Source organism: Hydrogenophaga sp. (assembly GCF_018780385.1).
Classification (GTDB): Bacteria; Pseudomonadota; Gammaproteobacteria; order Burkholderiales; family Burkholderiaceae_C; genus Hydrogenophaga.
In genome coordinates, this window is sequence record NZ_JADMJO010000103.1 from 1 (window position 1) to 57671 (window position 57671).

The 57671-nt window shown below is 65.1% G+C and carries 49 protein-coding genes and 1 tRNA gene (1 of these 50 running past the window's edge); 27 read left to right on the top strand and 23 right to left on the bottom strand.

The window, feature by feature from the left end:
* Positions 1-374 precede the first annotated feature (374 nt).
* Together IV113_RS22315 and IV113_RS22320 are read left to right on the top strand one after the other, a co-directional pair.
* Complete coding sequence (locus IV113_RS22315) at positions 375-2279, top strand: ATP-binding cassette domain-containing protein (protein ID WP_291089758.1); 1905 nt, start codon at positions 375-377, stop codon at positions 2277-2279.
* Between the two features lie 47 nt (positions 2280-2326).
* Positions 2327-4537, top strand: a complete 2211-nt coding sequence (locus tag IV113_RS22320; protein WP_291089762.1) for an ATP-binding protein — start codon at positions 2327-2329, stop codon at positions 4535-4537.
* A 4-nt stretch (positions 4538-4541) separates the two neighbouring features.
* On the opposite strand, the gene IV113_RS22325 is transcribed toward IV113_RS22320, so the two are convergent.
* The gene (locus IV113_RS22325) at positions 4542-6038 is read right to left on the bottom strand and encodes a PLP-dependent aminotransferase family protein (protein WP_291089765.1); all 1497 of its coding nucleotides are present in this window, start codon (positions 6036-6038) and stop codon (positions 4542-4544) included.
* A 145-nt stretch (positions 6039-6183) separates the two neighbouring features.
* On the opposite strand from IV113_RS22325, the gene IV113_RS22330 reads away from it, so the two are divergent.
* The 7 genes from IV113_RS22330 to IV113_RS22360 all read left to right on the top strand — a co-directional run bounded on the left by IV113_RS22330 (position 6184) and on the right by IV113_RS22360 (position 12266).
* Positions 6184-6798 (top strand): LysE family translocator, encoded by a 615-nt coding sequence (locus tag IV113_RS22330; protein WP_291089767.1) that lies wholly within the window; start codon positions 6184-6186, stop codon positions 6796-6798.
* Between the two features lie 61 nt (positions 6799-6859).
* Positions 6860-7804 carry a DMT family transporter gene (locus IV113_RS22335; protein ID WP_291089770.1) on the top strand — a complete coding sequence of 315 codons (945 nt, stop codon included), beginning with the start codon at positions 6860-6862 and terminating at the stop codon, positions 7802-7804.
* A gap of 33 nt (positions 7805-7837) precedes the next feature.
* Complete coding sequence (locus IV113_RS22340) at positions 7838-9127, top strand: PLP-dependent aminotransferase family protein (RefSeq protein WP_291089773.1); 1290 nt, start codon at positions 7838-7840, stop codon at positions 9125-9127.
* Positions 9128-9129: 2 nt separating this feature from the next.
* Positions 9130-9744, top strand: coding sequence for a glutathione S-transferase (locus tag IV113_RS22345; RefSeq protein ID WP_291089776.1), 615 nt, complete (start codon positions 9130-9132; stop codon positions 9742-9744).
* A 13-nt stretch (positions 9745-9757) separates the two neighbouring features.
* Complete coding sequence (locus IV113_RS22350; RefSeq protein WP_291089779.1) at positions 9758-10609, top strand: PhzF family phenazine biosynthesis protein; 852 nt, start codon at positions 9758-9760, stop codon at positions 10607-10609.
* Positions 10606-11292 carry a VOC family protein gene (locus tag IV113_RS22355; protein WP_291089782.1) on the top strand — a complete coding sequence of 229 codons (687 nt, stop codon included), beginning with the start codon at positions 10606-10608 and terminating at the stop codon, positions 11290-11292. The genes IV113_RS22350 and IV113_RS22355 overlap by 4 nt, the downstream gene beginning before the upstream one ends.
* Positions 11289-12266 (top strand): threonine dehydratase, encoded by a 978-nt coding sequence (locus IV113_RS22360; protein WP_291089785.1) that lies wholly within the window; start codon positions 11289-11291, stop codon positions 12264-12266. Before IV113_RS22355 ends, IV113_RS22360 begins: the two co-directional genes overlap by 4 nt.
* Here the strand turns inward: IV113_RS22360 and IV113_RS22365 are convergent.
* Positions 12252-14585: an ATP-binding protein gene (locus IV113_RS22365; RefSeq protein WP_291089788.1), complete on the bottom strand. Its 2334-nt coding sequence runs from the start codon at positions 14583-14585 to the stop codon at positions 12252-12254. The two genes, IV113_RS22360 and IV113_RS22365, sit on opposite strands and share 15 nt — an antisense overlap.
* A gap of 199 nt (positions 14586-14784) precedes the next feature.
* Here IV113_RS22365 and IV113_RS22370 point away from each other — a divergent pair, with 199 nt between their 5' ends.
* A complete protein-coding gene (locus IV113_RS22370) occupies positions 14785-15468 on the top strand; it encodes a histidine phosphatase family protein (RefSeq protein ID WP_291089893.1) in 684 nt (227 codons plus the stop codon).
* A gap of 9 nt (positions 15469-15477) precedes the next feature.
* On the opposite strand, the gene IV113_RS22375 is transcribed toward IV113_RS22370, so the two are convergent.
* Positions 15478-16320 carry a creatininase family protein gene (locus IV113_RS22375; RefSeq protein WP_291089791.1) on the bottom strand — a complete coding sequence of 281 codons (843 nt, stop codon included), beginning with the start codon at positions 16318-16320 and terminating at the stop codon, positions 15478-15480.
* A complete protein-coding gene (locus IV113_RS22380) occupies positions 16317-17555 on the bottom strand; it encodes a cyclopropane-fatty-acyl-phospholipid synthase family protein (protein ID WP_291089799.1) in 1239 nt (412 codons plus the stop codon). Before IV113_RS22380 ends, IV113_RS22375 begins: the two co-directional genes overlap by 4 nt.
* A 203-nt stretch (positions 17556-17758) precedes the next feature.
* Here IV113_RS22380 and IV113_RS22385 point away from each other — a divergent pair, with 203 nt between their 5' ends.
* The 4 genes from IV113_RS22385 (at position 17759) to priA (ending at position 24521) form a co-directional block, all read left to right on the top strand.
* Entirely contained in the window at positions 17759-19972 is a 2214-nt protein-coding gene (locus tag IV113_RS22385; protein WP_291089802.1) for a thioredoxin family protein, read from the top strand.
* Between the two features lie 58 nt (positions 19973-20030).
* Positions 20031-20651 carry a thioredoxin family protein gene (locus IV113_RS22390; RefSeq protein ID WP_291089805.1) on the top strand — a complete coding sequence of 207 codons (621 nt, stop codon included), beginning with the start codon at positions 20031-20033 and terminating at the stop codon, positions 20649-20651.
* A 191-nt stretch (positions 20652-20842) separates the two neighbouring features.
* The gene (hemE, locus tag IV113_RS22395; RefSeq protein WP_291089807.1) at positions 20843-21946 is read left to right on the top strand and encodes a uroporphyrinogen decarboxylase; all 1104 of its coding nucleotides are present in this window, start codon (positions 20843-20845) and stop codon (positions 21944-21946) included.
* 466 nt (positions 21947-22412) lie between these two features.
* Entirely contained in the window at positions 22413-24521 is a 2109-nt protein-coding gene (priA, locus tag IV113_RS22400) for a primosomal protein N' (protein ID WP_291089810.1), read from the top strand.
* Positions 24522-24530: 9 nt separating this feature from the next.
* Here the strand turns inward: priA and IV113_RS22405 are convergent, their stop codons facing one another.
* The 3 genes from IV113_RS22405 to IV113_RS22415 all read right to left on the bottom strand — a co-directional run bounded on the left by IV113_RS22405 (position 24531) and on the right by IV113_RS22415 (position 26507).
* The gene (locus IV113_RS22405) at positions 24531-24944 is read right to left on the bottom strand and encodes a hypothetical protein (RefSeq protein WP_291089813.1); all 414 of its coding nucleotides are present in this window, start codon (positions 24942-24944) and stop codon (positions 24531-24533) included.
* Complete coding sequence (locus tag IV113_RS22410; RefSeq protein WP_291089815.1) at positions 24941-25441, bottom strand: GAF domain-containing protein; 501 nt, start codon at positions 25439-25441, stop codon at positions 24941-24943. Before IV113_RS22410 ends, IV113_RS22405 begins: the two co-directional genes overlap by 4 nt.
* A gap of 103 nt (positions 25442-25544) precedes the next feature.
* Positions 25545-26507, bottom strand: coding sequence for an AEC family transporter (locus tag IV113_RS22415; RefSeq protein ID WP_291089818.1), 963 nt, complete (start codon positions 26505-26507; stop codon positions 25545-25547).
* Between the two features lie 97 nt (positions 26508-26604).
* On the opposite strand from IV113_RS22415, the gene IV113_RS22420 reads away from it, so the two are divergent.
* From IV113_RS22420 to IV113_RS22435, 4 genes are all read left to right on the top strand, one after another.
* Positions 26605-28683: a UvrD-helicase domain-containing protein gene (locus IV113_RS22420; RefSeq protein ID WP_291089821.1), complete on the top strand. Its 2079-nt coding sequence runs from the start codon at positions 26605-26607 to the stop codon at positions 28681-28683.
* The gene (locus IV113_RS22425) at positions 28680-29165 is read left to right on the top strand and encodes a hypothetical protein (protein WP_291089823.1); all 486 of its coding nucleotides are present in this window, start codon (positions 28680-28682) and stop codon (positions 29163-29165) included. The genes IV113_RS22420 and IV113_RS22425 overlap by 4 nt, the downstream gene beginning before the upstream one ends.
* 200 nt (positions 29166-29365) lie before the next feature.
* Complete coding sequence (locus tag IV113_RS22430) at positions 29366-30391, top strand: PEP-CTERM sorting domain-containing protein (RefSeq protein WP_291089825.1); 1026 nt, start codon at positions 29366-29368, stop codon at positions 30389-30391.
* A gap of 96 nt (positions 30392-30487) precedes the next feature.
* The gene (locus IV113_RS22435; protein WP_291089828.1) at positions 30488-31804 is read left to right on the top strand and encodes a tetratricopeptide repeat protein; all 1317 of its coding nucleotides are present in this window, start codon (positions 30488-30490) and stop codon (positions 31802-31804) included.
* A gap of 38 nt (positions 31805-31842) precedes the next feature.
* Here the strand turns inward: IV113_RS22435 and IV113_RS22440 are convergent, their stop codons facing one another.
* On the bottom strand, positions 31843-32415 hold the full coding sequence (locus tag IV113_RS22440) for a hypothetical protein (protein WP_291089830.1): 573 nt from the start codon (positions 32413-32415) through the stop codon (positions 31843-31845).
* A gap of 93 nt (positions 32416-32508) precedes the next feature.
* Between IV113_RS22440 and IV113_RS22445 the strand changes: the two genes are divergently transcribed.
* From IV113_RS22445 to IV113_RS22485, 9 genes are all read left to right on the top strand, one after another.
* Complete coding sequence (locus IV113_RS22445) at positions 32509-33123, top strand: helix-turn-helix transcriptional regulator (RefSeq protein ID WP_291089833.1); 615 nt, start codon at positions 32509-32511, stop codon at positions 33121-33123.
* Positions 33124-33230: 107 nt separating this feature from the next.
* Complete coding sequence (locus tag IV113_RS22450; protein ID WP_291089836.1) at positions 33231-33980, top strand: helix-turn-helix transcriptional regulator; 750 nt, start codon at positions 33231-33233, stop codon at positions 33978-33980.
* Between the two features lie 12 nt (positions 33981-33992).
* Positions 33993-34331 (top strand): hypothetical protein, encoded by a 339-nt coding sequence (locus IV113_RS22455; RefSeq protein WP_291089839.1) that lies wholly within the window; start codon positions 33993-33995, stop codon positions 34329-34331.
* A 14-nt stretch (positions 34332-34345) separates the two neighbouring features.
* Positions 34346-34555 (top strand): hypothetical protein, encoded by a 210-nt coding sequence (locus IV113_RS22460; protein ID WP_291089842.1) that lies wholly within the window; start codon positions 34346-34348, stop codon positions 34553-34555.
* A 243-nt stretch (positions 34556-34798) separates the two neighbouring features.
* Entirely contained in the window at positions 34799-35959 is a 1161-nt protein-coding gene (locus IV113_RS22465; protein ID WP_291089845.1) for a phage/plasmid replication protein, II/X family, read from the top strand.
* 22 nt (positions 35960-35981) lie between these two features.
* Positions 35982-36290: a hypothetical protein gene (locus IV113_RS22470; protein ID WP_291089848.1), complete on the top strand. Its 309-nt coding sequence runs from the start codon at positions 35982-35984 to the stop codon at positions 36288-36290.
* A 31-nt stretch (positions 36291-36321) separates the two neighbouring features.
* Positions 36322-36717 (top strand): hypothetical protein, encoded by a 396-nt coding sequence (locus IV113_RS22475; protein ID WP_291089851.1) that lies wholly within the window; start codon positions 36322-36324, stop codon positions 36715-36717.
* A 14-nt stretch (positions 36718-36731) separates the two neighbouring features.
* A complete protein-coding gene (locus IV113_RS22480) occupies positions 36732-36956 on the top strand; it encodes a DUF4224 domain-containing protein (RefSeq protein ID WP_291089854.1) in 225 nt (74 codons plus the stop codon).
* A gap of 83 nt (positions 36957-37039) precedes the next feature.
* Entirely contained in the window at positions 37040-37933 is an 894-nt protein-coding gene (locus tag IV113_RS22485; RefSeq protein WP_291089856.1) for a tyrosine-type recombinase/integrase, read from the top strand.
* Here the strand turns inward: IV113_RS22485 and IV113_RS22490 are convergent.
* The 15 genes from IV113_RS22490 to IV113_RS22560 form a co-directional block, all read right to left on the bottom strand.
* The gene (locus IV113_RS22490; RefSeq protein WP_291089859.1) at positions 37917-38984 is read right to left on the bottom strand and encodes a hypothetical protein; all 1068 of its coding nucleotides are present in this window, start codon (positions 38982-38984) and stop codon (positions 37917-37919) included. The two genes, IV113_RS22485 and IV113_RS22490, sit on opposite strands and share 17 nt — an antisense overlap.
* 88 nt (positions 38985-39072) lie before the next feature.
* Positions 39073-39148: transfer RNA gene (locus tag IV113_RS22495), tRNA-Phe, on the bottom strand.
* A 58-nt stretch (positions 39149-39206) separates the two neighbouring features.
* On the bottom strand, positions 39207-39899 hold the full coding sequence (locus tag IV113_RS22500; RefSeq protein ID WP_291089862.1) for a response regulator: 693 nt from the start codon (positions 39897-39899) through the stop codon (positions 39207-39209).
* Between the two features lie 30 nt (positions 39900-39929).
* Positions 39930-42182: an ATP-binding protein gene (locus IV113_RS22505; protein ID WP_291089865.1), complete on the bottom strand. Its 2253-nt coding sequence runs from the start codon at positions 42180-42182 to the stop codon at positions 39930-39932.
* A 37-nt stretch (positions 42183-42219) separates the two neighbouring features.
* Positions 42220-42933: a DUF4390 domain-containing protein gene (locus IV113_RS22510; protein ID WP_291089868.1), complete on the bottom strand. Its 714-nt coding sequence runs from the start codon at positions 42931-42933 to the stop codon at positions 42220-42222.
* 34 nt (positions 42934-42967) lie between these two features.
* Entirely contained in the window at positions 42968-44350 is a 1383-nt protein-coding gene (gene rsmB / locus IV113_RS22515; RefSeq protein ID WP_291089871.1) for a 16S rRNA (cytosine(967)-C(5))-methyltransferase RsmB, read from the bottom strand.
* Between the two features lie 67 nt (positions 44351-44417).
* A complete protein-coding gene (locus IV113_RS22520; protein ID WP_291089874.1) occupies positions 44418-45476 on the bottom strand; it encodes a M48 family metalloprotease in 1059 nt (352 codons plus the stop codon).
* A 27-nt stretch (positions 45477-45503) separates the two neighbouring features.
* Positions 45504-46097 (bottom strand): LemA family protein, encoded by a 594-nt coding sequence (locus IV113_RS22525; RefSeq protein WP_291089877.1) that lies wholly within the window; start codon positions 46095-46097, stop codon positions 45504-45506.
* Between the two features lie 231 nt (positions 46098-46328).
* Complete coding sequence (rpoC, locus tag IV113_RS22530; protein WP_291089880.1) at positions 46329-50552, bottom strand: DNA-directed RNA polymerase subunit beta'; 4224 nt, start codon at positions 50550-50552, stop codon at positions 46329-46331.
* Positions 50553-50575: 23 nt separating this feature from the next.
* Positions 50576-54700 (bottom strand): DNA-directed RNA polymerase subunit beta, encoded by a 4125-nt coding sequence (rpoB, locus tag IV113_RS22535; RefSeq protein WP_291089883.1) that lies wholly within the window; start codon positions 54698-54700, stop codon positions 50576-50578.
* Between the two features lie 306 nt (positions 54701-55006).
* Positions 55007-55381 (bottom strand): 50S ribosomal protein L7/L12, encoded by a 375-nt coding sequence (gene rplL / locus IV113_RS22540; protein ID WP_291089885.1) that lies wholly within the window; start codon positions 55379-55381, stop codon positions 55007-55009.
* Positions 55382-55423: 42 nt separating this feature from the next.
* Positions 55424-55948 carry a 50S ribosomal protein L10 gene (gene rplJ, locus IV113_RS22545; protein WP_056267432.1) on the bottom strand — a complete coding sequence of 175 codons (525 nt, stop codon included), beginning with the start codon at positions 55946-55948 and terminating at the stop codon, positions 55424-55426.
* Between the two features lie 258 nt (positions 55949-56206).
* Positions 56207-56902, bottom strand: coding sequence for a 50S ribosomal protein L1 (gene rplA, locus IV113_RS22550; RefSeq protein WP_291089888.1), 696 nt, complete (start codon positions 56900-56902; stop codon positions 56207-56209).
* The gene (gene rplK, locus IV113_RS22555) at positions 56903-57334 is read right to left on the bottom strand and encodes a 50S ribosomal protein L11 (protein WP_291086793.1); all 432 of its coding nucleotides are present in this window, start codon (positions 57332-57334) and stop codon (positions 56903-56905) included.
* Between the two features lie 115 nt (positions 57335-57449).
* Positions 57450-57671 carry part of the coding region annotated (locus tag IV113_RS22560) for a KOW motif-containing protein (RefSeq protein WP_291089890.1) on the bottom strand (this coding region is incomplete at its 5' end). Its footprint extends 14 nt past the window's final position, so 222 of the 236 annotated nt are shown.

A 57671-nucleotide genomic window follows, 5' to 3' on the forward strand; every position in this document is an offset into this window, starting at 1 on the left:
TGCCTGCTTAGCTGCGATCAGCTGAGCCTCGTATTATGACACAGTTTTTGGAGCCTTGTCAAAAAGATCAGATTTTTTGTTTGATCTTTTTGCGCTGCTTTTCCTGCGTCTCCACTGTCTTCTTTTGCCTCCCGGTGGGTGGCTGCTGTGTTCAGCGTAGCCTTGCAGTATATGCCAGATTTTGAGCTCTCGTCAAACCGGTCGGAAAAAGTTTTTGATGGCATCCGGCGGGTGCCTGGGCTTGGCACCCGGCAGCACGCAAGATGCCAGCTCTATATTGGAAAGCTCCGCAGCGCATCGACTCGCTATAGGCAAGCGCAAGCGCGCACAGGGGGCGGCAGGGATAATCGCTGCTCTTTTGTCTCGGGCTTTGCATGGCACTCATCACCCTTCAGAACGCACAGCTGGCCTATGGCCATGTGGCGCTCCTCGATCACACCGACTTTGCGCTGGAGACCCAGGAGCGGGTTGGCCTGATCGGGCGCAACGGGACTGGCAAATCCTCCCTGCTCAAGATTCTGGCCTCCCTGGAGAAACCGGATGACGGAACACTGCAAGTGCAGACCGGCTTGCGCATTGCCTATGTGCCGCAGGAACCGATTCTTGATCTGCAATCCACCGTGTTCGAAGCGGCCAGCGTGGGCTTGGCCGATGCGCGGGCGGCGCGGGATCTCTATTTGAGTGGCGCGGATGGCCTGGATCTCGATGCGCTGCAGAACCGCATCGAGGCGCTGGACGCCTGGAACTGGGAACAGCGGGTGGAGGAAACGCTGCACCGCCTGCACCTGGACGGCGCGGTGAAGGTGGGGGAACTGTCGGGCGGGAACAAGAAGCGCGTGGCGCTGGCGCAGGCGCTGGTGAGCCGCCCCGACGTGTTGTTGCTCGACGAGCCGACCAACCATCTGGATCTGGACAGCATCACGTGGCTGGAAGACCTGATGCTGGAATACAAGGGCAGTCTTGTGACGATTAGCCACGACCGGGCCTTTCTGGACCGCGTGGCCACGCGCATGGTGGAACTGGATCGTGGACGGCTGTTGAGTTACCCGGGCAACTTTGCGCAGTACCAAATCCTGAAGGAAGAGCAGATGGCGCAGGAGGCGGTGATCAGCGCGCGCGCCGACAAGCTGCTGGCCCAGGAAGAGGTGTGGATTCGCAAGGGCGTGGAGGCACGCCGCACGCGCGCTCAGGGGCGCATTACGCGGTTGGAGCGTTTGCGCGAGATGCGGGCGCAGCGCCGCGACGCGCTGGGCAGCGTGAAACTGGAAGTGGCCAGCGGCACCTCCAGTGGCAAGATCGTGGCCGAACTGGAGAAGGTGACGCAATCGTTTCCAACCGCTGACGGCGGATTGCGCACGGTCATTCGGGACTTCTCGGCGACCATCCTGCGTGGCGACAAGATCGGATTGATCGGACCCAACGGCGCCGGCAAGACCACGTTGCTCAAGATCATCCTGGGTGACCTGATTCCCACCAGTGGCTCGGTGCGCCAGGGCAGCAAGGTCAGCGTGGCGTATTTCGACCAGATGCGCGACCAGCTGGACCTGGACGCCACGCTGGAGGATTTCATCAGCCCGGGCAGCGAGTGGATCGAGATCGGCAACAAGCGCACGCACGTCAAGAGCTACCTGAGCGATTTCCTGTTTTCCCCGGCACGCGCCAATGCGCCGGTGCGCACGCTCTCGGGCGGCGAGCGCAACCGCCTGTTGCTGGCAAGGCTGTTTGCGCGCCCGGCCAACGTGCTGGTGCTCGACGAGCCGACGAACGATCTGGACATCGACACGCTGGAGCTGCTCGAAGACCTGCTCCAACAATATGAAGGCACGGTGTTCCTGGTGAGCCACGACCGGCGGTTCCTGGACAACGTGGTCACGAGCACGCTGGTGTTCGAGGGCGAGGGCCGATGGCGCGAGTACGTGGGCGACGTGCAGGACTGGCTCACGCAGTCGGCCCGCTCGGAAGCGCTGCAGCGCGAGCGCGACGCTCAGACGGCTGCGCCCACGGTCAAGGCAACGCCTGCCGTGGCGCCACCGAGCGCTCCTGCCGCCACCGCCAACAAGAAGAAGCTCAGCTACAAGGAACAGCGCGAGTTCGACACCCTGCCGGAGCGCATCGCGGCGCTCGAGGCAGAACAAGCGAGCGTCGACAGCGAATTGGGCAGCGGTCAACTATTCAACACCGATCCCGCACGGGCGGCTCAACTTGGCGCCCGCCATGCCGATATCGAGTCTGAATGGCTTCGGGCAATGGAGCGCTGGGAGGTGCTTGGCGGAAGCTGATGCACTGGTCGGTGCGCGCTGAAGCTGCGCACAACCCACAATGGCTCATGACACCTGACCGCATGGCTCTGGACCTGCAGCGCACGCTCAACGAGCTTGCGCAGGAGAAGGCGCGCACGCAGCAGTTGTTGAGCGAAGTCGAGCACCAGAACCGCGAGCTCGAACGACTGCGCAGTTCGGTGCATCGCGAATCCAACAGCCGTCTGCTGGCCGAAGAAGCGCTGGACGAAACCCGCGACCGGCTGCAGATGGCGGTGGAGGCCGCGGGCCTGGCCTTGTGGGACTGGCAATTGCCGTCGCGGCAGATATTCCTCACGGCGCGCTGGGGGGAGCTGGTCGGCGATATCGGCAGAGACGCTTACTGGGAGGTGGCCGATCTGAAGGCGCGCTTGCATCCTGAAGACGCACACCTGCTTCAGACAGCGATGACTGCCTTGCTGGAAGGCCGCGAGCCAAGTGCTGTGGTGCAGCACCGGGTGCGCACCGCCACCGGATGGCTCTGGGTGGAGACCCACGGCATGGTGGCCGAGCACGACGCCCGAGGCACACCGATCCGGCTCATGGGCACTCTGGCCGACATCGGTGAACGAAAACGCATCGAGCAGGACGGCGCGCAGGCCCGTGAGATGGCCGAGCAGGCCAGTCGGGCCAAGAGCGAGTTCCTGGCCAACATCAGCCACGAGGTGCGCACGCCGCTCAATGCGCTGATGGGCCTCACGCGCATGCTCATGGAATCACCGCTGAATGCGGAACAGGCGCGCTGGCTCGCGCTCATGAACAGTTCGTCGCATGCCCTGCTGGCACTGCTCAACGACATCCTGGACCTCTCCCGCATCGAAGCGGGCAAGCTGGACATCGAACACACGCGCTTCGACCTTCACCGCGCGCTGCGGGAAGCGTCGGGGCCCCACGCCGAGCAGGCTCGGGCCAAACCCCTGACTTTCGAGCTCGTGCTGCACCCGGACCTGCCGCAATGGGTGTTGGGAGACCCGGGGCGACTGGGACAGGTGGTCGGCAACCTGCTGTCCAACGCGATCAAGTTCACGCCGCGCAATGGCCGCATTGACGTGACGGTGTCCAGTCCCGTGGTGGCTGACTCCAGTCTTTGCGAACTGCAGTTGAAGGTGCAGGACAGTGGGGTGGGCATCGGGCGCAAGCAACAGGCCACGATTTTTGAAGCGTTCACGCAGGCCGACGCGTCTGCCGCCCGCCAATACGGCGGCAGCGGACTGGGTCTGGCCATTTGCGCTCGCCTGGCTGGTTTGATGGGTGGCAGGATCGACCTGCAGAGTGAACTCGGTCAAGGCAGCACCTTCACACTCACGCTGCCCCTGCAGGAAGCCCCCGCGGTGAATGAAGGGCCTTTGAGCGCCCCCACGGAGCTGTTGGAAATCGCCGGGGCCGGCCCGCGCTATGCCGGCATGGTGGTGCTGCTGGCCGAAGACCACCCGGTCAACGCAATGATGCTGCGACAGCTGCTGCTGCGCCTGGGTTGCATCGTGCGCGTGGCGCGTGGCGGGGCGCAGGCCGTGGCGCAATGGGAGCAAGGCGGCATCGACATGGTGTTGATGGACGTGCAGATGCCGGGCATGAGCGGACTGCAGGCCACGCAGATGATCCGCGAGGCAGAAGGCAAGCGGCGCCTCAGGCGCACCCCGATCGTGGCGGTGACGGCCAACGCCATGCCGGGCGATCGCCAGGACTGCCTGGCCGCGGGCATGGACGGCTACACGCCCAAGCCGGTCAGCCCCCAGGCTTTGATTCAGGAAATGGATCGGGTGCTGGCGTTGCCGGCATCCGGACCCGTGCCCGCCGTTGCGCCCAGTGCGCCGCCCCCGCCCCCTGTCGCCGTCAAGCGCCCCGCCGCTTCCCCCGAAGCGCTGGATGTGGACAAGCTGCGCAGGCGCCTGGACGGCGATGAAGAAACCCTGCGACAGCTGGCGCTGGCCATGCGCAGCGATCTGGTCTCCAAGCTGACCGACATGCAACGCGCTTTTGAGGTGAAGGACGCCGCTGCCGCCGTGGCGCATGCCCATGGGCTCAAGGGCTCGCTGGGCAGCATGACGGCCGAGCGCGGTGCGCGACTGGCCAAGGGGCTGGAGCTGGCGGCACGGGGGGGCGACTGGGGCTTGTTTGGTCGAGCCTTGCCACTGATGCGAACCGAAGCGCGCCAGATCGACCGCATCCTCGCCCGCATCCTCGACGCCAGCGGCAGCGACCTGTTCGGCAGCACCGAACCGCCGCTCACGGTGTACTGAGGTCCTAGGACCCCCACGCTCCCCCGCTGCGCGTGGTCCGCTGCCCCCCGAGGGGGCTGAGCCTGCCTTGGGGCGGCCCTGCGGCTGGCTCGTTGGCGTCCCGGGTCAGACGGGTGAACACGCGCCAGAACGCGGCGTCCTGCGTGGTCGCGAAGTTGATGCGCATCAATGTGCTCGGCGTGCGGGCAGCGTGGAACAAGGCCCCGGGGGCGATCAGGTAACCCTCATCCAGCATGCGCTGCGCCAGCGCGTCGGTGTCCACGCCGGTGTCGACCCAGCCAAACAGGCCCACCGGCTCGGCCGCGAACGTGCAACCCGCTGCCAGCGCCAGCTTCACGCTGCGTGCGCGCGCCGCGTCGAGCCGGGTGCGAATGCGCTCGGCGTGTCGGCGCAGCTGGCCTTGCTCGATGCACAGCGCCAGCGCCTTTTCCAGCAGCGCGGGCGTGGTCAGGGTGGACAGCAGCTTGGTGTCGAGCAAGGGCTCCACCAGGGCGGGCGGGGCGGCCAGGTAACCGATGCGCCAGTTGGGCGCCAGGATCTTGGCGAAGCCACTCACGTAAATCGTGCGCTGCAGGCCGTCGAGCGCACTCAGGCGGGTGGCGTGCTCGGGCGCGATGTGGCTGTAGGTGTCGTCTTCGACGATGTGGAAGTTGTGCTGGTTGGCCAGTTGCAGCAGGCGGTGCGCGCTGCCCGGCGAGAGGCAGTAGCCCGTGGGGTTGTGGAACACACTCACGCTCACGTACAGCTTGGGCTTGTGCACCTCGCAGTACTTCGCCATGACCTCCAGGTCGGGCCCGTCGGCACGCCGGGGCACCGGCAGGATGCGCATGCCCAGCGCGGCCAGGCGCGCGAATTCCACCGCCCAGCCGGGCTCCTCCACCATCACCGGATCGCCCGCGCGCAGCAGCGTGCGGCTCACGATGTCCAGCGCGTGCGTGGCACCCACGGTGGTGATGATGTGGTCGGGCTCGGTGTGGATGCTCAGCGTGCCCAGTTTTTGCGCCAGCACCCGGCGCAGGCCGCCGTCGCCCAGCGGCTCGCCGTACTGGAGCGAAAAGTCCTGCAGCGCGCGCGTGCTCGTGACCTTGCGCACCGCGGCCGGCATGAAGGTGGATTCCAGCCAGTCCGGCGGGAACACCCCCATGCCGGGGTGTGGCTTGTTGCTGACCTTGTGGAACATGCCGCGGATCAACGCCGTGGCGTTGATGGGCGATGCGCCGGTGCGCGCCGCCGCCTTGGCCTCGGGCGCCGCCACATCGCCGCGCGGTGTGGGCATCTCGCGCACGAAAAAGCCCCGGTTCTTGCGCGCCTGCACCAGGCCCTGGGCGAGCAACTGGTCGTAGGCGGCGACCACGGTGGCCGTGCTCACGCCGTGCTGCTCCGCGCACTGTCGAACCGAGGGCAGGCGCGCTCCGGGCGCCAGCAGGCGGCTGCGAATGCGGTCGGCAAAGCGCACGGCCAGTTGCTCGGTCAGGGACTGTGCAGAGGTCTTCATCAGCATGGGGAACGCATCCTTCTTGGCAGGTCTGTACTGTCGAGACAACCAATACAGATATCCAACTGCGTTGGCCAACTGTATTGGTTGTGTATTGGCGCAAAGATTACATTGATCTTCCCGAACTGACAATCTCCACGCCCCATTCCTCATGAGCGCCACCGAGTTGACCGCCCTGCTTCTGTTCTGCACAGCGATGAGTTTTTCGCCGGGCCCGAACACCACGCTGTCCACGGCGCTTGCGGCCAACCTGGGCCTGCGACGCGCACTGCGCTTCTGCTTTGCCGTGCCCACCGGCTGGACACTGCTCATGCTGGCCTGCGGCCTCGGCCTGGGCGCGCTGGTGCTGAGCGTGCCGGCGCTGCGCTGGGGTGTGAAGCTGCTGGGTGTGGTCTACATGCTGTGGCTGGCCTGGAAACTGGCCGGCGCTGCGAAGCTTTCCGATGTGGATGCCTCGCGGCTCAACGTCACCTTCCTGCAAGGCGTGGGCCTGCAGTTCCTGAACATCAAGGCCTGGATGCTGGCGCTCACGCTAACCGCGGGCTGGGTGGTCAACGCGGGCGGACAACCCGCCACCAATCCGGGTGAACGGCTGGCCATCATCTGCGTGGTGATGGTGTTCTTTGCGTTCATCAGCAACTTCCTGTATGCCATGGCTGGCTCCTTGTTGCGCGAGTGGCTCACGCAAGGGCGACGCCTGGTGTGGTTCAACCGTGCGCTGGCCGCCGTGCTGGTGGCCACCGCACTGTGGATGCTGACCGTATGAGCGCCGCGCAGGGCCGCCCCAAGCAAGCTCGCACCGCAGTGCGCAGCACGAAGGTACTCGCATGACCTCACACACCCTGCTCGCGCCGCGCTGGCGCGACCTCCCCGCCAACCAGGGCCTGCTGCTCGGCCTGCTGGGCGTGACCATCTTCGCGCTCACGCTGCCCATGACGCGGCTGGCCGTGGGCACAGTGGACGCGCCGCAGATGTCGGGTTTGTTCGTCGCGCTCGGCCGGGCGGTGGTTGCAGCGCTGCTGTCCGTTGCGTTCCTGATCGCCACACGCGCACCCATGCCTCGGCGCGCTGACCTGCTGCCCTTGGCCATCACCGCAGCCGGCGTGGTGTTCGGCTTTCCTCTGTTCACCTCGGTGGCCATGCGCTACGTGGAAGCGGTGCACGCCAGCGTGATCGTCGGCGTGCTGCCGCTGGCCACGGCGGCGGTGGGCGCGCTGTTGCACCGCCAGCGCCCATCCACCGGCTTCTGGATTTGCGCGGCGCTGGGCAGCGCGCTGGTGGTGGGCTTTGCGGTGCTGCGCTCGGGCAGCGCGGGCCTGTCCATCCACCCGGCCGATGCGCTGCTGCTCGCCGCCATGCTGTGCGCTGCGGTGGGTTACGGCTATGGCGCGCGGCTGTCGCAGCGCATGCGAGCGGAGCATGTGATCTGCTGGGCGCTGGTGATCGTGCTGCCCATCACCCTGCCCCTGGCCGCGTTCACCCGCCCGCAGGCCGCGCTGCAAGCCTCGGCCTGGTGGGGCTTCGCCTACACCGCGGTGTTTTCGATGTGGCTTGGTTTTTTTGCCTGGTACCGCGGTCTGGCGCTGGGCGGCACGGTGCGCGTGAGCCAGGTGCAGCTGGTGCAGCCCTTCCTGGGCATGTTGTTCGCGGTGCCGCTGCTCGGTGAGCGGCTGGACGCGGTCACGCTGGGCTTTGCAGCGGCCGTGATTGCCACCGTCTTCATTGGCAAGAAAATGCCGGTACACGCCAAAGCGCCCAACAAACGGATTTGAACGGAACTGAACGGAATAGAACGGAGAAAAGCCATGAAGCCCAACGACCTGCCCACCACCCCGTCCACCGCCACGCCCTGGACACTGGCGCGCCGCGCCGAGCGCATGAACCCGTCGGTGATCCGCGAGCTGCTCAAGCTCACCGAGCGCCCGGGCATCATCAGCTTCGCCGGCGGCCTGCCCTCGCCCGACACCTTCCCCATCGAGGCCATGCGTGAAGCCTGCGACCGCGTGCTGCGCGAGGACGGCCGCAGCGCGCTGCAGTACGCCGCCAGCGAAGGTTACGGCCCGCTGCGCGAGTGGGTCGCGGCGAGCCTGCCCTGGGCGGTGGACCCGGCCCAGGTGCTCATCACCACCGGCAGCCAGCAGGGCCTGGATCTCGTGGCCAAGGTGCTGATCGACAGCGGCAGCCGCGTGCTGGTGGAAACACCGACCTACCTCGGCGCCCTGCAGGCGTTCGCGCCCATGGAACCCAAGATCGAGGGCGTGGCCAGCGACGCGGAGGGCGTGGATGTGGACGCCCTGCTGCACCAGCTGGGCGCTGGCGACGACCAGCCCGAGAGCATGGAGCGCCGCCGCCTTCTCACACTCGACCTCGACCCGGCCAGCAGCCCGCAGGCCGCGCCGCGTTTCCTCTATGTGCTGCCCAACTTCCAGAACCCGACCGGTCGCAGCATGGGCCTGGCCCGGCGCCAGGCACTGGTGGCCGCTGCCGCGCGCGCGGGCCTGCCGCTGGTGGAAGACAACCCCTACGGAGAACTGTGGTTCGACCAGGCACCGCCCACGCCGCTGACCGCGCTCAACCCCGAGGGCTGCATCTACCTCGGCTCGTTCTCCAAGATCCTCGCGCCCGGTCTGCGGCTGGGCTTCATGGTGGCGCCCGCGAGCATCTATCCCAAGCTGCTGCAGGCCAAGCAAGCGGCCGACCTGCACAGCCCCAGCTTCAACCAGCGTGTGGTGGCCGAGGTGCTCAAGGACGGTTTCCTGGATCGTCATGTGCCGACCATCCGCGCGCTCTACAAGCGCCAGTGCCAGGCCATGCTCGCCGCGCTGGACAACGAGATGACGGGCCTGGACGTGCAGTGGAACGAGCCCGACGGCGGCATGTTCCTCTGGGTGCGTTTGCCCGAGGGCATGAACGCTGTGGAGCTGCTGCCCCACGCGGTGGAGCACGGTGTGGCCTTTGTGCCCGGCAGCGCCTTCTATGCCGATCACGCCGACCCACGCACCCTGCGCCTGAGCTTCGTCACGGCCAGCGTCGAACAGATCGCGGTCGGCATCGGAGCGTTGGCCAAAGCCATCCGCGAGCGGCAAGGGGCCTGAGCATGCTGCACCTGTGGGGCCGTCTGAGTTCAATCAACGTGCGCAAGGTCGTGTTGTGTGCGCAGGTGCTCGGCATCGACCTGCCGCGAACCGACGCAGGTCTGTCCTACGGCGTCGTGGACACACCCGACTACCGCGCGAACAACCCCAACGGCCTGGTGCCGCTGCTGCAGGACGGTGATTACACGCTGTGGGAATCCAACGCCATCGTGCGCTACCTGTGTGCACGCGAGGGCAATCTCTACCCATCCGACCTGCAACAACGCTTCAACGCCGAACGCTGGATGGATTGGCAGCAGACCACGCTCAACCCCGCGGGCAGCCCCGGTTTCAAACAATGGATACGCACCGCGCCCGCTCAGCGCAACGCCGAGGTGATCGCGCAGTCGGTGGCCGCCACCGAGCCGCTGTTTTCGCTGCTCGACGAACACCTGTCGCGCCAGGCATTCATGGCGGGCGATGCGCTCACCATGGCCGACTTGCCCGTCGCCTGCGAGGTACACCGCTGGTGGGGCCTGCCGCAACCGCGCCCGGCCTGGCCGAACCTCGAACGCTGGTACGCCGGCTGGCTGGCGATGCCCGCCAGCCGTGGTGTGCTCGACCTGCCCTTGTCCTGAACCGGAACCACCCATGATGCAACGCGCATTTCAACAAGTCGACGTGTTCACCGAGACGCCCTACCTCGGCAACCCGCTGGCCGTGGTGCTGGATGGCAGCGGCCTGTCCACCGAGGCCATGCAGCAGTTCACCGACTGGACCAACCTCTCGGAATGCACCTTCGTGCTGCCGCCCACTGCCGAGGCTCAGGCCGCGGGCGCCGATTACCGCGTGCGCATCTTCTGCCCCGGGCGCGAGCTGCCGTTTGCCGGCCACCCCACGCTGGGCACCTGCCACGCGTGGTTGAAAGCGGGCGGACAAGCGCGCGGCGAACACGTGGTGCAGGAATGCGGCGTGGGTCTGGTGCGCATCCGGCGCGACGGGGCCCGGCTGGCTTTTGCGGCACCGCCCTTGCGCCGCAGTGGCCCCCTGGATGATGCCGACGTGGCAGTGATCGCGCGCGGCCTGGGCCTCTCACGCGAGGACATCGTGGCGCACTCGTGGTGCGAAAACGGCCCACCCTGGCGCGGCGTGATGCTGCGCACGGCGGCGCAGGTGCTGGCCGTGCGGCCCAACGCAGCCGTGCTCGCCGGGCTGGACGTCGGGGTGGTCGGCCCGCAGCCCACGGGATCGGACACGGCGTTTGAAGTGCGCGCCTTCTTCCACACCCACGAGACATTGAGTGAAGACCCGGTGACCGGCAGCCTGAACGCTGCCGTGGCGCAGTGGCTCATCGGCGCGGGTCTGGCGCCCGATCGCTACGTGGCCGCGCAAGGCACGGCGATGGGGCGCGCCGGGCGTGTGCACATCGAGCGCGATGCCGGCGGCACCATCTGGGTCGGCGGCGCATCGGTCACCTGCATCAGCGGTCAGGTCACGGTGTGACGCCCCGCATCGACCACCTGGTGGTGGCCGCTCGCACGCTCGACGAAGGCGTGAGCTGGTGCGAAGCCACGCTGGGTGTGACGCCCGGCCCGGGTGGTGAGCACCCGCTGTACGGCACACACAACCGGCTGCTCAGGCTGGAGAGCGGCACCACGCCGCCCGCCTACCTTGAAATCATCGCCATCAACCCGCGCGCCACCCCCACCCAGGGCGCTGGCCGGCACCGCTGGTACGACCTGGACGATCCGGCCATGCAGGCGCGGCTGGCGCAGCACGGGCCTCAGCTGGTGCACTGGGTCGCGAGCGTGCCCGACATCAGCGCCGCGGTGCAGGCCCTGCAAGCCATCGGCATCCAGCGCGGGCCGGTCATCACCGCTTCGCGCCAGACGCCGCAGGGCTTGCTGCAGTGGCGCATCAGCGTGCGCGACGACGGCCAGCGGCTGTACAACGGCGCGATGCCCACGCTGATCCAGTGGGGCGAGGTGCACCCAGCGCAGCAGATGCCGGTGAGCGGCCTGGCCTTGCGACAGCTGCGGCTGCGCCACGCCGGCGCCGCCGGTCTGCGCGCCGCGCTGCAAGCCCTGGGTCTGGAGGGCGTGCACGTGAACGATGGACCCGCCGGACTCGCGGCCGAACTCGACACCCCGGCCCGTGGCCGCATCACCTTGCTCTCACCTCCATGAACGCCACCCTGCCCACCCTCGCCGACATCGAAGCCGCTGCCGAGGTGGTCTACCGCTCGTTCCAGGCCACGCCGCAATACCGTTGGGCCACGCTGAGCGCGCGCCTGGGGACCGACTGCTGGGTCAAGCACGAGAACCACACGCCGGTGGGCGCATTCAAGATCCGCGGCGGCCTCACCTACTTCGACCAGCTCAAGCAGCGCGGCACACTGCCCCGCGAGGTGATGAGCGCCACGCGCGGCAACCACGGCCAGAGCATCGGCTGGGCAGCGCGCATGCACGGCGTGGCCTGCAGCATCGTCGTGCCGCGCGGCAACTCGGTGGAGAAAAACGCCGCCATGCGAGCGCTGGGCGCCACACTGATCGAACACGGCGACGACTTCCAGGAAAGCCGCGAACACGCGATCGCACTCGCCGACGAGCGCAGCGCGCACATGGTGCCGAGTTTTCACGCCGACCTGCTGCGCGGTGTGAGCACCGCCTGGTGGGAGTTCTTTCGCGCCGTGCCGCAGATGGACGTGGTCTATGTGCCGGTGGGCCAGGGTTCGGGCGCGTGTTCGGCCATCGCCGCCAAGCTCGCGCTGGACCACCCGGTGCGCATCGTGGGCGTGGTCAGCTCCCACGCCACGACCTACGCCGACTCGCTGGCCGCGGGCCGCGTGGTGGCCTCACCCGTGACCACCGTGCTGGCCGACGGCATGGCCTGCCGCGTGGCCGACCAGGCCGCGCTCGACGTGCTCGCACCGCACCTCGATCACGTCGTGCAGGTGAGCGACACCGAGGTGGCCGAGGCCATGCGCATGCTGTTTGCCGACACGCACAACGTGGCCGAAGGCGCTGGCGCGGCCAGCTTTGCGGCGGCGTGGCAGGAGCGCGATGCGCTCAAGGGTCAGGTGGTGGGCACCACGCTGTGCGGTGGCAATGTGGACAGCGCGACGCTGGCCCGCGTGCTCAACAGTTCAAACGGGTTCTGAGCGAACCAGGCGCGCCACCACTTCACAGAAGGCCTCGACCGCATCGGTCTTGAACACCACCTCGCGCACCCCGGCGGCCTTGGATTCGACCTGCAGCTCGTCGGTGATGTAGCCCGAGGCCACGGCCACGGGCAGTTGCGGGTTGATCTCCAGCACCGCCTTGGCCACTTCCAGACCCGACATGCCGGGCATGTTGAAGTCGGTCAGCAGCAACTGGAAACCCGTGGGCGACGCCCGCACCGCGTCGATGGCCTGCGTCTGCGAGGTGAACGCCGTGACGCGGTAGCCCCTGCGCTCAAGCAAGCGGCGCACGAGAAACACCAACGTATCGTCGTCGTCAAGGTAGAGGATGTGGGGAGGAACCGCAGAAGGGTCGTCGGCCATGGCTGGGTCGGGTGTGGTGCTTGGAACGGGCTGGGGGGATGGTGGGGTGAAAGCCATTGTGACGGGTTCGGGCGAGGTCAGGGCATGGGTGGTTTCACCATGGCACTCGGGCTCGTCGCGGGCAGCGGGGAAAAACAGGGTGAACGTGGTGCCCCCACCGGATTCGGTGTCGACCTCGATCGCGCCTCCGTGCACCTGCACGATACCCAGCACCACCGGCAGGCCCAGACCCGTACCCCTGCCCACCGCCTTGGTGGTGAAAAAGGGCTCGAAGATCCGGTTGCGCACAGCCTCGGTCATGCCGCTGCCGTTGTCCGTCACGCGCAATCGCACGGCACCCACTTCGAGCTGGGCGCAGGTCCGGGCGAGCTCGGCGGGCAACAACGCGGAGGTGTGGGGCAGCTCGTCGATGCGGCATTCGATGCGTCCGGCCCGACCGTCCAGCGCATGAATGGCGTTGGTGCACAGGTTGACGACCACCTGCCCGATCTGGGTCGCGTCGGCTTCGATGGACAAGGTCTCGGGTATGCACGACTGCACCAGCTCCACGTGGGGCGGCAAGGCCCCACGCAACAGGGTGCACGAGTCGGCCAGCACGGTGCACACGTTGACCCGTGTGCGCTCCACCGGCTGCTGGCGGCTGAACGCGAGGATCTGGCGCACCAGTTCTCGCCCGCGGCGCGCGGCGGTGCTGATCTCGTGCAGGCTCTCGCGCGAGGCGGCCTCGGGTGGCAGGTCCTGCCGCGCCAGATCGGCGTTGCCCAGGATGGCGGCCAGGATGTTGTTGAAGTCGTGCGCCACGCCCCCGGCCAGCGTACCGAGGGCTTCCATCTTCTGGGACTGCGCCAGCTGCGCCTGCAGGTGCTTTTGCTGGGCCTGAGCGTTCTTCAGTGAGGTGATGTCGATGAAGGTCAGAACCACGTGGCGCAAACCGCCCTGCGCGTTGTTCTCGGGATAGGCATTGCACAGCGCCCAGTGCACGCCCTCGCCCGCCGCCTGCGGCATGCCGATCACCACGCTGCGCACCGGCTGGCCCGTGGCCAGCACGCGCTCGAACGGCATTTCGTGCCGGCGCATCGGCTGGCCGTCTTCCCTCAGCATCTGCCAGCCTTCCGCCGAAGGTTCGGCCAGGGCTGGGTTCGCACCCCCGTCGCTCCAGCCCAGAAAGCGCCGGGCGGCGGTGTTGATGCTGGACAAGGTGTGGTCGGGCCGAAACACCATCACGCCCGCGCTGAGGTTGTCGATCAAGGCGCGCGAGTCGGCCTCCCGCTGCTGAAGCCCCTGGCGCGCCTTGTCGCCATCCAGGCGCAGGCGGTAGGACACCAGCGCGCCGTACAACACCACCCGCAGCAGCTTTGTGAGCAGGAAGAAGAAGAGGAACGGCGGCGTCATGGCGTCCTGGGGCACGCCAAGCACCTGCAAGGTGACGGCAAAGGCCACCATGCCGCAGAGCTCGATGGCCGTGAGCGCATTGAGCGCCTGCATCTCGGGCACGCGGCGCTGCGGGTCGGCGCGCCGGATTTCGAAGTACGAGCACGCCGCGATCAGGATGATCGACGTGGTGAACACCGCCTGCCGAACGACCTGACGCTCCAACTCGATCAGGAAAAAGAGCGTTACACAGAAAAACACCAGGGTGCCGGTGAGGATGGGCAGCAGCGGTCGAGACTTGCCGACGTAGCTCCGGAACCCGAGCCAGCTGCACAACGCGCTGACCATCAGCGCGGTGTTGCCCACGGGAAAGGTCACCGCATCGGGCAAGGCGCCGCGCGACCACAGCATCACCGAGCCCAGGATGCCCAACACGGCGGACAGCGACCACCACCCCGGGCCACCGATGGCGGGATAACGACGCATCTGGGCCCAGAAGGCCAGTGCAATCAGGAAGTCGACGCCCACCCGCAAGGCCAGCAGGGTCGGCAGGTCAAGAGTCATGGGAGGGGAACAAGGCCAACATTGCATTTATTGAAGCACAGCGGGTCCGGGTCATCGGCTGGATAAACACCCCAAAGGCCCCGGTGTTCGGCGCAACGGTCGGCAACAGCGCCAGGCAGACGCCTCTGCGACTCTGCTAGGCACCCGCAGTCGCTGCCGGGACAAAGCACCGCTGGGGCGCGGACCCAGAATGCCCTTTATGGGAACGCTCTACCTTGTGCGCCACGGCCAGGCCTCGTTTGGTGCAGACGACTACGACCAGCTCAGCGAGATGGGCCACCGACAGAGCCACCGGCTGGGTGAGTACTGGGCAGAACGCGGCGTGGTCTTCGATGCCGTCATCACGGGCACGCTCAAGCGCCACGCCCAGACCTGGGCCGGCATCGCCGAGGGAGCGAAGCTGAGCCACGAGGCCCTGGCATGGCCGGGTCTCAACGAGTACGACAGCGAGGCCGTGATCCGAGCGATCCACCCGCATCCGCTGGAGAAGCCACGGTCGGCCGAAGAAGCGCCCGAGCTCTACCGCCACCATTTCCGCCTGCTGCGCGACGGCCTGACCCAATGGATGGCCGGCACCGTGAGCCCGCAGGGCATGCCGACCTACATCGATTTCGTGCACGGCGTCAGCAGCGCGCTGGACCACGTGCGGGCGAAGCACCATGGGCAGAACGTGTTGTTGGTGTCCAGCGGCGGGCCGATCTCCACCGCCGTGGGCCAGGTGCTGGGCCTGAGCCCGGAGGCCACGATCGAGCTGAACCTGCGCATCCGCAACAGCGCGGTGACCGAATTCCAGTTCAACCCCAAGCGGCATACGCTGCTGACCTACAACACGCTGCCGCACCTGGATCACCAGGAATTCAAAGGTTGGGTGACTTACGCCTGAGCCGGTGTTTCAGGTCTTCGGATGGAACGCCGTCAACTCCGTCAGCGTGTCGCTCGGCAATCGGTCAATCTCGCTCAGCAGACGCGCCAAGGCACGCCCAGCCGCTTCCAGCACCGCACGGCCCTTGTCCGCCGTCGCCGCCGTCGCATTGCCCACCGCGCCGTGCGCGTTGTAGTCCTGCATCTGCCAGCCCAGCTTGGCGCTCTTGCCGTTGCCCAGGATGCTGAACTGCCCGGCGCGCTCCTGTGACTTGGAGGCAAAGTTGGCGGCGTGTTGCATGCGGACCGTCTTGGGTGAAAGCGCCAGCATGAGCGAGGTTTCAATCTCCCCACCGTGGATGCCGAAACGGTGTTCCTCGCTGCTGAACATCGCGTTCAGGTCGTGGCCGTCCGCATCCAGCAGCGGCAGGTTGAACCAGTTCACGCTGTAGATCAGCATGCCCAGCCGGGCGCGCAGGTCACGCGCCACCACGTCCATCAGGCCCACCTGTCCACCGTGCGCGTTGAAGAGCACCAGCTTCTTCACACCACTGGCTGCCACGCATTCGCCGATTTCGGTCCACAGGCGCAGCACCGTCTCGGCTTTCAGCGTGAGCGTGCCGGCAAAGCGTGTGTGTTCGGGCGAGTAGCCCACGGCCTGCGTGGGCAGAAACAGCGCGGGCAGGTCGGGCGGGATGTGCGGAATGCTCGCTGCGATCACGCCGTTGGCGATGTCGGTGTCCACCGACAGCGGCAGGTGCGGGCCGTGCTGCTCGATCGCGGCCACGGGCAGCACGGCGATGGTGCGGGCCAGGTCCAGCGAGGCGAAGTCGGCGGTGGTGAGGTCGGACCAGTGGCGCGGGGGGCTTGTCATGCGCCGATCTTACGGTCGGCATACATCCAGTGGCGCGACCAGGGCAACTCGGTGGCCGGCTGCCCGGCCGCACGACACAGCACCTGGTAGATCGCCACCTCGTCGTGCTCGAACGCCCAAGCGCAGCCGGCCAGGTAGATGCGCCAGATGCGCCAGCGCTTCTCGTCCACCAGCGGCTTGATTTGCGCCGTGTTCGCCTCGAAGGCCTCGCTCCAGAGCTGCGTGGTGCGCATGTAATGGCGGCGCAGGTTTTCCACATCGAAGGCTTCCAGCCCACCCTCCTGCAGGGTGCGCAAGACGGTGCTGATGTGCGGCACCTCGCCGCGCGGGAACACGTAGCGGTCAATGAAATGGCCACCGCCGTGACGCGTCTCACCGTCATAGGCATCGGTGCTGGTGATGCCGTGGTTCATGGCCCAGCCGTCGGGCTTGAGCAGCGAGCGGATGCGGGTGAAGTAGGGCACGAGATGGTCAAGGCCCACATGCTCGAACATGCCCACGCTGGTGATGCGATCGAACGGTCCATCCTGCACGTCGCGGTAGTCCTGCAGGCGGATGTCGATGCGGTCCTGCAGCCCGGCCGCGCGCACACGCTCGCGCGCCAGATCGCACTGGTTCTGCGACAGCGTGACGCCCACGCACTGCGCGCCGAATTTCTCGGCCGCGCGCAGCACCAGCGCACCCCATCCACAGCCGATGTCGAGCAGGCGCTGTCCCGGCTGCAGGCGGATCTTGTTCAGGATGTGATCGATCTTCTGGACCTGCGCCTGATCCAGCGTTTCGTCGCCTTGCTCGAAATAGCCGCACGAATACACCATGCCTTCGCCCAGCCACTGGGCGTAGAAGTCGTTGGACACGTCGTAGTGGTACTGGATGGCCTCGCTGTCGCTCTCGCGCGTGTGGCCGAAACGCCGGCGCAGGCGGCCCAGCAGCCCACCCTCGGGTTGCGCGTGTTCGGCCAGTCCGTGCGCCACGGCCAGGATGTCCGGCACCGAGCCTTCCACGTCGATCAGCCCTTCCACATAGGCCTGGCCGAGTGTGTCCAGCCCCGGGTCGATCAGCAGCGGCAGGGCGGAGGCGTCGCGCACGCGTATCTCCACCTGCGGTTGCTCAAAATCGCCCAGCGCCAATGACGAGGCACCCCGCTCGCCCCAACTCAGGCGAACCGGCAGGTTCACCCGTGTTTTCATGCGCTGCGCCCAAGGCACCAATGCGCGCTCCACAATCGATCCCATGTGCACCCCCATGTGAGGCAGACCTGCTCCCCGAACCCGGTTGTAACCAATCGGGGAGAAGCTGTGAAGGGCCCTCGCGATCTGAAGGACAGAAAACAGCGTTGACTTATATTCAAAAATCCGTCTCGCACGGGCTGCCCGAGGAACTTGGGCGGGCCTCGCCGCTCACACCCTTCGCCCCTCCTTGTCCACGCCCGATCCCGATGCAGTTCCCCACCCAGTTCAGAATCTCTGCCGTCCTGCGCCTGCTGGGTGCCTGGCTGCTCGCCGCCGCCTTGCCACTGGGCGTGGCGGCGCAGGGTTTGCTCGGCGGCCCGGCGGCCAGCGCGACCGTGGTGAAAAGCGATCAGGCGCGTGCCGAACTGGTGGCGCATGCGCCGGACGGCGCCGGACCGGGCCAACAGGTCTGGGTCGGCCTGCAGCTCACCCACGCCCCCGAATGGCACACCTACTGGAAGAACTCGGGTGACTCCGGCCTGCCCACCGAACTGCGCTGGACGCTGCCGCCCGGCGTCACCGCCGGCGAGATCGCCTGGCCCACGCCGCGCAAGTTTCCGATCGGCAATCTGGCCAACTACGGATATGACGGCACCGTGGTGCTGCCGGTGCCGCTGACCGTCGGCCCCGACTTCAAAGGCGACACGATCGACGTGCAGCTCTACGCCGCCTGGCTGGTCTGCCGCAAGGAGTGCATTCCGGAAGAGGGCAACTTCGCGCTGAGCATCCCCGTGCAGGGCTCGACCGGGAGCAACGGTGCCGCCTTCGATGCCAGCTTCCGGGCCGCGCCCAAAGACCAGCCCGCGGCCGGCAGCCAGCTGCAGCCCGAAGCCGGCTTCGTCAACGTGTCGCTGGCGAACCTCCCCACCGCCTGGCGCGGCAAGACGCTGGAGTTTTATCCCGAAACCACCGGCCTGATCGAACCCGGCGCGCCCTGGACCCAGGCCTGGGACGGTGCACGCTGGACCGCCCGCGTGCCGCTGTCGCCGCACCGCAGCGACAGCCCGGCCCAACTCCCGCTGGTGGTGGCCGAGGCCAACCCACCCGGCCAGGGACCCGGGGCCACCGGCGCCCGCCTGGTGGTGCCGGTGCAGGGCGCCTGGCCCGCTGCGGCCCCCCTGCCGACCGCCGTGCCCGACGCACTGCAGGCCGCGCTGGACGCCAACGCCGCGCGCGCCGGTGCGCCGGTGAACAGCGCCACCTCGCTCACCCTGGGCGCGGCCTTGCTGGGCGCGCTGCTCGGCGGCCTGATCCTCAACCTCATGCCCTGCGTGTTCCCGGTGCTCGCGATCAAGGTCATGGCTTTCGCGAAACACGCCAACGACCGCCATGCCCACCGCGCTCACGGACTGGCTTACACCGCGGGCGTGGTCCTCTCGTTCACCGCGCTCGGCGCCTTGCTGCTGGGCCTGCGCGCCGCGGGCGAACAGCTGGGCTGGGGGTTTCAGCTGCAAAGCCCGGCCGTGGTGGCGGGTCTGGCCGTGCTGTTCACCCTGATCGGCCTGAACCTGGCCGGTCTGTTCGAGGTCGGCCACGTGCTACCCAGCCGCCTGGCCAGCCTGCAGGCCAAAAACCCGACGGTGGACGCCTTCCTCACCGGCGTGCTGGCCACGGCCATCGCCTCGCCGTGCACCGCGCCGTTCATGGGCGCCTCGCTGGGCCTGGCCATCGGCCTGCCCGCCGCGCAGGCGCTGGCCGTGTTTGCGGTGCTGGGCTTGGGCATGGCGCTGCCGTACCTCGCCGCCAGCTGGATTCCGGCTGTGGCGCGCGCCCTGCCACGCCCCGGCGTCTGGATGGACACCTTCCGCCGCGGCATGGCGTTCCCGATGTTCGCCACCGTGGTCTGGCTGCTGTGGGTGCTGGGCCAGCAAAGCGGTATCGACGGTGCGGCCGGACTGCTCATGCTGCTGGTCGTGCTGGCCCTGCTGGTCTGGTCGCTCGGCCTGCGCGGCAAGAGCCGCACGGCACTCGCCGGTCTGTCGCTCGCCGGCCTGGCCTGGTTGGGCTGGGCGATCGGGCCCAACGTGACGCGCCTGCAGGAATCCACGCCCGGCCAGGCCGTGGCCACCTCGCAGAACGGCGTGAGCTGGCAAGCCTGGAGCCCCGAGGCGCAAGCCACGCTGGTGGCGTCGGGCCGCCCGGTGTTCGTCGATTTCACCGCCGCCTGGTGCGTGACCTGCCAATACAACAAGCGCACCACGCTGGCCGATGCCGCCGTGCTGGGCGACATCGCCGGCAAAAACGTGGCCCTGCTGCGCGCCGACTGGACGCGCCGCGACCCGGCCGTGACCGCCGCGCTGGCCGCGCTGGGCCGCAACGGCGTGCCGGTGTATGCGATCTACAAGAACGGACAGGCAACCCAGATGCTGTCCGAAGTGTTGAGTGTGGAGGAGGTCCGCGCGGCGCTGTCCAGGCTCTGAGTCTGTGCGCTCGACGCTGCGTCTGTCTGTCTTTGATACATCATCAGGAGTCATCACCATGCAACGACGCCCCATCATCGCCCTGGCCGCGCTCTCCCCTTTTGCCAGCTTGTTGCTTCCCGCCACCGCACAGGCCGCCAGCGTAGGCCAGCCGGCACCCGATTTCACCCTGATGGACACCACCGGCAAGCCGGTGAAGCTGTCGCAGTTCAAGGGCAAAGCGGTGGTGCTGGAGTGGAACAACCCGGGCTGCCCGTTCGTGAAGAAGCACTACCAAGGCAACATGCAGGCCCTGCAAAAAGAAGTGACGGGTCAGGGCGCCATCTGGCTGGCCATCAACTCCACGCGCGACGACAGCGGTGACTACATGGCACCCGCCCAGCTTGGCCGCTGGATGACCGAGCAAAAAGCCAGCCCCACCGCCGCGCTGATGGACGAGGACGGCAAGGTCGGCCAAGCCTACGCCGCGCGCGTCACGCCACACATGTACATCGTCAACGCGCAGGGCGTGCTGGTGTACGCCGGCGGCATCGACAGCATCGCCTCGGCCCGGGTGGACGACATCCCCAAGGCCACCAACTACGTGCGCCAGGCCATGGCGGAAATCCAGGCCGGCAAACCGGTGAGCGTGGCGAACAGCCGGGCTTACGGCTGCAGCGTGAAGTACCAGACGGCGTAAACGCCGTACCCCCCGTGTCGCCTTCGGCGCCTCCCCCCTGGGAGGGGGGCGACACCTGGGGCCGGCGGAGCCGGACCCGCGGTGTCTCTGGGTGGGTGTCGCGTCTTGCGGGGCAGGTCGCTCCGTCGCGGCTCCCTGAACCCACGCGGGATAATCCCAGTACTCCAGCCCCTATCCCACCCCGAGACTCCATGCCCTTTGCCCCCTTGCAGAACGACAGCTTCCTGCGCGCTTGCCTGCGCCAGTCCACCGACCACACGCCCGTGTGGCTCATGCGTCAGGCCGGCCGCTATTTGCCCGAATACCGCGCCACACGCGCCCAGGCCGGCAGCTTCATGGGGCTGGCCACCAATGTGGACTACGCCACCGAGGTGACCCTGCAACCGCTGGAGCGTTATGCCCTGGACGCGGCCATCCTGTTCAGCGACATCCTCACGGTGCCCGATGCCATGGGCCTGGGGCTGACGTTCGCTCTGGGCGAAGGCCCGAAATTCGCAAAAACGGTGCGCACCGAAGCCGATGTGGATGCGCTGGCCGTGCCCGACATGGACAAACTGCGCTACGTGTTCGACGCCGTCACGTCCATCCGCAAGGCATTGAACGGCCGCGTGCCACTGATCGGTTTCTCGGGCAGCCCCTGGACGCTGGCCTGCTACATGGTCGAGGGGGGTGGGTCGGACGACTACCGCGCCGTCAAGACGCTGATGTACAGCCGCCCGGACCTGATGCACCGCATCCTGGCCATCAACGCCGATGCGGTGGCGGCCTACCTGAACGCCCAGATCGACGCCGGCGCGCAGGCCGTGATGGTGTTCGACAGCTGGGGCGGCGTGCTGGCCGATGGCAACTTCCAGGACTTCAGCCTGACCTACACCAAACGCGTGCTGGCCCAGCTCAAGCGCGAGCACGACGGCGTGGTGATCCCGCGCATCGTCTTCACCAAGGGCGGTGGCCTCTGGCTCGACGACATGAAGGTCCTGGACTGCCACGCCCTGGGCCTGGACTGGACCGTGAACCTGGGCCACGCCCGCGCGCAAGTGGGCGAAGGCCCGAACGGCAAGGCCCTGCAGGGCAACATCGATCCCAACGTGCTGTTTGCGCAGCCCGGGCAGATCGACGCCGAGGTGGCGCGCGTGCTGGAGAGTTTCGGCGCGCCGCACCAGGGCTCGGGCACGGGCGCCACCCACATCTTCAACCTGGGCCACGGCATCAGTCAGTACACGCCGCCCGAGCACGTGTCGATCCTGGTGGACGCGGTGCACGCCCATTCAAAGCGCCTGCGCGTGGCCAGCTGAGCCGGCCCGGGGGGTCGTGGAGCGCTCCGGTTTTTAGAGCTTCAGCCGCAGTTGGCGTGCGGGATACGGCGAACGCCCCAAGGATTTCAGGTAGGCCGAAAGGCGTCATGAAACCGTCATGACCCCAGGGTAGTGCCGGCCATTAACACAAAACATGCCGAAAAACGCGCTTGACAAGCTTTACTTATGCACAAAAATTTTGCTGCGGTGCGCCATGAATGCCGACCACCCACCCAAGCCTTGGGCCACGGGGTATTCTCTCGCAAGTTATTGATTCATATAGATTTTGTAATCTGCTTTTTTTGAAGGCAGTTTAACCAAAGCCTTGATTCTCAAGGGCTGCGGCACCGGAAAATGAATCTATCAACAAAGTTATCCACAGAAAATCTGGATATGTCCCGATGCTGAGCCAAATCAACGACTTACGCCGCATTCCGACAGTTCAACTGAGGAAGAACCGCTAACCATGGCTTTCTGGCCCAGTGTCGTGGTGGCCACCCCCGCCCACAGCGGGGTGGGCGCCAGCCTGACCTACCGAAGTGAGCTGCCGCTCGCACCCGGTACGCTGGTGCGCGTGCCGCTGGGTGCCCGCGAGGTGCTCGGCGTGGTGTGGGAATGCCCGACCACGCCCCCCGAGGGTCTGACCGAAGCGCAGACCAAAACGGTGACCGGCATGCTCCAGGGCCTGCCGCCCCTCAACGAGCGCTGGCGCCAACTGGTGAAGTTTGCTGCCCAGTACTACCAGCGCAGCCTGGGCGAGGTGGCGCTCGCCGCGCTGCCGCCGCAGCTGCGCGATCTGAGCAACGTGCAACTGGCGCGCCGGCTCACGCGCCGGTCGAAGATCGGCGTGGACGAGCACATCCCGGCGGGCGATGTGGCGGATGGCCACGACCTCAGCGACGAACAGCAGCAGGCCCTGGACGCCCTGGCTCCGGCGGCGGCGCCCGTGCTGCTGTTTGGCGCCACCGGCAGCGGCAAGACCGAGGTCTACCTGCAGGCCACGCAACGTGCGCTGGCCGAACATGCCGACGCGCAGGTGCTGGTGATGGTGCCGGAGATCAACCTCACACCGCAGTTGGAGGCACGTTTTCGCGAACGCTTCGAGCCCCTGCGTGGCGCAGGCGCCGTGGTCTGCCTGCACAGCGGCATGACGCCGGCGCAGCGCCTGTCGAGCTGGCTCGCGGCCCACACGGGGCAGGCGCGCATCGTGCTGGGCACGCGCATGGCCGTGCTGGCCAGCTTGCCCGGGCTGCGCCTGATCGTGGTCGACGAAGAGCACGACCCCAGCTACAAGAGCCAGGAAGGCGCGCGGTACTCGGCGCGCGATCTGGCGGTGTACCGGGGCAAGGTGGAGACGGAGGCATTGGCGGCGGGTGAGCGCTGCCAGGTGGTTCTGGGCTCCGCCACGCCCTCACTGGAGAGCTGGCATGCGGCCGATCAGGGACGCTACCTGCGGCTGGCGATGCCGGCGCGCATCGGCGGCGGAGCGCTGCCGCGGCTGCGGCTGGTCGACATGAACCACCAGCCCAAGGGCGCCGTGCTCGCCCCCCCCCTGATTGCTGCGATGGCCGAGCGCATCGGGCGCGGCGAACAGTGCCTGGTGCTGCTGAACCGGCGCGGCTATGCCCCGGTGCTGGCCTGCCACGACTGCGGCTGGAAAAGCCAATGCGCGCACTGCAGCGCGTTTCGCGTGTTCCACAAGCTCGACCGCACACTGCGCTGCCACCACTGCGGCTTCACCGAACGCGTGCCGCGCGCCTGCCCCGACTGCGGCAACCTCGACATCGCACCCGTTGGCCGCGGCACCGAGCAGGTGGAAGAACAGCTCGCCGGCCTGCTGGCGGATGTGAAACGCCCTGACGGCGGGCCGGCGCGCGTGGCGCGCATGGACGCCGACTCGACCCGCCTCAAGGGCAGCCTGGAGGTCCAACTGGCCACCATGCACAGCGGCGAGGTCGATGTGCTGGTGGGCACGCAGATGATCGCCAAGGGCCACGACTTCCGGCGCATCACCCTGGTGGCCAGCATCAACGCCGACTCGGGCCTGTTCGCCAGCGACTACCGCGCGCCCGAGCGCCTGTTTGCGCTGCTCATGCAGGCGGCCGGGCGCGCCGGGCGCGACGCGGCCCAGAGTGCGGCGAGCGAAATGTGGGTGCAGACCTGGTACCCGCAGCACCCGCTGTTCGCCTCGCTCAAGCAGCACGATTTCCCCGCGTTTGCCACCACGCAGCTGGCCGAGCGGCTGAGCGCCGGCATGCCGCCCTACGGCCACCAGGCGCTGCTGCGCGCCGACGCCCGAACCCAGCAGGCGGCCCAGGCCTACCTCAACGCGGCGGCGCACGCGGCGGTGGGCTTGCCGCACTTCGAAGACGTGACCCTGTACCCGGCGGTGCCGCTGACCATCCAGCGCGTGGCCAATGTAGAGCGCGCCCAGCTGCTGGTGGAAGCCACTTCGCGCGGCGCGCTGCAGCGCTTTCTGGCCGCCTGGCAGCCCGTGCTGCTGGAGAGCCGCAGCCTGCCCGAGGCGCGAGGATTGATCCGCTTTGCGGTGGATGTGGATCCGCTGGTGATCTGATACGCCCTTTCAGGCGTCGATCTTTTCTTCGGCGGGCCACAGCTGCTCGACCGTCTGGATCACGTCGCGCAACCTGAACGGCTGCAACAAGAAGCGGCGCACCTCCAGTTCCTTCAGCCGCTTCAGCATGGCCGCGTCGCACGCCGGCGCCATCACCGCCACCGGGATGCCGGCGTCGCAACGGAAGTCTCCGGCGCGCAGACGGCCCAGGAGTTCCAGGGCAGCATCCGGATCGGCCACGGACAACATCAAACCGTCGGCTGGCCAGGCCCGCAGCCACTGTTCGCCCATCGCCAGGCTGGTCGCCTGGTGCATGCGCACAATTTCCAGCTCGCGACACACGGAAGCCACGGTGCTGCGCACGAGTCCATCGGGCTCGATCAGCAACACATGGATGGCAGGGGCACCGATCGCCGCGCTCACGTCAAAGCCTCCTCGCGGCGGAACATCTCCTCCACCACCAGGTCGCGCAGGCCGCCCAGGATCGCCACATCCAGCTTGTCGAACACCCGCGGACGCCGGTCCATGATGCAGAAGGTACCGACGATCTGGCCATAGGGCAGGCGCAACAAGGCCCCGGCGTAGAACCGCAGGTAAGGCTCCCCGATCACCATCGGGTTGTCTTCAAAGCGCGGATCCTTCAACGCGTCGTGTACCACCAGCGTCTCGGACATGTTGACCGCGTGTCCACAGAACGAGATGTCGCGCGAGGTCTCGCACAAGTCCATGCCGAAGCTCGATTTGAACCACTGCCGGTCGCGATCCACCAACGAGATCAAGGCGATCGGCACGTCGAACTCCTTCGCGGCAAACGCCGAGATGCGATCGAAGCGTTCCTCCGGTGGCGTGTCCAGGATCAGAAGCTCGCGCAAGGCCTGCAGGCGCTGCTTTTCGTTGTGGGGCAAAGGGGCCAGGATCATGGTGTTCTCCGAACGCGTCGCAGGCTGAGGTCTTCGACCGACCACCAAGCCGTGGGTTTCACTGTGTATCGGCCCATGCGCCGAAAAGTTGAAGTCCTGTGTTTCAGGTCATCAACGACACAGCGCCCGAAAACGTGAAGAAGGCCGCAGCGGTTGTCACCAGGATGATGCGGGCGATGCGGCCGTTGTCCGCGCCAAAGCGCTCGGCCAGCAGCGAGACGTTGCTCGCGCTGGGCAACGCCGCCACCAGCACCATCACCGTGAGCGCCGCCGGCGAGAGCGGCACGCCGAGCTGGATCGCCGCGGACCCCACCGCCAGCACCAGCAGCGGGTGCAGCACCAGCTTCATGAGCGCAACGGGCAGGTAGTCCGACAGCGGCATCGGGTGGCTGGACTGCATCTGCGCGCGTGCCAGCACCGCGCCGATGGTGAACAGCGCCACCGGCGAGGCCGCATCGGCCAGCAGCCAGACGGTCTGCTCGACAGGTTTGGGCAAGGTGAACGCCCAGGCCGAAGCCACGGCGCCCAGGATGATGGACCAGGGCATGGGATTGGCCAGCACGCCGCGCAAGGCCTTTTTGCCCGCGTCCAGCATGGCCTGCCCACCATGCCCTTCGCCCTCGTCCAGGCGCGAGAGCGCAATGCACAGCGAACTGGTGATCACCATGTCGACCAGCATGGTCACGATCACCGTGCCGGCCACCTGCGCGCCCAGCAGCGCAGCCAGCAACGGAACACCCATGAAGCCGGTGTTGGGGAACGCCGCCACCAAGGCGCCGAGCGAAGCGTCGTTCCAGCGGATGCGTGTGTTCAGCGTCATGGCAATCGCAAATGCCACCATCACCAGCGCGCACACCAGATACACACCCACGACCGAGGGGTCGAGCAACTCGGCGATGGGGGTGGTGGAGCCGAAGCGGTACAACAAACACGGCAGCGCGAAGAACAACACGAATCCGTTGAGTCCCGGGATGGCCTCCAGCGGCAACATCTTGCGGCGGGCAGCCACGAAGCCGGCCAGCACGAGCGCAAAAAACGGGAATGTGACGAGCAGGATGTTGAGCACGGGCGCCATTGTGTCAGGCGAGGCTTCCCATGCGGCGTCAACCCCTCCCGGTATGATTCACCGCTCTGTTTTCGATGCGCTCACCGTCCCCTTTTCCATGTCCAACGGCCTGAACCTTGCCCAGCTTGAAGCCGTGAACCACCTGGGGGGGCCATGCCTCGTGCTCGCGGGCGCCGGCTCGGGCAAGACGCGCGTGATCACGCACAAGATCGGCCGGCTCATTCAGGCGGGTCTGGCCGCCGACCGCATCGCCGCCATCACCTTCACCAACAAGGCCGCGGCCGAGATGCGCGAACGCGCCAAGCAACTGGTGGGGCGTGACGCAAAGAAGGTGCTGATCTGCACCTTCCACGCGCTGGGCGTGCGCCTGCTGCGAGAAGACGGCGCGGCGCTCGGTCTGAAGAAGCAGTTCTCCATCCTTGACACCGACGACATCACCAGCCTGCTGAAAGACTGCGGCGGCACCACCGACGCGGCCACCGCGCGCGGCTGGCAGTGGGCCATCAGCAGTTTGAAGAGCGCGGGCTTGAACTCGGCGCAGGCACTGGCGCAGGCCAAGGACGAGAACGAGCGCGTGACCGCGACCATCATGGGCCGCTACGAAGAGCGCCTGACGGCCTACCAGAGCGTGGACTTCGACGATCTGATCTCGCTGCCGCTCAAGCTGCTCACCGAGCACCTCGATGTGCGCGAGCGCTGGCAGAAGAAGATGGGCCATGTGCTGGTGGACGAGTACCAGGACACCAACGCCACGCAATACGAGCTGCTCAAGCTGCTGGTGGGTGAGCGCGCGCGCTTCACCGCGGTGGGCGACGACGACCAGTCCATCTACGGCTGGCGCGGCGCCACGCTGGACAACCTCAAGCGCCTGCCGCAGGACTTTCCCGAGCTCAAGGTCATCAAGCTGGAGCAGAACTACCGCTCCACCAGCGCCATCCTGCGCGCGGCCAACAACGTGATCGGCCCCAATCCCAAGCTGTTCCCCAAGACGCTGTGGAGCGACCTGGGCGAAGGCGAGCCGGTGCGCGTGGTCGACGCCGACAACGAAGAGCACGAGGCCGAGCGCGCGGTGGCGCGCATCCAGAGCCTGCGCTCGAACTCGCAGCACAAGGAGTTTCGCGACTTCGCCATCCTCTACCGTGCTAACCACATGGCGCGTTCGTTCGAGCAGTCGCTGCGCCGCGCACAGATTCCCTACAAGGTCTCGGGCGGGCAAAGCTTCTTCGACAAGGCCGAGATCCGCGACCTGTGCGCCTGGCTGCGCCTGCTGGTCAACAACGACGACGACCCGGCCTTCCTGCGCTCGGCCACCACACCCAAGCGCGGCATCGGCCACACCACGCTGCAGGCGCTGGGCACCTTCGCCACCCAATACAAGCTCAGTCTGTTCGAGGCGCTGTTCTCAAACTCGCTGAGCAGCGCCCTGCCCGCGCGCGCCGTGGCCACGCTGCACGAATTCGGCCGTGCGGTGAACGAGCTGGAGTACCGCGCCAAGCACACCGTGGGCCACGAGGCCGCGCGGGCCTTTCTCACCGAATGGCTCAAGGACATCGCGTACGAGAAGCACCTGTACGACAGCGAAGACAACGAGAAGGTCGCCGCTGCGCGCTGGACCAACGTGATGGACTTCTGCGACTGGGTCGCCGGACGCTGCGGCGGCCAGATCGAGGACGAAGCCGGCGTGCAGGTGGAGAGTGAACGCAAGAGTCTGATGGAGGTGGTGCAGACCATCGCCCTGCTCTCCACCTTGAGCGAACGCGAGAAGGACCAGAACGTGGTGACGCTCTCCACCTTGCACGCATCGAAAGGCCTGGAGTGGCCCCACGTGATGCTGGTGGGTGTGAATGAAGGCCTGCTGCCGTTCAAGATGGACGAGGAACCCGGCCAGAGCGACGCGGCAGCCGAGAACATGGCGCAGCGCCTGCAGGAGGAGCGCCGCCTCATGTATGTGGGCATCACGCGCGCGCAACGCACGCTGGCGGTGAGCTGGCTCAAGCGGCGCAAGAAGGGTCGCGAAAGCATTCCGGGGCAGGCCAGCCGCTTCATCAAGGAAATGGCGCTGGATTTGGCCACCACCAAGGAAGATCCGCGCGAGAAACTGCGCGCGTTGCGCGCCGAGTTTGCCCAGCGCGCCACCGACCAGGCCGCGCAAAAGGCGGCCGACATCGCACCATGAAGACACGTCGACACCACTGGCTGGCAACGGCCGCACTTGCGCTCGCCACCAGCCTGCCGGCCACGGCCCAAACCCGGGCGGTGGACTGCACCCCACCCGCCGACATGGTGCCCGCCCAGCTTTACGGTCTGTGGCAGCTCGTCCTGTGGCCACAGACCAACGGCAGCGAAGCCGCGCCGGCCTCCACCGGCGCACTCCTGTTCGAACGCCACCCCGAGTACCCGGGCAGCGTGCGCGGCAGCCTCAAGCGCTCCACGCCCGGCAACGATCGGCAGGCCCTGGTCTCAGGCGATGTGACCAGCGGCGAATTCAACCTCGACGAATCGGCCGATGGCGTCAGCATGGACGCCGTGTGGGAAGGCAACGTGACGCCCTCCGGCTGCGGCCAGGAACTGCGCGGCATCCGCCGCCCCGCCGAAGGCCGGCCAGCGGGTGAGCCGGTGATGAACTTCGTGTTGAAAAAAGCGCCTGGCTGGCGCTGAACGATCGTTCCCGTCACCGGTGGTCCGACGCGCCTGATACCCAGGTATGTATGTCGAACTGCTTTACAGATCGGGGAGGCCAGTTGCGAAAAATCATTACAAGTCATTGATTTCTCACAGTTTCAAAAGCTGGCCCAACCTTTGCTATCAACTGGTCCGACGGGGCAATACCGCCGTATGTATCGTTTAAAGGACGTTCCATGAAACTCATCAACTCCTCCGTTGCCGCAGCCATTCTGGCCATTGGCAGCATCGCGGCGGGCGCGGCACATGCGGGCACCGTCATATTCAACAACGCCGTTCCCGCCAACGCGACCGTGGCGCTGGGCGTGAATGACGACGGCTCGCTGAACACCTCGACCGGCAACGTCGCGGTCAATTCCAGCCGCACTGGCCTCGCCTACAACTTTGGCACCCCCGCAGCCTCCGATTGGCGCGACTCGACCTCCCCCGGCTGCTTCTGCGAAGGCTGGGGCGTGTCGGTGAACGGCACCACGAGTGGGTATGCCAACGTGTCCACCGACGGTGGGCCCGTGAACCTGACTTTCGGTGCCCCCACGGGCGTCAGCACCACGAGCGTGACAACTTTGGCAAACCTGACCAGTCTGGCAGGACTGAAGGTGACCCATGCCTATGCCGTGTCGGGTGCCACCAGCGCGCTGTTCCAAAGCACGGTGACGATCCGAAACGACACCGGCGCCACTGTGAATGACGTGAAGTACGTTCGCGTCATGGACTGGGATGTCCCGCCAACGGAATTCGCCGAATACGTCACCATCAAAGGCACGGCCACGACGACGCTGCTGGAGCGCTCACACAACAACGGATTCAACACCGCCAACCCGCTGGGAGGCGACGCCCCCATCAACGGAGCCACGGCAGACGTTGATTTCACCGACGTCGGTGCAGCCGACCACGGCGCCTACTTCCGCTTCAACTTCGGCACGCTGGAAGACGGCGAGGAGTACACGTTCGAGATCTTCTACGGCGCTGCAGGCAACGAGGCCGATGCACTGGCCGCAGTGGCCGCCGCAGACATCGAGCTCTACTCCCTCGGTCAGTCATCGCGCGGTGGAGAAATCACCGGCTCCCCGGCAACCTTCATCTTCGGCTTCAGTGGCGTGGGTGGCATCCCGGTCGGCGAAGTGCCCGAGCCAGGTTCGCTGGCCCTGGTTGGCCTCGCGCTTGCAGGTCTGTGCTACGCACGCCGTCGCCAGCAAGCCTGAGCCTCGCGCCACAGGCGCCTCGAGCGTCTTGGTCAAAAACCCCCGCACCACCCCGGTTCGGGGGTTTTTTCATGGGCATGCCGCTAAGATCACTTCATGAAACACCAGCTCCGCTCCGCTTCTTTTCAGCCACTGCCCGCTCTGGCGCTGATGATCGCCCTGCTGGCGGGCGCCACCACCGCCGACCTCGCGGCTGCACCGGTGGTGAACGACATATCGAAGCCCGGCAGCGGTGCGGCAGCAGAGTCGTATCAGCGCGGCATTGAAGCCTTGGGCAAGGGTGATCTGAAGGTCGCCGAGGCCAGCTTTCGCAGCGCACTGCGACAAGACCCCAAGATGGTTTCGGCGCTGCTGGGCCTGGGCGAGGTCGCGTTCCTCTCCCGGCGGGTTGACGACGCCGGCCGATGGATCGAACAGGCGGTGAAAGCCGATCCGAAGGACGCCAACGCGCAGGCGTCCTGGGGCCGGTTCCTGGTGCTCAAGGGCCGACGCGCCGAAGCCGAGGTGGCGTTGAAACAAGCGGCCGAGTTGGATGCGAAGGCTTTCCGCCCGCGCATCGATCTGGCGGACATGCTGCTCTCGCGCGGTGACGCCGAAGGTGCCATCGTGCTCTACCGCGAGGCGCTGACGATGTCGCCCGAGCACCCGGGCGCACGCTATGCGCTGGGGCAAGCGTTGCTGAAAGCCGGCTACCCGGCGGCCGCAGCGACTGAACTGACCAAGGCGGCGTCACTGGCCAAGGGCAATCCGCTCCCGCTGGTGGCATTGGCACGCGCCGAATTCGCGCGCCAACAACCTGACGCAGCGATGGCCGCGGTGGACCAGGCGCTGAGGATTCAGCCCAGCCTCGTCGACGCGCTCATCCTCAAGGGCGACCTGCTGGACAGCCGCGGTTTGCCCGAGCCCGCGCTGAGGCACTACGAACGCGCCGCACAACTGGCGCCCAAGCTGGCACTGCCGCACATGCGCGCCGGCATGATCCAGCAGCAGCGCGGTCAACTCGACGCCGCGACACAAGCGTATCAACGGACCATCGTGCTTGACCCGAAGCAGTCCGTTGCACTGAACAACCTCGCAGCGATGGCCGTCGAGCGCAAGCAGAACCTGAAGCAGGCCGAGGGCTGGGCACGTCGCGCAGTTGCTGCGGTGCCACGCGCGGCGCAGTTCCATGACACGCTGGCAACGGTGCTGCTTGCGCAAGGCGACCGCCAAGGGGCCATTGCCTCATTCAAGACTGCAACCGAATTGGCACCCAAGGATCCATCGATCCGCTATCACCTCGGCAAGGCACTGGCTGAAGCCGGCGACAAGTCGGAAGCACGCAAGGCACTGCAGGAGGCGCTGTCGCTGACGCCCAACTTCCCCGCAGCCGCCGAAGCGCAGAAACTGCTGGACAGCCTCGGTACACCCTGAGTGCGCAGCTGCGGGCTGGTTCCGCTCGGCTCAGTCGCTCAAACGGATTCGGCCAAGGGCACTTCCCGGGTGGCCAACCGGGGCCCCATCAGTGCAACCATGAGCGCTGGCACGTCATTGTCGAAACTCATCAGGCAGTCCGCAGGCTGCGCAGCCGCTGCGGCCAGCAGCATCTCGCGCACGCTGTCCCGCTGCGTGTCGCTCACCGGTTGACCAAACCCCGCGCCGAGCGCCGAGACACAGGCATCCAGCAACCGCTGCGATCCCAGAACATGCCACGCATAGTCGATCTCGTACCGCTCCACGGCATCCTTCAGACTCTCGCCATCGAGCCGCGCCTCCTCGGCCACATGACGCAGCGTTCGGGTGCTGAGCCCTTGGGTGAAACGGGCCAGCAAGTCATCTGACCCGGTGATCGGGTTGGCATAGGTCATGGGGAGTCCAATCAACAGGAAGGGCGCAGGCCCGGGATCGATACCGTGCTGGCCGATCCAGAAACGAAAAAGCCCATCGCGGTGGATGGGCTTTTGCGAGAAGTTTGGTGGCCTGGGACGGAATCGAACCATCGACACGCGGATTTTCAATCTGCCACCAATCTCATTGTAGTTCATGCAGTTACGTGCCTTCTTCTTCTACAAACGACATGTGAAGCCACCGCCCAGACAGAGCGTGTATCCTCACTCGCAACCATTTTTGTAGATGCCGTGGACACTGATCAGCAACCCGAAGACAACCCATCGCAGGTAGGCCGTGAGCCTTCAAGCGACCCGGATCTCATCTCGATTCAACTGCAGCGCGCTCGGCAAGATGCAGGGCTATCGGTACAGGAGTTGAGCCGACAGACCGGCATTTCCAAAACGGTTCTTCATGGATACGAGCGAGGTCGTACCAAGCCAGGCGCACGTGAGATTCGACTCCTGTCGGCCGCCCTGAACATCTCTCCGAACCGGCTCATCTTGGGAAGTGACGACTTCCACAGCCAGCGCCCTACGTTCACTTCCCTGTTTCGGAAGGTCAAGGCTCGCCCTCAACTCGCCGGCATGATCCTGGTCATGTATCTGCCGCTGATCACACCTCTCTTCGATGAGGATGAGTTGGCGAGCCTGTTGACGCTCTTGGTAGCACTGGTTCGTTCACGCGATCCTGGGTCTGCTGAGCACATGGTGATTGCGGCGGAAGAAGTCGCGATCGCGGTGGATGGCCACACCCTTGTCGATGGGTCAAGGACCATCACCGAAGATGAGTTGATGGCACTCATCGCTTCTGTTCAAGCCAAAGTAGCCGATAGAGTCTCACGATTGACCCCGAATACCCAGTAGCGAATATCAATCTGTAAACAGATCAGTCCTACTAGATATTTTTGTACACCGCTCCTATGATTTAACAAATCAGGCAATTCGGCCTGATTTGAACCATAGGAGCATCGATGATCGACTTTTCAGACCTGGCGCTTTCCCCGAACGAGTCCCGCGCCGCTCGTAATTTCCTCGGACTCAGCCAGGCCCAGGCGGCCGCCAAGTCCAACCTCCCGGCCCACAAGCTCAAACGCTTCGAGACCGGCACCTACGTCCCCGACAGCCAGTTCCTGGACGACCTGCGCGAGTTTTTCGAGGGCGAGGGCTACAACTTCCACGACGAAGATGCACCGGGCGCAAAGGCGAAGGCGCGTGGCGATGTTTTCCCGGCCGGCGTGGTCAGTGGGTCCACCAGCGCCACCGGCGAAACCACCGGTTTTCCCCAGGAAAACCAAGGAAAACCAGGGCGGGCGCTCATGGTGCATCTGCAGTTCATGAGGATCACCCCCGACCTCAACAGCGACCAGGTAGACCGCATCTTTGACTGCATCGAGCACAACGAAGAGACCTTGAACGACGATGCTGGCCAGCCGATCTCGCACGGCATCTTCGGCGCATTCGACACGCCCACTCAGGTGCGCGCGGTGACCGCCCTGCGCTTGCTGGCCGAGAACGGCCTGCTCTACGCGCGCTTGATGGGCCGCGACCCGTTGCCCGTCCCCGCCGGCCAGGACGGCAAGAAGGCCAAGACCGTGGGCGAGCTGCTGGCCATCGCCATGGGCGACCTGCAGGCGGCCGTGGTGGACGGCGACAAGGAGGCCCAGGCGCGCCGCAAGGGCCGCGAGGAGCCCACGGAGGTGCTGCAGGTCCTGGTCGGTTGAAGGGGCGGCGCCATGAGCCATCCTGACAAACAGACGGCAGTGGAGCGCCAACCCGCCGCCCTGCCGGGCCGCGACAGCGCGCCGACCGGGGCACCCAGCAGCGCGCAGGCGCGAATGGGGGGGGAGGGAAGCCCGGCAGCACAGGTGCAGGCGCGCAATGCAGGCGTGCCGACCTCTTCGGGGACCGACGTGCTCCTGCAGGTGGTCACCGGCCTGCTGCCAGCCCTGGTGGTGCGCCTGGTGCCACACCCAGGCACGAGCTGGTTTTCCATCGACCTGAACAGCGAAGGCCTGTTCTTTTTCCTGCGGCCGGTGGAGGTTGCACTGGTTTTCCCATGGGTGAAGTTTTGAACCGCCGCAGGCCCTTGGAGACCATCAGCCTGACCGTGCACACCGACACGGAAGGGCTGGTGTCGATCCGCATGCTGCACCCGCTCGGCCTGCGTACCACCCTCCAGCTGGACGCTGACGAAACGTCGAACCTGATCGACACGCTGATCGAGGCCATGGAAATCATCGAGCCGCCCGCCCCCAAGCCGCGCATCGCGGTGTCCCTCGTTCGGAACAAGGCATGACCGCCACACGCCCCGCCTGGCTCCCCGCCAAGGCCCCCTTCACGCGCACCGATTCCGCCTCAAAGCAGCCGGCACGTCGCCCCTTTTCCAAGCCGAAAGCAACGACGCCACCAGGCCAGGAGGCTGCTTTGAAAACGGCTCGAGTTTTCCTCTTCACGGGAAGTAACACCCCGTATGAGTCTCATGAGTGAGACAACAGCAAAGCCCATGGGACTCGATACGGTGAGATTCAAAACCCCCTACATGGCCCCAAGCATCGTGAAGAGCATCGAAGCCATGGGCACGCACTACGCATGCACCGACAACGCCTCAGGCGTGAAGACCTGGGAGTTCACCCGCACCAACCTGCGCGGCTCGTTCGACTCTCGGATCATGGTGAAGCCCATGCACGAGGACTGCTCGAAGTCCAAACGCGGGAAGCCCGAGTGGCATCCCAGCCCGCCCTACCTGGTGATCGAGTGTTCGATCCCCAAGGCCTTCAACGGTCACAACGTGTACGGCGTCATCGAGGACCTGCAAGAGGCCAGTGAACGGCTCCGCCAGTTGCTGCAGGTGTTGCTGTGCGTCCCCCTGCCCCACTCAGAAAACTGGACCGTGCAGCGCGTGGATTGGGCCGAAAACTTCCAGCTGCCCCACCAGGCCGTGCAGGAATTCTTCGAGGGCATTTATCACGTGGCCTTCCCGCGGCGAAAGATGCAGAAGTACGGCAACGAATCGATTTTCACCCCCGGCACCACCACCACGATCAAGCTGTATCACAAGGGGCCAGAGTTCGAGAAGAACGACCGCAAGCGCCTCTACGTGGTGCTCCGAGGCTTGTTCCAGAAGAACCGCCCCAAGGACGCCCCGCCTGAATGGGCCGACCGGCAGGCCTCCCGCAAGGTCACCGCACTGCAGCGCCTGGCGAACTGCCGGCTCCGCGCCGAGGTGGAGATTCATGCGGAGAAGCTGGACTACAACTTCGGCCACAAGCCCAAGGTGCGCGAGATCACCACGGCCTACCTGCAGGAGGTTTTCGACCAGGAGATCAAACGACTGCTGCGCGAGGGCAAGGGTGCTGTGCAGATCGTCCGATCCAGCCTGGCGGTGCGTGATCGCCTGGACCTGCGCTACTCGCCCGAGCTGGCCGGCTTGCTCCACGGGTTCTGGATGGGCCTGGCCATGCACGGTGAAGACGACATGAAGAAGCGGAGCACCCGCCCCACCTTCTACCGCCGCCGCAAACAGCTGATCGACGTGGGCGTGTCGTGGCTCGCCACCGATCAACAACTCATCGAGCGTCAGGGGCAAATGCTGCCACCTGATTTCTCCCCCGTTCGCGAGAACGCCAGGCGCTGTCATTGCCTGGTGCGCGAAAGACCCGCCCTCGACTTTGAGCGTGGGCTACTTCAACTGGCCGCTTGAGGCCAAAACCCTAGGAACCATCATGAGCGAAACCGTACTGATCCTCCGCGCCTCCAAATGGGAGTTCACCGACGAAAAGACCGGCGAAATCCGCAAAGGCTGCACCGTGCACTACATCAACGACTATCAGGTCGAAACCGACAACGCGGTGGGCGATGCCCCATTGAAGGTGACCGCCACCGATGAGGCCTTCTACGAGATCAAGCTCCACAAGGCCCCAGGCATCTACGAGATCGGCACGCGCACGAAACCCGGGAAGGATGGCCAGGCCACCGTGGTGCTCACCAAGGCGCGCTTCAAGGAAGCCTTCACGCTCTCGCACTACGAGTGAGCCGGCGTCTCAACCCACCACAAAGCCGTCGATGATCACAGCGCCCAAAGAAATTTTCAGCAGCGAGTTTTTCGATCTCATGGTTCACGAAATGACTGTGGAGCGCACCGCCAAACTGCTGGGGGTGCACGAGACCACGGTACGCCGTTGGCTTCGCGGGGCCGTTCCAATACCCAGAGTCGTGTTTCTCGCTCTGTTTTGGGAAAGCCGTTGGGGCCGCTCGATCATTGACTGCGATCACCATGCAGAGCTCAACCTCATGCGCCAGCGCATCGGCATCCTGGAGGCCCAGGTGGTGAAGGCCAAGGACATCATCACGGGCCTGCGCTCCATGCAGTACGGCACCGCGAACGAACCCCTCTTCGATGACCTGCGGGACTTCGACGTGAAGACGCCCGACACCCAGCAGCGCGCCCACATCGGCTGATCACGGAGACCACCATGGAGGCCGGATTTTTCCTCGAACCCGAAGAGGTCGCCACCCTGACCGGATTCAAGACGCCTTCTCGCCAGGTGCAGTGGCTCCGCACCAAGGGCTGGCGCTTCGAGGTGAACGGCAACAGGAGGCCCATCGTGGCCCGCAAATACGCCGAGAAGATGCTGGGGTGCGGCGTGCCCGAACAACGCGCCTACGCCCCGAATTTCGCGTCCCTGCAGGCCCGGTGATGGGTCGCAGACGCCAATCCAATTTCGACGACCCACCGCGCTTCCATCGGAAGGGGAACGTCTGGTATCACGTCAGCGGCACCATGCCGCGCGTCTGGACAAAGCTCTCCAGCGATAGGGCCGAAGCCCTGCGGTTGTGGGCACAGCGCGAGGGCGTGAGAGAAGACGACTCGACCAGGCTGTTTTCTGTCATCGCGCGGCGCTATGTTCGCGAGGTGTACCCATCGAAGTCCGTGCGCACCCGCCAGGACAACGACAAGGAGCTGGTGCACCTGCTGCGAGTGTTCGGGCACATGCCCATCGACCTGATCGCACCCATGCACATCCGTGAGTACCTGGACATTCGCGGCCAGGCGGCCAAGGTGCGCGCCAACCGGGAGAAGGCCCTCTTTTCGCACATGTTCAACAAGGCCAGGGAATGGGGCTACACCACCGCCCCGAACCCCTGCCAAGGTGTCAAAGGCTTCAAGGAGGCAGGGCGCGACCGCTACGTGACCAACGATGAATTCGAGAAGGTGCGCTCGCTCGCGCACTTCACCGTGGTCGATGCCATGGACCTGGCGCTGCTCACGGGCCAGCGCCCTGCCGATGTGTTGAAGCTACAGCGCACAGACATTCGAGACGGTGCGTTGTGGATCGTGCAGAACAAAACGGGCGCGCGCTTGGGCATCGAGATCACGGGCGAGCTGGCGGCCGTCATCGACAGGATCAACGGCAGATCCCGGACCGCCATCAGCGCCTACCTGATCCAGGACGAAAAGGGCCAGCCACTCAGCCAGTACGCCTTGCGCTCACGCTTCGATAAGGCGCGCACTCTGGCGAAGGTGAGTTTTCAGTTTCGGGACATTCGGGCAAAGGCCGCGACCGACACCGGTGACCTTGCTCATTCGCAGAAGCTGCTGGCTCACAAAAACCGCGAAATGACCGAGCACTATGTTCGCCGTCGAATCGGCGAAGTAGTCAAGCCTTTGCGGTGACCGCGCCCAGTTGTCTCATACGCAGGAGGTAATACAGCGGGGATCGTACTTGGGACGATGTTGCGTCTCCAGCACGAAGCTCTACCAACGTAGAACCGACAGCTGCAATCAACTGCGCCAAGGCTATCTGAGGGGGTAACGTTGAGAATGCCGTCGCCAATTCAGGCGCTCGTTCAGCGGCCTTCCAGGCAACGTTTAGCCAGTTTCTTTTCGGCTTCGCGATTTCATTCTCAAGCGCTGCCAGCACAGGAACTATGTCCGTCTGAACCAAAAATTTTGCTGCACTTATGATTTCTTCTGCCGAAGAAGCTTGGCTGATCTGAGCGTTCAGCTGCTTACTCAACTGCAATATCGAAGCTCTAAAAGCTAGCAAATATGGCCTCAGCTCGGTGCGAGCCTCAACAATCTGCAGCGGCGAGAGCGCCCGTACAGCAGGTAGCATCACAGCTGCACACTCCATCGCCAGAATCGTAGACAAGAGCTGTGCATTGTTCTGAGCGCCTGCTCCCTCGAAGCCTGGTACGGGGAGAGAGGGATTGTCATTCACAAGAGGCAATCCCTTTTCTCCGGCATAAATCATTGCCCGAGCAGGGTAGTGAAGCATCCCTGGATACTCGATAGAAGTCTCACCACCAGGAAGCGCCTTGTAGAAACGCACATGGTGAGTGGGGATGAAATTCTCCCGTACACCCCATATCTGGCGATCAATTTCGGCAACGATCTGTGCAGCTAACTTATCTTGCTCGCTATCAGTGCCAAGCCCGCTTGATTGCTCATCGAACACGCAGAACTCTTTAAGGTGCGGCACGTGCTCAATGAGTCTGAGCGCGCTTATGAGGACGGCAGTCTCAAAGTCCATTCGCTTACCGACTGCTTCGATGATCCTCTCTGCCTCTGCATGAGTGGCCGCAATTTCCGTCCCATCCGGGGGGAGATAGACGCCCGGAAAGTGCACTTTGTCAAACAGTAAACCCAGCAGAGTTAGCGCTCCCTGGTTCGGGATTGCGGCACTGTAGTAAACGACTTCGAGCTTGGGTTCCAAACTGGACATTCCACCTCCCTGGAAGGAATTGTAGAAAGAGCGCCGCGAATGTAGAAACGCCCCAGAACCCGAAAAGGGCGCTGGGGCGCATAGATACTGGTGGCCTGGGACGGAATCGAACCATCGACACGCGGATTTTCAATCCGCTGCTCTACCAACTGAGCTACCGGGCCTTCGAGAGAAGCGAGATTGTAGCAGCTTCCAGGACCTCGATTTCGAGCCGCACAGCACTCAAAGTGCGTTGCGTTTGCTGCGCGCCAGATCGACGCCGAGCTGCTTGAGTTTGCGGTAGAGATGAGTGCGCTCCAGACCGGTCTTCTCGGCCACGCGGGTCATGGAGCCGGCCTCTTTGGAGAGGTGGTATTCGAAGTAGGCCTTCTCGAACTCATCACGGGTTTCGCGCAACGGACCTTCGAGGTTGAAGGACTGCGATGACTGCGGTCCCATGTCCATCACGGGTTCGGGCAAAGTGCTGCCAGTCATGGCGGCCTCGACCGTGAGATCCATCGACAGGCCAGAAGCGAGGCGAACGGGCACAGCGGTGGGGCTGGCCTTGGGCGGTGCCTTGTTCAAGCCCTGGTCCACAGCCTTGAGCAACTTGGCCAGGGTGATGGGCTTCTCAAGAAAGGCGGTGGCGCCGATGCGCGTGGCTTCCACGGCAGTGTCGATGGTGGCATGGCCGCTCATCATGATCACCGGCATCGACAACAAGCCTGTGCTGGCCCATTCCTTCAACAGCGTCACACCATCGGTGTCGGGCATCCAGATGTCGAGCAACACGAGGTCGGGGCGCAACTGGGCGCGCACGGCACGGGCCTGGGCAGCGTTCTCGGCCAGTTCGACCGTGTGGCCTTCGTCGTTCAGGATTTCGGAAAGCAAGTCCCGGATGCCCAGTTCATCATCTACAACCAGAATTGTTGCCATGGCGCGGTGTGTTTCCCTCGGTACTTGTTGTCAATTCGCAACCGCGAATGATAACGACACTTGCGCGCCGATCACCTTGCCTTCGGTCACACGGTTGCTGAGATCCACGCGGCCGCCGTGCTCATCCATGATTTTTTTCACCACGGCAAGTCCGAGCCCGGTGCCCTTGACCTTGGTGGTCACGTAGGGCTCAAACGCACGCTTGAGAATGTGCTCGGCAAAACCGGGGCCCTGGTCCAGCACCGACAGGCGCACCCACTGGCCGGAATCGGAGCGGCGCGTGCGCAGCACCACCTGCGCATCCGGCACACCGGCCATGGCGTCCTGAGCGTTCTGCACGAGGTTGTGCAGGATCTGGCGCACCTGCTGGGGATCGGCCTGGGCCATGGGCAGATCGTCGACGGCCTCCAGGCGCACGGGCACGGCGGCGTTGTCGTAAAGCGAGAGGATGTCGCGCGCGAGGGCGTTGAGGTCAACCGGCTGCAACTGCGCGGCGGGCAGGCGCGCGTAGTCGCGGAACTCGTTGACCAGACGTTTCATGGCGTCCACCTGGTCAACGATGGTTCGCACCGACTTGGTCAGGATGGCCTGCTCGGCGGGCTGCACCTTGCCGTCAAGCTTCATGGCCAGGCGCTCGGCCGACAGCTGAATGGGCGTGAGCGGATTCTTGATCTCGTGCGCCAGGCGCCGCGCCACTTCACCCCAGGCCTTGGCGCGCTGGGCCGAGACCATTTCGGACACATCGTCGAACACAAGCAGCCGCTCGTTGTTGGGCAGGAGCGCGCCGCGCGCGATCAAGGTGATGCCTTCGTCGAACGGGGTGGTGCCGTTGGCGCTGAGCTCGAACGACTGTTGCCAGTAACCGCCTTCGTGCGGCGTCTGATCGGACAGGAAACGCTCGAACTGCTGCAGCACGCCGGTGGAAAACGCCTCCAGTCCGGGCACGTCGGCCAACGGCTCGCCCATGTGCAGCGCCAGCGGCGTGCGCAGGATGCGCGCGGCGCCGGGGTTGACGCTTTGCAGGCGGCCTTGGCTGTCGAGAACCACGACACCCGCCGTGAGGTTGTCCAGGATGGTCTGCAGGTTGTCGCGCGCGGCATCCACCTGTTCCATGCTTTGCTGCACAGCGGCGCGCGCGTCTGACAGGTCCTGCGTCATGAGAGCGAAGGTGCGAGTGAGGCCGGCGAGCTCGTCGCGCGAGGGCAGCGATTTTTTGGGCGAGAGATCGCCAGTGGCCACCTCGCGCATGCCTTCGGCCAGCACCAGCAGCGGACGAATCAACTGGTTGCCCAGCAGCACCGCCAGCAGCACCGCGCCGAACACCGCCAGAAACAAGGCCAGTGTGAGGGTGCCGATGTACATGCGCCGCAGGCCCTCGCGGGCCAGCGCGCGCTCCTGGTACTCGCGGTTGGCCACCTGCACGGCCAGTGCGTCGGCCACCAACGCGGCGGGCAAGGGTGCCACCACCTGCAGGAAGCGCGGCTCGGCATCGAAGCCGAAGCTGGGAGGACTGACCAGCGCCAACACTTTGATGCGCGCCTGCCCGGCCGCCAGCATGGCCTCCATTTCGCCATCAGCGCCTTCGTCGAGCCCCTCGATCTGCGCCACCACGCGCGCGTTGCGCACGCTGCGCAGCTGGGCAGCACTGGGCCGCTCGGGGCTAAGATCGAAGCGAGAGAGACCGGAACTGCCGAGCGCCTGGCCCGAGGCGCTCCAGAGCACGAGATCGGTCACGCCGAGTTGCTCGCGCAAGCGCTCCAGCGCGAGCACGGCCGATGAATTGGGTGTGCGCCCGAGGCCTTCGGCGGCCACCCGGGTCTTGCTGCTGAGATCGGCGGTGAGCGTGTCGAGCGTGGTGCGGCCGAGGTTGAGGCCGGCGGCCAGCGCCGACTCCACGCGCACGTCGAACCAGCTCTCGATGGAACGCGAGACGAACTGGTACGACACGGTGTAGATCAACAAGCCGGGCAACACGCCGACCAGACCAATGATGGCCGCCAGCTTGATGAGCAGGCGGCTGCCGAACTTGCCGCGTCTGAAACGCATGGCCAGCCGCACACCCAGCCACACGATGACCAGCAGCAGGAAGCCCGCCACGGCCACGTTGATGGCCACCAACCAGCCGAAGTTCTGTTCGTAGAGGGCACGGTTGCGCGTGGCCAGGGTGAGCAGAAACAGCAGCACCATGCCCACGCCGGTCATGAAAACCAGGCCCGCACCGATGGCCCAGCGCACGGCCCCTGGCCGCTTGCGATTCGTGGGGATGGTGTGGTCTGGGTTCACAGTGAAATGGTGGTGGGCGCGCTGGCGCACAGGGACTTCAGCGGACCGGGGAGGTGGATTCCGCCTCGGCCCGGGCACTGGCCGGGACTTCCACAGTGTCGCCCCCTGCGGCCGCGGGCGCTGGCGGTCGGTCGATCTCGGCGCGATGGGGGACCTCGATCCGGTCCCGAACCTCGATGGTCCATTCCCGCTGGTTGCCCACACCGATCTGGAACGGCCGCGGCAACAAGGACAGGTCGAGGCGAAAGGCAAAGTCGACGTAGTGGCTTTCGTCAGCTGGCAGCCGCGTGGCCTCGACGATCTTCCACCGTGTGACTCGGGCCACCCCGGCCAGGGCATCGCCCAGTGAGTCGTAGTTCTGGTGCAAGGCGTATTGCAAGCCGGCCCCACCGGCGCTGGCGCCTGCGTCGTTCGCCAGGCTCACACGCCAGCGACGGGTGAGCGGCTGGTAGGCCAGACGCAAGGTGCGGGTGACGCTGGCCACGCGGCGATCGGCCCAGTACCAGCGCTCGCGGTAGACATCGGCCTGCCAGACGAAATACAGCGGCACCGACTTGAGCAGCGCCTCCTCCACCACCTGGTCGGGAGACAGTTCCATGCGTCCCGAGAGGTACAGCGCCTCGGGCGTGCGCTGCAGGTTGAGCTGGTACACCTGCGGTTTCTGGGCCTGCGCCTGGCCCAGGATGCCCAAGGTGAGCACCCACAGACCCACGAGCCTGGTCACCCACAAAACGATTCTCCAACGGCTCATGTCACCCACCCACCGCGTCTGGCGCGGTGACAGTTCAAGGCTGGGCCTTGTCGATGCAGGTGTAAAAAAATCCGTCATATCCACCCAACGGATTGTCGTTGAACTGTCCCTGTGGGGCGGCCGAACCGGGCAGCAAATGGCCCGGAGAGGGCCGATGCACTGCATTGGTGTGGCGCTCAAGGAACGCTTGGACCTGTTCGGCCCCTTCAGCGCGGAACACGGAACAGGTGGCGTAGACCAGACGCCCCCCCGGTTTGAGCATCGGCCAGAGTGCCTCCAGCAAACCGCGTTGCACTTTGACCAGTTGGTCGACGTCGCTGGCGCGACGCAACCAGCGCACATCGGGATGGCGGCGCACGATGCCGGAGGCGGTGCAGGGGGCATCGAGCAGGATGGCGTCGAATGGCCGGCCGTCCCACCAGGTGGCGGGCTTGCCAGCATCGGCGCAGCGCACCTCGGCGCTCAGCCCCAGGCGCTTCAAGGCGTCATCGACGCGTTCGCAGCGGCGTGCGTCCACGTCCAGGGCCAGCAGGCTCATGTCGGCGCGCTCCAGCAAGTGGGCGGTCTTGCCGCCGGGTGCGGCGCAGGCATCCAACACACGGTGCTCGGTGCTCAAGTTCTGGCCGTCCAGCAGCAGCGTCGCTGCCAGCTGCGCCGCAGCGTCCTGCACCGAGCAGTGGCCTTGTGCAAAGCCGGGCAGGCGTTCAACCGGTTGGGGAGCGTCGAGCACCAGCCCATCGTCGCCCACGGGGGTGGAGGCCACGCCGATCGCTTGCAAATCCAGTTGGTAGGCAGCACGCTCGACCCGGCGGCGGTTGACCCGCAGCGTCATGGGACCGGGCTGGTTGTTGGCCGTCAGGATGGCTTCCCAATGCGCGGGATGATCGCGCTGCAAGCGCTCGATCCACCACAGCGGGTGGTTCCAGCGCGCCACCGGCTGGCGCATGGCTGCGGCCATCAGCGTCGGGCGTTCGCGCAGGAAACGGCGCAAACAGGCATTGATGAACGCCGCCTGCCGCGCGGTGCCGCGGTCCTGCCGCGCCGCGTCCACCGCCTGGTTGACCACCGTGTGGGCGGCATAGTGCAGGCCACTCGACGAACCCGCCTCGACGTCTTCCAGCATCAAGCTCAACGCGCTGCACAGCAAGGCCTGAACCGCAGCGTCGGGCTTGCGTTGCACCAGTTGCTCGACCAACGCGCGGGCCGTGCCCAGGTGGCGCAACACATGGAAAGTGAGTGCCTGCACGCCCGGGCGAAGCTCGGACGCCACCTGCGGCAACACGTCGCTGAGCGACTGCCCCTGCTCCACGGCCTGCACACAACGCGCGGTCTGGCGCAACTGGGTGGCGAGGCTGGGCCCCAAGGGTGCGCCGGGTGGACGCGAGGCGGGTTGGGAAGAAGCGGCCGAAGCGGTCAATCAGGTTCCGGGCAAAAGGTGGGTGGGACCGGTGAGGGTACCAGCACAACCCGCCGGTGAGGTCACCTCAGACCAAGGTCCAGCCGGGGGCCTCGGCGTCGGGGGCAGTGGCTGGCAGGACGGCCTCGGGCTCTGTCTCGCGTTGCAGTGGCAGCGGGCCCAGGCTGCGGCCGTAGATCCGGCGGATCCGCTCGGTGAGCGGCGGATGGGAATCAAACCAGCCTGCGACCTTGCCCGACTCGTTGGCCACCAGCAGCATGTGCTGCACCACCGAACCCACGGCGCGCGTTTCCACGCCCTCGCTCTGCTGGGTCAGGATCTTGCGCAGCACGCCGCCGAGACCATCACGGCTGCGCGTCCACTGCACCGCGCGGGCGTCGGCCAGGTGCTCACGCTGGCGGGAAACAGCGGCCTGCAAGGCATGCCCGGCCACCCAGCCCAGCCAGCCTGCGGCCATGATGGCCAGCCCGATGAGCGAGGCGGCCATGCGCCGGTCCTGGGTGTCCGGCTCGAACAGGGTCTGCCCCATGCGGTAGAGCATCTCCAGACCGAACACCATGCCGACCAGGCGCATGTTCAGGCGCGTGTCGCCCTCGCCGATGTGACTGAACTCGTGCGCCACCAACCCCTGCAATTCGTCGCGCGTGAGGTGGTCAAGCGCGCCCTGGGTGACCGCCACCACCGCGTCGTCTTCGTCCCAGCCGGCTGCGAACGCATTGATGCCCTGGTCGCGTGCCACCACCATGGCTTGTGGCCTTTTCACGTTGGAAGAAATGGCCATCTCATCAACGATGTTGCAAAACCGCTGCTCGTCAAAGCTGCCGGAAGGCTGCGCCAGCCGCGCGCCCAGTTGCTCGGCCAGGCGCATGCCACCGCCCTCGCTCAGGCGCGACGTTTCCACCCACCACCCCCCCAGCACAAAGAGCAGGGTGACACCGGTGTTGACCGCAAAGAAATGGCGCGGGTAAGTCAGCGCGCCCGGCATCCAGAAACCCCAGGTCAGGCCCCAGGCCAGCGCCAGGGAGGCGTTGACCGCCACCACCAGCAGCACCACGGTCAAGCCGAAGGCCAGCAACAGACGCGTGGTCTCACCCCGTGCTTCGCGCTGGAATTCGAAGAACCGCATGGCCAGGCCAGGCTACGGATCGCAGGGTCAGATCTCGATACGGAGAGTCTGACGCTCGGCTTCACTGGTGGTTGATTCGAGCATGGCCTGCGGCAGGAAACCGAACAGGCGCGCCACGATCAGCGCAGGAAACTGTGCGGCGGCATCGTTGAACTCGAGCACATTGTCGTTGTAGGCTTGGCGCGCAAAGCCGATGCGGTTTTCGGTGCTGGAGAGCTCTTCGCTGAGCTCGCGCATGGTCTGGTCGGCTTTGAGATCGGGGTAGGCCTCGGCCACGGCGAACAGCCGGCCCAACGCGCCACCGAGCAACTGCTCGGCACCTGCGAGCGCACCCAGCGCGCCCGCGTTGAGCGGGCTGGTGGCCGCAGTCTGTTCGGCGGTGCGGGCCTGGTTGCGAGCGGCGATCACGGCCTCCAGCGTCTGCGACTCGTGCGCGAGGTACTTGCGCGCCACTTCCACCAGGTTGGGAATCAGGTCGTAACGGCGCTTGAGCTGCACGTCGATCTGACCGAAGGCGTTGGCAATGCCGTTCTTCAACCGCACCAGGCGGTTGTAGGCACCGACACCCCAGAAGAACACCACCAGACCCACGGCCAGAATGACCCACAGCGAAACGGACATGTTCGGAACTCCTTGTATGCGACCCCCGCCCCCCCGGCAGGCGGGGCCAATATACCTGCGGCACACCGCGTGCGCGCGAGACATCACCATGAAAAAAGCCCCCGGTCGGATGACCGGGGGCTTTTTGTAAGCCAGCGGGAAAGCTGACCAGAAACACCGCGGAACCGGCTCCGCCGGGCCGCAGGTGTTGCCCCCTTCAGGGGGTGGCGCGCAGCGCCGCGGGGGTGAGCCTCATTCCGCGGATTCGTTGGTGCTCGACGCGTCGGCTTGCTCGGCCTGATCAGCCGCCAGCGACACGGCATCGGCCTCGGCGATGGCACGGCGCTCTTCGTCGTCCATCTTCTCCTTGACCTTGCGCGCCTCGTGGTAGGCCATGCCGGTACCGGCCGGGATCAGACGACCCACGATCACGTTTTCCTTCAGACCACGCAGCTCGTCGCGCTTGCCCATGATGGCCGCCTCGGTCAGCACCCGGGTGGTTTCCTGGAAGGAAGCCGCCGAGATGAAGGAGTCGGTCGACAGCGAAGCCTTGGTGATGCCCAGCAGGATGTTGCTGAACACCGCCGGCAGCTTGCCATCGGCACGCAGTGCGTCGTTGGTGTTGAGGATCTCCGAACGCTCGACCTGTTCACCGGCGATGTAGTTCGAATCACCCACGCTGTCCACGACCACGCGGCGCAGCATCTGGCGAACGATCACCTCGATGTGCTTGTCGTTGATCTTCACGCCCTGCAGGCGGTAGACGTCCTGGACTTCGTCAACGATGTAGCGAGCCAGCTCTTCCATGCCCAGCAGGCGCAGGATGTCCTGTGGATCGGCCGGGCCGTCCACCACGCTCTCGCCCTTGTTGACCACCTGGCCTTCGTGCACCAGGATGTTCTTCTCCTTGGGGATGAGGTCGTCCCACACCTTGCCTTCGGGGTCGGTGATCTGCAGGCGAACCTTGCCCTTGGTCTCCTTGCCGAACGACACGGTGCCGGTCATCTCGGCCAGCATGCCCTTGTCTTTCGGGCTGCGGGCTTCGAACAGCTCGGCCACACGCGGCAGACCGCCGGTGATGTCGCGCGTCTTCTGGCCTTCGACCGGGATGCGGGCCAGCACTTCGCCTGGGCCCACGTCCATGCCGTCGCGCACCTGGATCAGCGAGCCGATCTGGAAGCCGATGGTCACCGAGTGGTCGGTGCCCGGGATCTTCACTTCGTTGCCCGAACCGTCGATCAGCTTGACCTGTGGACGCACCACCTTGGCCACGCCGCGGCGCTTCGGATCGATCACCACCAGCGTGGACAGGCCGGTCACTTCGTCGACCTGCTTGGCCACGGTGAGGCCTTCTTCGACGTTCTCGAAACGCACCTGACCGGCGAATTCCGTGATGATCGGGCGGGTCAGCGGGTCCCAGTTCGCCAGGATGGCGCCGGCCTTGATGCTCTGGTCGGCCTTGATCGACAGAATGGCGCCGTACGGCACCTTGTGGCGCTCGCGCTCGCGACCGTGTTCGTCGTGGATGATGATTTCGCCGGAACGCGAGATCACCACCAGTTCGCCCTTGGTGTTGGTCACGTAGCGCATGGTGGCGTTGAAGCCGATCACGCCGCTGGACTTGGCTTCCACGCTGGAGGCCACCGCCGCACGCGACGCCGCACCACCGATGTGGAAGGTGCGCATGGTCAGCTGCGTGCCGGGTTCGCCGATGGACTGCGCGGCGATCACGCCGACCGCTTCACCGATGTTCACCAGACCACCACGGCCCAGATCGCGGCCGTAGCACTTGGCGCAGATGCCGAAACGGGTTTCGCAGGTCAGTGCGGTGCGTACTTTCACTTCGTCAACCGCGGCGGTTTCCAGCACGTCGAGCATGTCCTCGTCGAGCATCTCGCCAGCGGGCACCAGCAGCGCACGCGTTTCGGGGTGAATCACTTCCTCGGCCGTGGTGCGGCCCAGGATGCGGTCGCGCAACGACTCGATGACTTCACCGCCTTCAACGATGGCGCGCATCAGCGTGCCGTTGGTGGTGCCGCAGTCCTGGGTGTTGACCACCAAGTCCTGCGTCACGTCCACCAGGCGGCGCGTGAGGTAGCCCGAGTTGGCGGTCTTCAGCGCCGTGTCGGCCAGGCCTTTACGAGCGCCGTGGGTCGAGATGAAGTACTGCAACACATTGAGACCCTCACGGAAGTTCGCCGTGATGGGGGTCTCGATGATGGAGCCGTCGGGCTTGGCCATCAGGCCGCGCATGCCGGCGAGCTGGCGGATCTGCGCAGCAGAGCCACGCGCTCCCGAGTCGGCCATCATGTAGATGGAGTTGAACGACTCCTGGTCCACTTCCTTGCCGTGGCGGTCGGTGGTCTTCTGCTTGGCCAACTGGGCCATCATGACCTTGGAGATCTCGTCACCGGCCTTGCCCCAGATGTCCACCACCTTGTTGTAGCGCTCGCCCGCGGTCACCAGACCGGAAGCGTACTGCTGGGCGATTTCCTTCACCTCGTTTTCGGCGCGGTCGATGATGGCCGGCTTCTCCTTGGGCACAAGCATGTCGTCCACGGCGATCGAGATACCGGCGCGCGTGGCCAGACGGAAGCCGTTTTGCAGCAGCTTGTCGGCGAACACCACGGTTTCCTTCAGGCCGCACTTGCGGAACGAGGTGTTGATCAGGCGCGAGATTTCCTTCTTCTTCAGCGCCTTGTTCAGCACTTCAAAAGGCAGGCCACGCGGCAGGATCTCGGAGAGCAGCGCGCGGCCCACGGTGGTGTCCACCAGCGTGGTCGACGGCGTCCACTCACCCGTGGCCTTGTCCAGCGTCTGCTGGGTCAGGCGCACGCTGATCTTGGCGGTGATTTCCACCACCGCGTTGTCCAGCGCGCGCTGCAGCTCGGACAGATCGGCAAAGATCATGCCCTCGCCCTTGGCGTTGATGCGCTCGCGGGTGGCGTAGTACAGACCCAGCACCACGTCTTGCGACGGCACGATGGAAGGCTCGCCGTTGGCCGGGAACAGAATGTTGTTCGAGGCCAGCATCAGGGTGCGCGCTTCGATCTGCGCTTCCACCGACAGCGGCACGTGAACGGCCATCTGGTCACCGTCAAAGTCGGCGTTGAAGGCCGCGCAGACGAGTGGATGCAGCTGGATCGCCTTGCCTTCGATCAGGATGGGCTCAAACGCCTGGATGCCCAGGCGGTGCAGCGTCGGTGCGCGGTTCAGCATCACCGGGTGCTCTTTGATCACCTCTTCCAGGATGTCCCACACCACGGGCGTGCCGGCTTCAACTTCCTTCTTCGCGGCCTTGATGGTGGTCGCGATGCCCATGGCTTCCAGGCGCGAGAAGATGAAAGGCTTGAACAGCTCGAGCGCCATCAGCTTGGGCAGGCCGCACTGGTGCAGCTTGAGCGTTGGGCCGACCACGATGACCGAACGGCCCGAGTAGTCGACGCGCTTGCCCAGCAAGTTCTGGCGGAAACGACCGCTCTTGCCCTTGATCATGTCGGCCAGCGACTTCAGGGCGCGCTTGTTGGCGCCCGTCATGGCCTTGCCACGGCGGCCGTTGTCCAGCAGCGAGTCGACCGCTTCCTGCAGCATGCGCTTTTCGTTGCGCGCGATGATCTCAGGGGCCTTCAGCTCCAGCAGGCGACGCAAACGCGAGTTGCGGTTGATGACGCGGCGATACAGGTCGTTCAGGTCGGAGGTCGCGAAGCGGCCGCCGTCCAGCGGCACCAGCGGACGCAGGTCCGGCGGCAGCACGGGCAGCACGTCGAGCACCATCCACTCGGGCTTGATGCCCGACTTCTTGAAGGCTTCCAGCACCTTCAGGCGCTTGGCGTTCTTCTTGATCTTGAGTTCGGAGCCGGTCAGGTCGTTGCGCAGCTTCTCGATCTCGATGTCGAGGTCGATGGCTTGCAGCAGTTCCTTGATGCCTTCGGCGCCCATCTTGGCCACGAACTCGTCGCCGAATTCCTTGCGCTTGGCGTCAAAGTCGTCCTCGGACATGATGCCGAACTTCTTCAGCGGGGTCATGCCAGGGTCGGTCACCACGTAGGCTTCGAAATACAGCACGCGTTCGATATCGCGCAGCGTCATGTCCAGGATCAGGCCCAGACGCGATGGCAGCGATTTCAGGAACCAGATGTGGGCGCAAGGCGCGGCCAGATCGATGTGACCCATGCGCTCGCGACGCACCTTGGTCTGCGTGACTTCAACGCCGCACTTCTCGCAGATGACACCGCGGTGCTTGAGGCGCTTGTACTTGCCGCACAGGCATTCGTAGTCCTTGATGGGGCCAAAAATCTTGGCGCAGAACAGGCCGTCGCGTTCGGGCTTGAACGTGCGGTAGTTGATGGTCTCGGGCTTCTTGACTTCACCGAAGGACCACGAGCGGATTTTTTCCGGCGAGGCCAGACCGATGCGGATCGCATCGAAATGTTCGTCGGGCGTGAACTGCTTGAACAGGTCGAGCAAAGATTTCATGTGACTCTTTCCTTTTCGGTGAATTAGGAACGTTCGAGTTCGATATCGATACCGAGCGAACGAATTTCCTTGACCAGCACGTTGAACGACTCAGGCATGCCGGCGTCGATCGTGTGCTCGCCCTTGACGATGGACTCGTACACCTTGGTGCGGCCCTGCACGTCGTCGGACTTGACGGTGAGCATTTCCTGCAGGATGTACGAGGCACCGTAGGCTTCCAGCGCCCACACTTCCATCTCGCCGAAACGCTGACCACCGAACTGCGCCTTGCCGCCCAGCGGCTGCTGGGTGACCAGGGAGTACGGGCCGGTCGAACGGGCGTGCATCTTGTCGTCGACCAGGTGGTGCAGCTTCAGGAAGTGCATGTAGCCCACGGTGGTCTTGCGCTCGAAAGCGTCACCCGTGCGGCCGTCGTACAGCTGCGCCTGGGTGCGGGTGGCCGTCAGGCCCTTGATCTCGGCGATGTTGTCGGGATACGCCAGCTTGAGCATGGTGCGGATCTCGTCTTCCGATGCGCCGTCGAACACCGGGGTGGCGAACGGCACACCGGTGGTGAGGTTCTCGGCCATCTCGACCACTTCGGCATCGCTCATGTCGCCGAGCGACTCTTTCTTGCCGGCCTGGTTGTAGATGGTGTCGAGGAAACCGCGCAGCTCGGAGACCTTGGCTTCAGCTTGCAGCATGTCGCCAATGCGCTGGCCCAGGCCTTTGGCGGCCCAGCCCAGGTGGACTTCGAGCACCTGACCCACGTTCATGCGCGAAGGCACGCCCAGCGGGTTGAGCACGATGTCCGCGGGGGTGCCGTCGGCCATGTAAGGCATGTCTTCCACGGGCACGATCTTGGAGACCACACCTTTGTTGCCGTGACGGCCGGCCATCTTGTCACCCGGTTGCAGGCGGCGCTTGACGGCCAGGTAGACCTTGACCATCTTGAGAACGCCCGCCGGCAGCTCGTCGCCCTGCGTGAGCTTCTTGCGCTTTTCTTCGAACGCGAGGTCGAAGCTGTGGCGCGTCTGCTCCATCGAGTTCTTGATCGACTCCAGCTGGGCAGCCACGGTCTCGTCGGCCGGGCGGATGTCAAACCAGTGGTACTTCTCGACGTCGTCCAGGTAGGCCTTGTCGATGGTCGTGCCTTTGGACAGCTTCTTCGGTCCACCGTTGGCCAGCTTGCCGATCAGCAGTTTCTCGATCCGGTCGAAGGCGTCGGCTTCCACGATGCGCAGCTGGTCGTTCAGATCCAGGCGGAACCGCTTGAGTTCGTCATCGATGATCTGCTGGGCGCGCTTGTCGCGCGTGATGCCTTCGCGGGTGAATACCTGCACGTCGATCACGGTGCCTTGCGAGCCCTGGTCCACGCGCAGCGAGGTGTCCTTCACGTCGGAAGCCTTCTCGCCGAAGATCGCGCGCAGCAGCTTCTCTTCCGGCGTCAGCGTGGTCTCGCCCTTGGGCGTGACCTTGCCGACCAGCACGTCGCCGGGCAGCACTTCGGCGCCGACGTAGATGATGCCGGAGTCGTCCAGGCGGTTGAGCTGCTGCTCGGCCAGGTTGGGGATGTCGCGGGTGATTTCTTCCGCGCCCAGCTTGGTGTCGCGCGCCATGACCACCAGTTCCTCGATGTGGATCGAGGTGTAGCGGTCTTCGGCGACCACGCGCTCGGAGATCAGGATCGAGTCTTCGAAGTTGTAGCCGTTCCAGGGCATGAAGGCGATCAGCATGTTCTGGCCGATCGAGATTTCACCCAGGTCGGTCGAAGCGCCGTCGGCGATCACGTCACCCTTGCCCAGCTTGTCGCCCTTCTTGACGATGGGGCGCTGGTGGATGTTGGTGTTCTGGTTGGAACGCTGGTACTTGATGAGGTTGTAGATGTCCACACCCACTTCACCGGCCACCGCCTCGGCGTCGTTCACGCGCACCACGATGCGGGTCGCGTCCACGTAGTCGACCTTGCCACCGCGGGTCGCGGTCACCACGGTGCCGGAGTCGATCGCGGCAACGCGCTCGATACCGGTGCCCACCAGCGGCTTTTCAGGACGCAGCACGGGCACGGCCTGGCGCGACATGTTGGCGCCCATCAGCGCACGGTTGGCATCATCGTGCTCCAGGAAAGGCACCAGCGATGCAGCGACCGACACGATCTGCGCCGGCGACACGTCCATGTACTGGATGGTGTCGGACGGCGTCAGGATCGATTCGCCTTTTTCACGGGCAGAGATCAGGTCACCAGTGAGGCGGCCTTCGCCGTCGAGCGTGGCGTTGGCCTGCGCGATGACGTACTTGCCTTCTTCAATGGCCGACAAGTAATCGATCTGGTTCGTGACCTTGCCTTCAATCACGCGGCGGTACGGGGTTTCAATGAAACCGTACTCGTTCAGGCGGGCGTACAGAGCCAGCGAGTTGATCAGGCCGATGTTTGGACCTTCAGGCGTCTCGATAGGGCAGACGCGGCCGTAATGGGTCACGTGCACGTCGCGCACCTCGAAGCCGGCGCGTTCGCGGGTCAAACCGCCCGGGCCCAGGGCAGAAACGCGGCGCTTGTGCGTGATCTCGGCCAGCGGGTTGGTCTGGTCCATGAACTGCGACAGCTGCGACGCACCGAAGAACTCCTTCAGGGCCGCGGAAATCGGCTTGGAGTTGATCAGGTCGTGCGGCATCAGCGGCTCTTGCTCGGCCTGGCCCAGACGCTCCTTCACGGCCTTCTCGATGCGGGCCAGACCGGTGCGGTACTGGTTCTCGGCGAGTTCGCCGACGCAACGCACGCGGCGGTTGCCCAGGTGGTCGATGTCATCGACTTCGCCACGGCCGTTGCGCAGATCCACCAGGATCTTGACCACGGCCAGGATGTCCTCGTTGGACAGCACCATGGCGCCGGTGGATTCGTCGCGGCCCACGCGGGCGTTGAACTTCATGCGGCCCACGCGCGACAGGTCGTACGTGTCCGGGTTGTAGAACAGGCGGTGGAACAGGGCCTGCACAGCGTCTTCGGTCGGCGGCTCGCCGGGGCGCATCATGCGGTAGATGGCCACGCGCGCGGCGAACTCGTCGGCGGTTTCGTCGATGCGCAGGGTCTGCGAGATGTAGGCGCCCTGGTCGAGTTCGTTGGTGTAGAGGCACTGCAGGTCTTGCACACCGGAGGTGCGCAATTTCTTCAGCAGCACTTCGGTCAACTCTTCGTTGGCTTTGGCGATGATCTCGCCGGTGTCCTCGTCCACGATGTTGCGCGCAACCACGCGACCGATCATGAAGTCTTCCGGCACGCTGATGTGCGTGGTGCCCGACTGCTCGAGTTCGCGGGTGTGGCGCACGGTGATGCGCTTGTCCTTGGCCACGACGACCTTGCCGGCTTTGTCGGTGATGTCGAAACGGGCCACTTCACCGCGCAGGCGCTCGGGCACGAAAGCCATCTGCGCGCCGCTGTCCATCACGCGGAAGTGGTCGTTGACGAAGAAATTGGCCAGGATGGTTTCCGGCGTCAGGCCAATGGCCTTGAGCAGGATGGTGACCGGCATTTTGCGACGGCGGTCAACACGGAAGAAGAGCACGTCCTTGGGGTCGAATTCGAAGTCGAGCCAGGAACCGCGGTAAGGAATGATGCGAGCCGAGAACAGCAGCTTGCCCGAGCTGTGCGTCTTGCCCTTGTCGTGTTCGAAGAACACACCGGGTGAGCGGTGCAGCTGTGACACGATGACACGCTCGGTGCCGTTGATGATGAATGAGCCCTTCTCGGTCATCAGGGGCACTTCGCCCATGTAGACCTCTTGCTCTTTCACTTCCTTGATCACCTTGGACTGCGCGGTCGAGGACTCGCGGTCATAGATGATGAGCTGCACGCGAGCGCGCACGGCCGAGGCGAAAGTGAGACCACGGGTCTGGCATTCACGCACGTCAAAAGCGGGCTTGGCCAGGTTGTACTCAACGAACTTCATCTCCACAAAACCGTTGTGGGAGACGATGGGGAAAGCGGCTTCAAACGCCGCCTGCAAGCCCTCGTTGGTGCGCTTTTTCGGCGCGTTGTCGGCTTGCAGGAACGCCGTGTAGGCGTCCTTCTGCATTTGCAGGAGGTAAGGAATCGCGAGAACGTTTTCGCGGGTACCAAAGCTCTTGCGGATGCGTTTGCGTTCGGTGTATGAGTATTTCGATGCTGGGGCCATGAGATCTCCGGGCTTGAGGTCTGCGGCGACTGTCTTGCCTACCAGGAGGACAGATTCCTGGTGGCTTTCTTGGTGGCTGGCCTCTACCAACCATTGGCGGACGGCCTGTGCATTGCACACAGGCCCGAACCAAGTCGTTTTCTGCAGTCGGGGTCAGAAAACACTGGGAAAGGGACTGCATCAGTCCATTTCCCGGTGTTTCTCTAAAACACTTCGCCAGTGCCGAAGGCGCTGACGAGGGTGTGCTCTGAAAGCACAGAAGGCTGGAGGCCCTTTCGGGCGCTCCAGCCTCGGGACTCGAGCGAATTACTTCAGCTCGGCCTTGGCGCCGGCATCCACCAGCTTCTTCATGGCTGCTTCGGCGTCGGCCTTGGCAATGCCTTCTTTCACGTTCTTCGGTGCGCCATCGACCAGGTCTTTGGCTTCTTTCAGGCCCAGACCGGTGATTTCGCGAACGGCCTTGATGACCGAGACCTTGTTGGCGCCGGCTTCGAGCAGCACGACGTTGAATTCGGTCTTCTCTTCAGCAACAGCAGCAGCACCGCCACCACCGGCTGCGGGGGCGGCCATGGCGGCTGCGCTCACGCCAAACTTCTCTTCGATGGCTTTCACCAGGTCGTTGAGTTCCATGACCGTCATGCTGTCCAGCGCGGTCAAAAATGCGTCTTTATCGAATGCCATTTTGATTTCCTAACAATTGGTTGAACGAACGTACCGCGCCGATCAGGCGGCGGCCGCTTCTTCTGCCGGAGCGGCAGCGCCTTCGCCTTTTTTCGCCGCCAGCGCGCCCAGCACAACGGCCGTACGCGACATGGGCGACATCAGCAAGCCACACAGCTGAGCCATCAGCACTTCTTTCGAAGGGATGCTTGCGAGCTGTTTCACGCCATTGACGTCCAGGACTTTGCCTGCATACACACCGGCGCGAATGACCAACTTGTCGTTGGTCTTCGCGAACTCGGCCACCACTTTCGCGGCGGCCACGGCGTCAACAGAAAATCCATAGATCAGCGGACCGGTCATCTGGTCGGCGGCCACTTCAAATGCGCTGCCAGCCACCGCACGGCGGGCCAGGGTGTTTTTCAACACGCTCAGGCTCACACCGTTGCTGCGGGCTGTGACGCGCAGTTTGTCCATGTTCGCGACCGTGATGCCACGGTATTCCGCCATCACGAGCGTTTGAGCTTTTGCGGCGAGGCTGGTCACTTCGGAAATGACCGCTTCTTTCTCACTGCGATTCAGACTCAAGGTCTACTCCTTAAATGTGCCTGCGGTCCTGGGACCTGGGGCACGCCTCATTGCAGCGATCAACTGTTTCGGAACGGATTCCATCTGCAGCGGGATCGCCATCTGCGTTGGCTTGTCACAATTAAGTCGGACCGCACCCCGAGGGACTTGATCCGACACCAACGGTCTTGGATGGCCCCGGGAGCCGTTCATGACGACCGGCCACCGAGCCCACCACACCCGGGCGACCTGAGTCGCCCGAATTCTTTCTCTCTGCGATTACGCCGAGATGGATTGCATGTCCACGCGAACGCCAACACCCATGGTCGACGACACCGCCACCTTGCGCAGGTACACACCTTTGCTGGTCGCCGGCTTGGCCTTGGTCAGGGCGTCGAGCAGCGCCACCAGGTTGCCCTGGAGCTTGTCGGCGTCGAACGAACGACGGCCGATCGTGCCGTGCACGATGCCGGCCTTGTCGACGCGGAACTGGACCTGACCGGCCTTGGCGTTGCGCACGGCCTGGGCAACGTCGGGCGTCACGGTGCCGACCTTCGGGTTGGGCATCAGACCGCGCGGACCCAGGATCTGACCCAGGGTACCGACGACGCGCATGGCATCCGGCGAGGCAATGACCACGTCGAAGTTCATGTTGCCGGCCTTGATGTCGGCAGCCAGGTCGTCCATGCCGACGATGTCGGCACCAGCGGCCTTGGCCTCTTCGGCCTTGGCGCCCTGGGCGAACACGGCCACGCGCTTGGTCTTGCCGGTGCCGTTGGGCATCACGACGGCGCCACGCACCACTTGGTCGGACTTCTTGGCATCCACGCCGAGCTGGACGGCCACGTCGATGGATTCGTCAAACTTGGCGTTTGCACATTCCTTGATGATGGCGATGGCTTCGGTGAGGGCGTACAGCTTGTTGCTGTCGACCTTGCCTTCGAAGGCTTTCTGTTTTTTGGTCAGCTTGGCCATTTACACGCCCTCCACAATCACGCCCATCGAGCGGGCCGAACCGGCGATGGTGCGCACGGCTGCGTCCACATCGGCGGCGGTCATGTCTTTCATCTTGGTCTTGGCGATCTCTTCGAGCTGAGCGCGCGTGATCTTGCCGACCTTGTTCTTGTTGGGCACCGAAGAGCCCTTGTCGAGCTTGATCGCCTTCTTGATCAAGGTGGTCGCCGGAGGCGTCTTGATGATGAAGGTGAAGCTCTTGTCCGCATAAGCCGTGATCACCACGGGCAGCGGCAGACCTGGTTCAACGCCTTGGGTCTGGGCGTTGAACGCCTTGCAGAACTCCATGATGTTCAGGCCGCGCTGACCCAGTGCCGGACCGATCGGGGGGGACGGGTTGGCCTTACCAGCTGGCACTTGCAGCTTGATGAAGCCGACGATTTTTTTCGCCATTTTTTAGCTCCTGCGAGTGCAGACGGTTGCCACTGTGGACAACCTCCTCGCGGTTGGGGACCCGGAAAACTTCAACAGCGCTGGCGTCGGGCCGACCCGCCAGCACCTGAAACGATCAGGTCTTCTCGACCTGGCTGAATTCGAGCTCGACGGGGGTCGCGCGACCGAAGATGGTCACCGACACGCGCATCTTGTTCTTCTCGTAGTTGACTTCTTCGACCGTGCCGTTGAAGTCGGTGAAGGGGCCTTCCTTCACACGCACGTATTCGCCGACGACGAACTCCACCTTGTGGCGGGGCTTGTCGGTGCCTTCCTGCATCTGGTTGACGATCTTCTG

Bases quoted from the DNA above. Each gene is read 5' to 3' on its own strand.
- IV113_RS22315 (WP_291089758.1), top strand. From the start codon at position 375: ATGGCACTCATCACCCTTCAGAACGCACAGCTGGCCTATGGCCATGTG.
- IV113_RS22320 (WP_291089762.1), top strand. From the start codon at position 2,327: ATGACACCTGACCGCATGGCTCTGGACCTGCAGCGCACGCTCAACGAG.
- IV113_RS22325 (WP_291089765.1), bottom strand. From the start codon at position 6,038: ATGCTGATGAAGACCTCTGCACAGTCCCTGACCGAGCAACTGGCCGTG.
- IV113_RS22330 (WP_291089767.1), top strand. From the start codon at position 6,184: ATGAGCGCCACCGAGTTGACCGCCCTGCTTCTGTTCTGCACAGCGATG.
- IV113_RS22335 (WP_291089770.1), top strand. From the start codon at position 6,860: ATGACCTCACACACCCTGCTCGCGCCGCGCTGGCGCGACCTCCCCGCC.
- IV113_RS22340 (WP_291089773.1), top strand. From the start codon at position 7,838: ATGAAGCCCAACGACCTGCCCACCACCCCGTCCACCGCCACGCCCTGG.
- IV113_RS22345 (WP_291089776.1), top strand. From the start codon at position 9,130: ATGCTGCACCTGTGGGGCCGTCTGAGTTCAATCAACGTGCGCAAGGTC.
- IV113_RS22350 (WP_291089779.1), top strand. From the start codon at position 9,758: ATGATGCAACGCGCATTTCAACAAGTCGACGTGTTCACCGAGACGCCC.
- IV113_RS22360 (WP_291089785.1), top strand. From the start codon at position 11,289: ATGAACGCCACCCTGCCCACCCTCGCCGACATCGAAGCCGCTGCCGAG.
- IV113_RS22365 (WP_291089788.1), bottom strand. From the start codon at position 14,585: ATGACTCTTGACCTGCCGACCCTGCTGGCCTTGCGGGTGGGCGTCGAC.
- IV113_RS22370 (WP_291089893.1), top strand. From the start codon at position 14,785: ATGGGAACGCTCTACCTTGTGCGCCACGGCCAGGCCTCGTTTGGTGCA.
- IV113_RS22375 (WP_291089791.1), bottom strand. From the start codon at position 16,320: ATGACAAGCCCCCCGCGCCACTGGTCCGACCTCACCACCGCCGACTTC.
- IV113_RS22380 (WP_291089799.1), bottom strand. From the start codon at position 17,555: ATGGGATCGATTGTGGAGCGCGCATTGGTGCCTTGGGCGCAGCGCATG.
- IV113_RS22385 (WP_291089802.1), top strand. From the start codon at position 17,759: ATGCAGTTCCCCACCCAGTTCAGAATCTCTGCCGTCCTGCGCCTGCTG.
- IV113_RS22390 (WP_291089805.1), top strand. From the start codon at position 20,031: ATGCAACGACGCCCCATCATCGCCCTGGCCGCGCTCTCCCCTTTTGCC.
- hemE (WP_291089807.1), top strand. From the start codon at position 20,843: ATGCCCTTTGCCCCCTTGCAGAACGACAGCTTCCTGCGCGCTTGCCTG.
- priA (WP_291089810.1), top strand. From the start codon at position 22,413: ATGGCTTTCTGGCCCAGTGTCGTGGTGGCCACCCCCGCCCACAGCGGG.
- IV113_RS22410 (WP_291089815.1), bottom strand. From the start codon at position 25,441: ATGATCCTGGCCCCTTTGCCCCACAACGAAAAGCAGCGCCTGCAGGCC.
- IV113_RS22420 (WP_291089821.1), top strand. From the start codon at position 26,605: ATGTCCAACGGCCTGAACCTTGCCCAGCTTGAAGCCGTGAACCACCTG.
- IV113_RS22425 (WP_291089823.1), top strand. From the start codon at position 28,680: ATGAAGACACGTCGACACCACTGGCTGGCAACGGCCGCACTTGCGCTC.
- IV113_RS22430 (WP_291089825.1), top strand. From the start codon at position 29,366: ATGAAACTCATCAACTCCTCCGTTGCCGCAGCCATTCTGGCCATTGGC.
- IV113_RS22435 (WP_291089828.1), top strand. From the start codon at position 30,488: ATGAAACACCAGCTCCGCTCCGCTTCTTTTCAGCCACTGCCCGCTCTG.
- IV113_RS22440 (WP_291089830.1), bottom strand. From the start codon at position 32,415: ATGAACTACAATGAGATTGGTGGCAGATTGAAAATCCGCGTGTCGATG.
- IV113_RS22450 (WP_291089836.1), top strand. From the start codon at position 33,231: ATGATCGACTTTTCAGACCTGGCGCTTTCCCCGAACGAGTCCCGCGCC.
- IV113_RS22455 (WP_291089839.1), top strand. From the start codon at position 33,993: ATGAGCCATCCTGACAAACAGACGGCAGTGGAGCGCCAACCCGCCGCC.
- IV113_RS22465 (WP_291089845.1), top strand. From the start codon at position 34,799: ATGGCCCCAAGCATCGTGAAGAGCATCGAAGCCATGGGCACGCACTAC.
- IV113_RS22470 (WP_291089848.1), top strand. From the start codon at position 35,982: ATGAGCGAAACCGTACTGATCCTCCGCGCCTCCAAATGGGAGTTCACC.
- IV113_RS22475 (WP_291089851.1), top strand. From the start codon at position 36,322: ATGATCACAGCGCCCAAAGAAATTTTCAGCAGCGAGTTTTTCGATCTC.
- IV113_RS22480 (WP_291089854.1), top strand. From the start codon at position 36,732: ATGGAGGCCGGATTTTTCCTCGAACCCGAAGAGGTCGCCACCCTGACC.
- IV113_RS22485 (WP_291089856.1), top strand. From the start codon at position 37,040: ATGCCGCGCGTCTGGACAAAGCTCTCCAGCGATAGGGCCGAAGCCCTG.
- IV113_RS22490 (WP_291089859.1), bottom strand. From the start codon at position 38,984: ATGTCCAGTTTGGAACCCAAGCTCGAAGTCGTTTACTACAGTGCCGCA.
- IV113_RS22500 (WP_291089862.1), bottom strand. From the start codon at position 39,899: ATGGCAACAATTCTGGTTGTAGATGATGAACTGGGCATCCGGGACTTG.
- IV113_RS22510 (WP_291089868.1), bottom strand. From the start codon at position 42,933: ATGAGCCGTTGGAGAATCGTTTTGTGGGTGACCAGGCTCGTGGGTCTG.
- IV113_RS22520 (WP_291089874.1), bottom strand. From the start codon at position 45,476: ATGCGGTTCTTCGAATTCCAGCGCGAAGCACGGGGTGAGACCACGCGT.
- IV113_RS22525 (WP_291089877.1), bottom strand. From the start codon at position 46,097: ATGTCCGTTTCGCTGTGGGTCATTCTGGCCGTGGGTCTGGTGGTGTTC.
- rpoC (WP_291089880.1), bottom strand. From the start codon at position 50,552: ATGAAATCTTTGCTCGACCTGTTCAAGCAGTTCACGCCCGACGAACAT.
- rpoB (WP_291089883.1), bottom strand. From the start codon at position 54,700: ATGGCCCCAGCATCGAAATACTCATACACCGAACGCAAACGCATCCGC.
- rplL (WP_291089885.1), bottom strand. From the start codon at position 55,381: ATGGCATTCGATAAAGACGCATTTTTGACCGCGCTGGACAGCATGACG.
- rplA (WP_291089888.1), bottom strand. From the start codon at position 56,902: ATGGCCAAGCTGACCAAAAAACAGAAAGCCTTCGAAGGCAAGGTCGAC.
- rplK (WP_291086793.1), bottom strand. From the start codon at position 57,334: ATGGCGAAAAAAATCGTCGGCTTCATCAAGCTGCAAGTGCCAGCTGGT.